Annotated in this window: 46 protein-coding genes and 2 pseudogenes (1 of these 48 running past the window's edge); 31 read left to right on the forward strand and 17 right to left on the reverse strand. The window is 60.4% G+C overall.

What is annotated here, in order from left to right; genetic code table 11:
- Positions 1-148: pseudogene (locus GNZ13_RS52980) on the forward strand (IS30 family transposase); the annotation flags it as partial.
- A gap of 112 nt (positions 149-260) precedes the next feature.
- Here GNZ13_RS52980 and GNZ13_RS36090 read toward each other — a convergent pair.
- The 3 genes from GNZ13_RS36090 to GNZ13_RS36100 form a co-directional block, all read right to left on the reverse strand.
- Positions 261-1,082 carry a hypothetical protein gene (locus GNZ13_RS36090; RefSeq protein ID WP_172173628.1) on the reverse strand — a complete coding sequence of 274 codons (822 nt, stop codon included), beginning with the start codon at positions 1,080-1,082 and terminating at the stop codon, positions 261-263.
- Positions 1,083-1,129: 47 nt separating this feature from the next.
- On the reverse strand, positions 1,130-1,567 hold the full coding sequence (locus GNZ13_RS36095; protein ID WP_236002344.1) for a winged helix-turn-helix domain-containing protein: 438 nt from the start codon (positions 1,565-1,567) through the stop codon (positions 1,130-1,132).
- 171 nt (positions 1,568-1,738) lie between these two features.
- Positions 1,739-5,029 carry a PAS domain-containing protein gene (locus GNZ13_RS36100; RefSeq protein ID WP_172173631.1) on the reverse strand — a complete coding sequence of 1,097 codons (3,291 nt, stop codon included), beginning with the start codon at positions 5,027-5,029 and terminating at the stop codon, positions 1,739-1,741.
- Between the two features lie 596 nt (positions 5,030-5,625).
- Between GNZ13_RS36100 and GNZ13_RS36105 the strand changes: the two genes are divergently transcribed.
- The 11 genes from GNZ13_RS36105 to GNZ13_RS36155 all read left to right on the forward strand — a co-directional run bounded on the left by GNZ13_RS36105 (position 5,626) and on the right by GNZ13_RS36155 (position 17,373).
- Positions 5,626-6,264: a response regulator transcription factor gene (locus GNZ13_RS36105; RefSeq protein WP_172173634.1), complete on the forward strand. Its 639-nt coding sequence runs from the start codon at positions 5,626-5,628 to the stop codon at positions 6,262-6,264.
- A gap of 45 nt (positions 6,265-6,309) precedes the next feature.
- Positions 6,310-6,675 carry a response regulator gene (locus GNZ13_RS36110; protein WP_172173637.1) on the forward strand — a complete coding sequence of 122 codons (366 nt, stop codon included), beginning with the start codon at positions 6,310-6,312 and terminating at the stop codon, positions 6,673-6,675.
- Positions 6,676-7,022: 347 nt separating this feature from the next.
- The gene (locus tag GNZ13_RS36115) at positions 7,023-7,274 is read left to right on the forward strand and encodes a YtcA family lipoprotein (RefSeq protein ID WP_172173640.1); all 252 of its coding nucleotides are present in this window, start codon (positions 7,023-7,025) and stop codon (positions 7,272-7,274) included.
- 19 nt (positions 7,275-7,293) lie between these two features.
- On the forward strand, positions 7,294-8,352 hold the full coding sequence (mdtN, locus tag GNZ13_RS36120; RefSeq protein WP_172173643.1) for a multidrug transporter subunit MdtN: 1,059 nt from the start codon (positions 7,294-7,296) through the stop codon (positions 8,350-8,352).
- 9 nt (positions 8,353-8,361) lie between these two features.
- On the forward strand, positions 8,362-10,479 hold the full coding sequence (locus GNZ13_RS36125) for an FUSC family protein (RefSeq protein WP_172173646.1): 2,118 nt from the start codon (positions 8,362-8,364) through the stop codon (positions 10,477-10,479).
- A 79-nt stretch (positions 10,480-10,558) separates the two neighbouring features.
- Positions 10,559-12,046 (forward strand): MdtP family multidrug efflux transporter outer membrane subunit, encoded by a 1,488-nt coding sequence (locus GNZ13_RS36130; RefSeq protein ID WP_172173649.1) that lies wholly within the window; start codon positions 10,559-10,561, stop codon positions 12,044-12,046.
- A 388-nt stretch (positions 12,047-12,434) separates the two neighbouring features.
- The gene (locus GNZ13_RS36135) at positions 12,435-13,334 is read left to right on the forward strand and encodes a LysR family transcriptional regulator (RefSeq protein WP_172173652.1); all 900 of its coding nucleotides are present in this window, start codon (positions 12,435-12,437) and stop codon (positions 13,332-13,334) included.
- A 123-nt stretch (positions 13,335-13,457) separates the two neighbouring features.
- Complete coding sequence (locus GNZ13_RS36140) at positions 13,458-14,132, forward strand: histidine phosphatase family protein (RefSeq protein WP_172173655.1); 675 nt, start codon at positions 13,458-13,460, stop codon at positions 14,130-14,132.
- Positions 14,133-14,237: 105 nt separating this feature from the next.
- Positions 14,238-15,254 (forward strand): phosphotransferase, encoded by a 1,017-nt coding sequence (locus tag GNZ13_RS36145; protein ID WP_172173658.1) that lies wholly within the window; start codon positions 14,238-14,240, stop codon positions 15,252-15,254.
- Positions 15,255-15,296: 42 nt separating this feature from the next.
- Positions 15,297-16,061, forward strand: coding sequence for an SDR family oxidoreductase (locus tag GNZ13_RS36150; protein ID WP_172173661.1), 765 nt, complete (start codon positions 15,297-15,299; stop codon positions 16,059-16,061).
- Between the two features lie 67 nt (positions 16,062-16,128).
- Positions 16,129-17,373 (forward strand): acyl-CoA dehydrogenase family protein, encoded by a 1,245-nt coding sequence (locus GNZ13_RS36155; RefSeq protein ID WP_172173664.1) that lies wholly within the window; start codon positions 16,129-16,131, stop codon positions 17,371-17,373.
- A 135-nt stretch (positions 17,374-17,508) separates the two neighbouring features.
- On the opposite strand, the gene GNZ13_RS36160 is transcribed toward GNZ13_RS36155, so the two are convergent.
- The 6 genes from GNZ13_RS36160 to GNZ13_RS36185 form a co-directional block, all read right to left on the reverse strand.
- Positions 17,509-18,576: a porin gene (locus GNZ13_RS36160; RefSeq protein ID WP_172173667.1), complete on the reverse strand. Its 1,068-nt coding sequence runs from the start codon at positions 18,574-18,576 to the stop codon at positions 17,509-17,511.
- 99 nt (positions 18,577-18,675) lie between these two features.
- The gene (locus GNZ13_RS36165; RefSeq protein WP_172173670.1) at positions 18,676-19,857 is read right to left on the reverse strand and encodes a thiolase family protein; all 1,182 of its coding nucleotides are present in this window, start codon (positions 19,855-19,857) and stop codon (positions 18,676-18,678) included.
- 131 nt (positions 19,858-19,988) lie between these two features.
- The gene (locus GNZ13_RS36170; RefSeq protein ID WP_172173673.1) at positions 19,989-20,765 is read right to left on the reverse strand and encodes an enoyl-CoA hydratase/isomerase family protein; all 777 of its coding nucleotides are present in this window, start codon (positions 20,763-20,765) and stop codon (positions 19,989-19,991) included.
- Entirely contained in the window at positions 20,765-22,180 is a 1,416-nt protein-coding gene (locus GNZ13_RS53985; RefSeq protein WP_172173676.1) for an MmgE/PrpD family protein, read from the reverse strand. The genes GNZ13_RS36170 and GNZ13_RS53985 overlap by 1 nt, the downstream gene beginning before the upstream one ends.
- Positions 22,177-23,511: a CaiB/BaiF CoA transferase family protein gene (locus GNZ13_RS36180; RefSeq protein ID WP_236002345.1), complete on the reverse strand. Its 1,335-nt coding sequence runs from the start codon at positions 23,509-23,511 to the stop codon at positions 22,177-22,179. Before GNZ13_RS36180 ends, GNZ13_RS53985 begins: the two co-directional genes overlap by 4 nt.
- Positions 23,394-24,680 (reverse strand): CaiB/BaiF CoA transferase family protein, encoded by a 1,287-nt coding sequence (locus GNZ13_RS36185; RefSeq protein WP_172173679.1) that lies wholly within the window; start codon positions 24,678-24,680, stop codon positions 23,394-23,396. The genes GNZ13_RS36180 and GNZ13_RS36185 overlap by 118 nt, the downstream gene beginning before the upstream one ends.
- A gap of 313 nt (positions 24,681-24,993) precedes the next feature.
- Between GNZ13_RS36185 and GNZ13_RS36190 the strand changes: the two genes are divergently transcribed.
- The 3 genes from GNZ13_RS36190 (at position 24,994) to GNZ13_RS36200 (ending at position 27,952) form a co-directional block, all read left to right on the forward strand.
- Positions 24,994-25,602: a flavin reductase family protein gene (locus GNZ13_RS36190; protein WP_172173682.1), complete on the forward strand. Its 609-nt coding sequence runs from the start codon at positions 24,994-24,996 to the stop codon at positions 25,600-25,602.
- Between the two features lie 48 nt (positions 25,603-25,650).
- Entirely contained in the window at positions 25,651-26,994 is a 1,344-nt protein-coding gene (locus GNZ13_RS36195) for an MFS transporter (protein WP_172173685.1), read from the forward strand.
- Between the two features lie 64 nt (positions 26,995-27,058).
- Positions 27,059-27,952 carry a LysR family transcriptional regulator gene (locus GNZ13_RS36200; protein WP_172173688.1) on the forward strand — a complete coding sequence of 298 codons (894 nt, stop codon included), beginning with the start codon at positions 27,059-27,061 and terminating at the stop codon, positions 27,950-27,952.
- Positions 27,953-27,966: 14 nt separating this feature from the next.
- Here GNZ13_RS36200 and GNZ13_RS36205 read toward each other — a convergent pair whose 3' ends face one another.
- Positions 27,967-28,674: a TetR/AcrR family transcriptional regulator gene (locus GNZ13_RS36205; RefSeq protein ID WP_172173691.1), complete on the reverse strand. Its 708-nt coding sequence runs from the start codon at positions 28,672-28,674 to the stop codon at positions 27,967-27,969.
- A 63-nt stretch (positions 28,675-28,737) separates the two neighbouring features.
- On the opposite strand from GNZ13_RS36205, the gene GNZ13_RS36210 reads away from it, so the two are divergent.
- Both GNZ13_RS36210 and GNZ13_RS36215 read left to right on the forward strand, forming a co-directional pair.
- Positions 28,738-30,867, forward strand: a complete 2,130-nt coding sequence (locus tag GNZ13_RS36210) for an alpha/beta hydrolase fold domain-containing protein (protein WP_172173694.1) — start codon at positions 28,738-28,740, stop codon at positions 30,865-30,867.
- Between the two features lie 172 nt (positions 30,868-31,039).
- Positions 31,040-32,716, forward strand: coding sequence for a long-chain fatty acid--CoA ligase (locus tag GNZ13_RS36215; protein WP_172173697.1), 1,677 nt, complete (start codon positions 31,040-31,042; stop codon positions 32,714-32,716).
- Positions 32,717-33,174: 458 nt separating this feature from the next.
- Here GNZ13_RS36215 and GNZ13_RS36220 read toward each other — a convergent pair whose 3' ends face one another.
- A complete protein-coding gene (locus tag GNZ13_RS36220) occupies positions 33,175-34,785 on the reverse strand; it encodes a hypothetical protein (RefSeq protein ID WP_172173700.1) in 1,611 nt (536 codons plus the stop codon).
- A 156-nt stretch (positions 34,786-34,941) separates the two neighbouring features.
- Here GNZ13_RS36220 and GNZ13_RS36225 point away from each other — a divergent pair, with 156 nt between their 5' ends.
- On the forward strand, positions 34,942-35,973 hold the full coding sequence (locus GNZ13_RS36225) for a hypothetical protein (protein WP_172173703.1): 1,032 nt from the start codon (positions 34,942-34,944) through the stop codon (positions 35,971-35,973).
- A 150-nt stretch (positions 35,974-36,123) separates the two neighbouring features.
- Here GNZ13_RS36225 and GNZ13_RS36230 read toward each other — a convergent pair whose 3' ends face one another.
- On the reverse strand, positions 36,124-36,357 hold the full coding sequence (locus tag GNZ13_RS36230; protein WP_172173706.1) for a hypothetical protein: 234 nt from the start codon (positions 36,355-36,357) through the stop codon (positions 36,124-36,126).
- A 386-nt stretch (positions 36,358-36,743) separates the two neighbouring features.
- Between GNZ13_RS36230 and GNZ13_RS36235 the strand changes: the two genes are divergently transcribed.
- The 11 genes from GNZ13_RS36235 to GNZ13_RS36285 all read left to right on the forward strand — a co-directional run bounded on the left by GNZ13_RS36235 (position 36,744) and on the right by GNZ13_RS36285 (position 53,468).
- Positions 36,744-38,783, forward strand: coding sequence for a sigma-54-dependent Fis family transcriptional regulator (locus GNZ13_RS36235; protein WP_236002346.1), 2,040 nt, complete (start codon positions 36,744-36,746; stop codon positions 38,781-38,783).
- A gap of 298 nt (positions 38,784-39,081) precedes the next feature.
- On the forward strand, positions 39,082-41,229 hold the full coding sequence (locus GNZ13_RS36240) for a hydantoinase/oxoprolinase family protein (RefSeq protein ID WP_172173709.1): 2,148 nt from the start codon (positions 39,082-39,084) through the stop codon (positions 41,227-41,229).
- A 10-nt stretch (positions 41,230-41,239) separates the two neighbouring features.
- Entirely contained in the window at positions 41,240-43,564 is a 2,325-nt protein-coding gene (locus tag GNZ13_RS36245) for a hydantoinase B/oxoprolinase family protein (protein WP_172173712.1), read from the forward strand.
- Positions 43,565-43,607: 43 nt separating this feature from the next.
- Complete coding sequence (locus GNZ13_RS36250) at positions 43,608-44,114, forward strand: acetone carboxylase subunit gamma (RefSeq protein ID WP_172173715.1); 507 nt, start codon at positions 43,608-43,610, stop codon at positions 44,112-44,114.
- A gap of 422 nt (positions 44,115-44,536) precedes the next feature.
- The gene (locus GNZ13_RS36255) at positions 44,537-46,504 is read left to right on the forward strand and encodes a sigma-54-dependent Fis family transcriptional regulator (RefSeq protein WP_216675173.1); all 1,968 of its coding nucleotides are present in this window, start codon (positions 44,537-44,539) and stop codon (positions 46,502-46,504) included.
- 98 nt (positions 46,505-46,602) lie between these two features.
- Complete coding sequence (locus tag GNZ13_RS36260; RefSeq protein WP_172173718.1) at positions 46,603-47,520, forward strand: LysR substrate-binding domain-containing protein; 918 nt, start codon at positions 46,603-46,605, stop codon at positions 47,518-47,520.
- Positions 47,521-47,683: 163 nt separating this feature from the next.
- On the forward strand, positions 47,684-49,117 hold the full coding sequence (leuC, locus tag GNZ13_RS36265) for a 3-isopropylmalate dehydratase large subunit (RefSeq protein WP_172173721.1): 1,434 nt from the start codon (positions 47,684-47,686) through the stop codon (positions 49,115-49,117).
- Positions 49,117-49,755, forward strand: a complete 639-nt coding sequence (gene leuD / locus GNZ13_RS36270; RefSeq protein ID WP_172173724.1) for a 3-isopropylmalate dehydratase small subunit — start codon at positions 49,117-49,119, stop codon at positions 49,753-49,755. Before leuC ends, leuD begins: the two co-directional genes overlap by 1 nt.
- 47 nt (positions 49,756-49,802) lie before the next feature.
- Entirely contained in the window at positions 49,803-51,020 is a 1,218-nt protein-coding gene (locus GNZ13_RS36275; protein WP_172173785.1) for a CaiB/BaiF CoA transferase family protein, read from the forward strand.
- The gene (locus GNZ13_RS36280) at positions 51,017-52,012 is read left to right on the forward strand and encodes a hydroxymethylglutaryl-CoA lyase (protein ID WP_172173727.1); all 996 of its coding nucleotides are present in this window, start codon (positions 51,017-51,019) and stop codon (positions 52,010-52,012) included. The genes GNZ13_RS36275 and GNZ13_RS36280 overlap by 4 nt, the downstream gene beginning before the upstream one ends.
- Before the next feature lie 97 nt (positions 52,013-52,109).
- The gene (locus GNZ13_RS36285) at positions 52,110-53,468 is read left to right on the forward strand and encodes an MFS transporter (protein WP_172173730.1); all 1,359 of its coding nucleotides are present in this window, start codon (positions 52,110-52,112) and stop codon (positions 53,466-53,468) included.
- 115 nt (positions 53,469-53,583) lie between these two features.
- On the opposite strand, the gene GNZ13_RS36290 is transcribed toward GNZ13_RS36285, so the two are convergent.
- A complete protein-coding gene (locus tag GNZ13_RS36290; RefSeq protein ID WP_172173733.1) occupies positions 53,584-53,832 on the reverse strand; it encodes a hypothetical protein in 249 nt (82 codons plus the stop codon).
- Between the two features lie 284 nt (positions 53,833-54,116).
- On the opposite strand from GNZ13_RS36290, the gene GNZ13_RS36295 reads away from it, so the two are divergent.
- Positions 54,117-55,295 carry a DUF4382 domain-containing protein gene (locus tag GNZ13_RS36295; RefSeq protein WP_172173736.1) on the forward strand — a complete coding sequence of 393 codons (1,179 nt, stop codon included), beginning with the start codon at positions 54,117-54,119 and terminating at the stop codon, positions 55,293-55,295.
- A gap of 50 nt (positions 55,296-55,345) precedes the next feature.
- Positions 55,346-55,513 carry a hypothetical protein gene (locus GNZ13_RS36300; RefSeq protein ID WP_172173739.1) on the forward strand — a complete coding sequence of 56 codons (168 nt, stop codon included), beginning with the start codon at positions 55,346-55,348 and terminating at the stop codon, positions 55,511-55,513.
- Between the two features lie 52 nt (positions 55,514-55,565).
- Here the strand turns inward: GNZ13_RS36300 and GNZ13_RS36305 are convergent, their stop codons facing one another.
- From GNZ13_RS36305 to GNZ13_RS36320, 4 genes and pseudogenes are all read right to left on the reverse strand, one after another.
- Entirely contained in the window at positions 55,566-55,979 is a 414-nt protein-coding gene (locus tag GNZ13_RS36305; RefSeq protein WP_172173742.1) for a hypothetical protein, read from the reverse strand.
- A gap of 170 nt (positions 55,980-56,149) precedes the next feature.
- Positions 56,150-56,874: pseudogene (locus GNZ13_RS36310) on the reverse strand (LrgB family protein).
- Positions 56,871-57,311: a CidA/LrgA family protein gene (locus GNZ13_RS36315; protein ID WP_172173745.1), complete on the reverse strand. Its 441-nt coding sequence runs from the start codon at positions 57,309-57,311 to the stop codon at positions 56,871-56,873. Before GNZ13_RS36315 ends, GNZ13_RS36310 begins: the two are co-directional and overlap by 4 nt.
- A 149-nt stretch (positions 57,312-57,460) precedes the next feature.
- Positions 57,461-57,671: the 3' portion of a DUF4148 domain-containing protein gene (locus GNZ13_RS36320; RefSeq protein ID WP_172173748.1), read on the reverse strand. It continues 53 nt past the right edge of the window; 211 of the gene's 264 nt are visible here — the last part of the coding sequence; the start codon falls outside the window, past its right edge; its stop codon occupies positions 57,461-57,463.

Genomic DNA, 57,671 nt, shown 5'->3' on the forward strand with positions numbered 1-57,671 from the left:
CCTCTCGATCTACAGTCAGGACGAACTCGATGCCATCGCCGACAGCCTCAACAGCCGACCTCGCGCTACCCATGCATTTCATTCGCCATTCGAGGTCTTCGAACGTATGCTCGCAACCGCTTCGATACACTCAGCTTCCATTCATTAGCCCCCTGTTGCGCTTCACTTTTGAAACCGCCGCACATTTCATCGGCAGGCAGGTCATCAGAATCACATTACCTGTCAGACCCCATACTTTGAAATTCGTTTACTCGTCGCACTTAGCGATTAAAAGCAACGAGCGTGAGCGCGATTGCCGCCGTCAGTACGTCGAAGAGCAAAGGCGCGTGCGGCATGAACATCCCGACTACCATGCCTGTGGTTACCCCGACGATCGCGCCGACCATCCGGTCTTTCCATTTGGCGATCGCTGTCGACACATCGCCAGTGACGACGCTAGCGGCCGACCAGATCAGCCATTCCGGATAGTGAATTCGGTGCCACACAATAAGCGAAGCGGCCATGCCGACTGAGAGGGCGGCGGCGATCATGCCTTCAAAATATCCGCGTCCTGGTGCTTCAATGACTTGCCGCACAACAAACCATTTGCGACCGTTCAAATTTTTTTCGGATGAGCGATAAGAAACGATCGAGACGAGTGCGACCGGGAGCGCGGAGCAAAGTAGATACGGTAAGGTCTCAACGCCTGCTTGCGGCAAGGCTCGCCCGTTGGCATTGTTCGCTGTCGCGCAGGCCAGGTAAAGAACAGGAATAAAAGTGAAAGTTCCTGTCCAGCGCATCTCGGTGCCTGCGGCGGTGATACCGATGCAAGCAACAGCAAGCACCACTGATCCGATAATGAACACGCCAGGCGTTTCCATCGATGCGGTAATGGCAAGATAGCCGAGGGCGACTACAAGAGCATGCAGGAGCACGCCTAGCGGCGCCAGGCGCGACCGCTCCGCCGCAATGAAGGCCGATATGGTGACGATCTCGACTCGGAACCAGATCGGATTCCCGGTCAGGAGTCCGGCGACGAAGATCGGTGCAAGCTGCAACGCGCCGCGCGAAAGCATGCCGGTGTTGATCAGACCGTTGAACATAAGAGCCCTTCGACGGACAAGCAGTTGCGTCGCTTGGAGAGGAAAGACTATTGCACGGCCTGCTTCGAGTCGGTACGCGCGACGAAAGTCGAGGCGGCGCGTGTCGGCTGGATCGGCCGTAACAGACGATAACCGCGCCCAGGCGCACATACGAGCAGCTTTCGATGCTCGTCCATCACTTTGCGAATCGTGCAAATGTGCACATAGAGGTTGTTATCTTCGACTATGGTGGTCGGCCACACCCGGTCCATAAGCTCGTCCTTTGTCACCAACGCGCCGTTTGCTTCGATAAGGATGAGCAACACATCCATTGCTCTGTAAGAGAGTTCGACAGGGGCGCCGTCGACGAATATCTCTCGTCGGTCCGGAAATACAGTCAGGTTCCCAATGCGAATCATGGCGTTAAATGTCCATTTGGTTGAGACATCTGCATTTGGACAGCAATCTGCGCAGGCCAGCGACTCCGATAGCAGCGTTAAAGTCATCGATCCGTGGTTGCTTCAGTGTCCTACCTGGTTTCGATGGTAGCTGGCACGATGTCTGATCGCTATTACATGAAACTGGAATCAGACCTGTATTTGGCGACGAGAGGTATGGCTGAAGCGAGGGTAGGTAGTGGAGCCGGCGGGCGACCGGAAAAAGTCGCCCCGGACGCATTATTTGGCGCTCGCTTCCTGTTGGAAAATCTGGACAGGCAAGACTGGCAGGACGACGCTGAAGGTTGCTCCGTAGCCCTCATTATTGGCTGCAGTAAGACGACCCTCGTGAGCCTCGATAATGGAGCGGGACACCGCAAGCCCGATGCCCATTCCCTTGCTCTTGGTCGTGACGAATGCGTCGAATATGCTGTCGCCACCAACGATTCCCGAGCCGTTATCAATGACATCGAGCAGTACGGACCGGTCGTCAAGGGGCCTTGCGGTAATGAGAATCTTAGGTGTGCGTCCTGAGTTCTCCGTGGACTCAATCCCGTTCGAGATCAGGTTAAGAAGGACCTGCTGAATTTGTATCTGGTCGACGAACACTGCAGGGAGGCTATCAGGCAAGTCGAACTCGATGTCGGTGATACGCCTTGTTTCGTCTTCCCGTAGCAGCCGTACGGCTTCGAGGACCATGTCTTTTACATTCCGTTTCCGCTTCTGGAATGTTTGCTGCTTGAACAGCGCGCGGATGCTTTGCATCGTCTCGTCAGCGGAACGGGCATCTTGAATGACGTTTCCCACGGAAACCCTGGCTTCGCTCAAATTTGGCGGAGACGCTGCGAGCCACCGTTTGCAAGCCTGCGCATTGGCGATAACGGACGTGAGAGGCTGATTGAGTTCGTGTGCGATGGACGCAGAGAGTTCTGCGACCGTGGCAATCTGGGTTGCCCGCGCGAGTTCGGCCTGAGTCTGTCTGAGGCGGTCCTCTGCACGTGTTCGTTCGTCAATATCAAGACTGAGTCCATACCATTGAACAATGTTGCCGTCGGAGTCTCTCATTGCTTCAGCGGTGTGCTGGTACCATCGATAAACACCGTCATTTCGGCGAAGCCGGGCAACGTGGCAGTGCGGTTCGCCAGTCTCGAGCGAGTGTGTCCAGGCTTTAGCCAGGCTGCCCAGGTCGTCAGGGTGGATGGGATACATATCGCCGAGGTCCACCAGCTGCGAAACATTCAGGCCAAGGAATTCGGAGGTTTTCCGATTGATGTAAGTGAGCCGCCCTTGTGGGTCATTGCACCAGAGCATGGCCGGGATGGTGTCGATAAGCGCGCGTAGCTGGTGCTCCCGCTGTTCGAGCACTGCTTCCGTTTGTTTGAGATCGCTGACGTCCGTACATACGCCGTACCAGTGTAGAACCTGCCCGCTTTCGTCGCGAAACGGTTCGCCGCGAGCGAGATACCAGTGCAGTTTCCCATCGGCGGCAGTAACCTGGTACGTGTCCTGATAAGACGCACCTTCCTGGACAGATCGCCTCCAGCGCGAGCGGACACGAAGACGGTCAGCTTCCGGGATGAGGTTAAGTAAAATATCTTTGTCGAATTCTTCCGCGCTCTTTCCCATGAACGTTAGCATTTGCCGACTCCATCTGTCGACTTCTCCTTGCGGTGTGGCCCTCCAGATCATCGCGGGCAATGCGTCTACGAGCCTTCGCAAATTAAGCTCTTCCGTGCGAACGGCCTCCTGGGCTAACTGCCGCTCGTGGATATCCGTCGAAAGACCATACCAGTTCACAACATCACCGTTGGCATCCCGCATGGAGGCGCCTTTGCATTGAAACCATCGATACGTGTTGTCGGCCGCGCGGAGTCGATGGACCCGGTCGTAAGGTCTCCCGCTATCGAGGGAATCTCGCCAGGCTTCAGTGGTTGACGCAGAGTCATCCGGGTGCACCAGGTGAAGCCAGCCGTTCGCTATCAAATCATTGAGCGGTAGTCCAGTGTAGTCTTCAGTGCGCTTGTTCACATATTCCAGGCGGCCATGGGAGTCCGTACGCCAGAGCAGGCTAGGGACATTCTCTATCAGCCAGTTCAGTTGCGCTTCCCGTTTACGGATGAGCTCTTTGGACCTGTAAAGTTCATCAATGTCGATGGTCGTGGAGTACCACTTGTAGACGCTTCCGTCTTCATTCAAATAAGGAACGGAGCGCGAGTGACGCCATCGATAATTACCGTCGTGATCTGCCCATCGGTAGGTGGTATCGTGCGCGCTCTTTTCCTGAGCGGAGCGAAGATTGCCTTCTTTTACCCTGTCGCGATCATCGGGATGAATGAAACTCAGAAAGCCGAGATTCTGTATACCTTCAAGCGTAGTTCCTGTTTCCTCAAGAATCTGCTGACTGACGAAGTCGAAATCGTGCTCTGTCCGGGTGGCGAAGCGGCCCGGTAATCGGTCGAGGAGCTCTCTCGCTTCTCTCTCACTTGCCGCTAATGCCTGCTGAGCCTTGATGGTCTCTTCAATCTCTATTCCGATGAGGTACCAGTTGATGACACCTCCCTTTGAGCAGCGTGATGGCTCGGCTAAAAGACGCTGCCAGCGGTATACGCCGTCATGCTGCAGCATCCTCACGGCAATATCGACCGGTTCACGCGCGGTAATGCACGCTTTCCAGTGCTGCCGTGCGGCCTGCACGTCGTCGGGGTGGATGTAAGCCATCCATCGGTCGCCCACTATTTCCTCCATTGGTCTTCCCAGCGCGGCAACACCAACTCTATTCACGTAGAGAAGCTCGCCGGTGGGTCCACCAACACATACGAATGCCGGCACACTATCCACAATGCGCCGATAGGTTTCCTCTTCGATCCGAAGAAGAGATTCGGCAGTCTTCCGGTCATGTATGTCCCAGCTCACACCGACCCATTGCAGTAGCCGTCCACTGTCGTTTCTTACGGCTTTGACACGGCAGAGGAACCACCGGTAAATGCCGTCGGACCGCCTGAGTCGAAACTCGAGTTCTTCCGGGTCGATTCCGCCCCGGAGCGCGTCCCAATATCGGTCGTTTGCCTGCAGGTCGTCAGGGTGGATTGCGGCTCGGAAAGAGTCGCACTTATGTGCTTCCTTTATGCCTGTGTATTCGAATAGGCTGGGACTGAGGTATTCGGTGGAGCCATCGGGCAGCGCAGTCCACACATGGCCGGGAAAAAGACTGCCGATGCTTTGAAGTGTCTGGTTTCGTTGGCGGACTTGCTCGTCAAACGGCTCGTCCTTCAATCTGGCAGTTGAGCCTGGCTGCCGGGGGCGCCGGGAGACCAGCTCGGCACAAAGCCATGCCGCCGCTATTGCGACGGCGGAACGGGCGATAGAGCCGGAGGCAAGAGGGGGGTGACTGGAAGCCAACGCCACTCCGGCTATCCCAAGCGAGGCGAACCCAGCGGCTAGACGCCCGAAGTTGCGGCCGAAAAAGTGCGTGAACAGGACAACCAAAACGAGGCTGAGGCAGCCCGTAGCCGGTTCGAGTAACCCTGCCACCCCTGACGCACCGGCAATGGTGACGCTGGGGACGACAACCCGAGACAGGCGTGGTAGCAACACGGTAAGCATGTCAACCTCGGAATTCGTCGGCGCATTGGATAGTGATACTCTACATTTCCCCGCAAAAGGCTGGTTTTTCAGCGCAACGGCCCCTTGCCTGCAAATTGAGCGAGGCGTGTTGCCGGTTATTTTGTGTAGTACTTGCGAAGTCTGGTCGCGCACACCGTCGTGGCACGAATTGAATACGAGGGCAATGGCGATATGTCATACCATTGCCAGTGGCTGCCTGTTTGCCGTCCGCGTCGAGCGTAGCATGGTCGGGCCGACAGCAGTGACGCCTGTCCGAGCGGGCCGCATCAGGGGATTTCGGGTCAAGTCGATGAGGTGAAACGATAAGCCTACAACCTCATATCTGGTCGTGCCATTACATAATCATGTAGTGCTCAACACGGCTGCCCGTGCTTCCGGGCGACGATTCCGACGGCTATAATTTTTCGTCGGCACGGCCGCGTGATAGGGACATTCAGCGAGATTATCGTGGACCGCCTGTGCCGACGTCAGCAGGGGCTTTCACTTGGCAACAGAGGGAGTCTATGGAATCCGCAAGCGAACTGGTGTATGTGGTCGACGACGACAGACGGGTGCGAGAAGCGCTCTCTGCGCTGCTGCGCGCAAACGGAAGAGAGGTCCACGCATTCGACTCCGGCAGAGGGTTTCTGGACGCGCCGCGTCAGAATGTCGTTGCATGTCTGATCCTGGATTTGAGAATGCCGGGCATGAATGGCCTGGAAGTCCAGAAGCTTGTCAGCAGGGACTCACAGATTCCCGTCATTTTCATTACCGGAAGGGGAGATGTGCCGTCCACGGTCCTGGCCATGAAGGGCGGGGCTGTCGACTTCCTCACAAAGCCCCTCGATGAAGATGCGTTGATGCGCGCGGTTGATGCGGCACTCGCCAGGGCGCACGTTCTTCGCAAGGAGGCGGAAGATACAGCGGCGCTCCAGGCTCTCTACCGATCGCTGACGCCTCGTGAGCAGGAGCTTTTGCCGTTACTCGCAAGCGGGCTGCTCAACAAGCAGGCGGCGGCAGTACTTGGCATCACCGAATACACAGTGCAGGTACATCGCGGCCACATCATGAGAAAAATGCAAGCGGATTCATTTGCCACGCTGGTCAGGCAGGCGAGCAAACTGCAGCTCGAAACATCGTCGACGACCACGTTGGACGCCTGACGCTAACGCTAATGCTTTGTTGGACTCGAAGACCCGGAGAAAAAAATGCCCACGCCTCGGGTTCGAACCGTTGCCGTGATTGATGATGACCGACGCGTTCTGACGTCTCTGGCGAACCTGCTGGCCTCTGGCGGGTACGGAACACGGGCCTACGAATCTGCACAGGATTTTCTCTCCGACGGCTACTCGGGGCTGGTATGCGTTATTACCGACTTGGGAATGCGGCCTATCGACGGCATTCAAGTGCTCGATAGAACGGTTCATTCGGACGCAGCCACGCCGGTCATAATTATCACAGGCAAACCGAGCGAGCATACGGAGCACTACTATCTGCAGAAAGGTGCATTAGGTTTCTTCAGAAAGCCTGTCGACGGGGATGCTTTGCTGGACCTGCTGGATAGTATCGCTTGATCGGTTGGAGTCAGATTCTGGCTTGAAACGGGCTAGTGGTGTGCGTGGATATCGCTATCGCTCGAACGATCGATGTTGCATGGTTGTTTCTTGCGGCGACATTGAATATTCATGTAATGCGGAATGCCTCTTTTGGCGCTATTGTGACGAATTGCTACGTCTGCAATCTTTCGGCGAGCGGAGCGCGGGCTACTGCTTGAAAAAGGCGCTATCGGGTTGTTCAGACAACCCTTGGATGGCGATGCTTTGTTGGAGCTTCTCGTGTGACATTGATTCCAGGCACAGGGACGACTTTGAAACGACATATTCCGCTCGCCAGAGGCAGATGTCCAAAGCGTGCAATCGGGATGGCCGCCATTGCCACGATTGCCGTGGTTTTCGTGTCCGGGTGTACAAGTTCGCCATCCATTGGCGTGCTCGGCGCGTACTTTCCCGACTGGCTGTTCTGTATCGTCGCGGGCGTTCTGCTTACGGTCGTCATCTATCTGATTGTCAAGCGTTTGCAGGCCGACCATCTGATGGGACCTCCGGCCGTGGTGTATCCCACGCTTGTCGCTTTCCTCGCGCTCGCTGTCTGGTTGATACTGTTTCAACACTGAAGCTCCCCGGGTGGATGCAATGGCGACGATTGCCAGCAAAACATCGAAGAGAAAATGGCCGGCCATCATCCTGGTCGTGGTGACGCTGTTGCTGCTGTTTTTCGTCATCCGGCTGCTGGACCGTGCCCCTCGCACCGACGACGCCTACGTCTACGCGGATACGATCGACGTCGTGCCCGAGGTCAACGGGCGCATTGTGGAACTGGCCGTGCACGACAATCAGGCGGTGAAGCAGGGCGATCTGCTGTTCCGCATCGATCCGCGCCCGTATCAGGATGCGCTGACGCGAGGCAAAGCGTCGCTCGTCGCGCTCGACCGTCAGATCGAGCTGACCCAGCGCACGGTCAATGCGCAGCAGTACAACGCGGAGTCAGTACGCGCGGCTGTCGAGCGCGCGCGAGCCGCCGCTAGCCAGGCGTCCGATACGCTGCACCGCATGGAGCCACTTTTGTCACACGGCTATGTATCGGCGGAGGACGTCGACCGTGCGCGCACCGCGCAACGCGCAACGCAGGCCGAACTCAGCGCCGCGCAACTGCAGGCGCAGCAGGCGGCAGCGGCTGTGAGCGGCGTCGATGCGCTGGTTGCGCAACGTGCCGTCGTCATGGCGGAGATCGCGATTGCTGAACTGAACCTCGAATATGCGACCGTGCGAGCACCATTCGATGGACGCATCGTGTCGTTGAAAACATCGACGGGTCAGTTCGCGTCGGTACTCAAGCCTGTCTTCACCTTGATCGACACGCGCCACTGGTACGTGGTCGCGAACTTTCGCGAAACCGAACTCAAGGGCATCCGCGCGGGCACGCCCGCCACGGTTTACCTGATGAGCGACACGGATCAGCGTTTCCAGGGCGCTGTCGATTCGATCAGCTACGGCGTCGCGCCCGATGAAGCGGGCCTTGCATTGCCCGGCGGCTTGCCGCGCATTCAACGCACGCTTAACTGGGTCCATGTGTCGCAGCGCTTCCCGGTGAAGATCCGGGTCGACAATCCGAACCCGGAGCTGTTTCGCGTCGGTACGTCGGCGGTGGCCGTGCTGTACCCCGGGCGCGGCAACGACGGCGAGCGTCATTGAGGAGCACCCATGGCCGCCGCCGACTATCTGCCCGTCACACTGCGCGATGCAGGCGATTTCCTGAAGCGCGAGCTTGCGCCTTTCCCCGGTCGCGTCAACGTAATGTTGCGTTGCATGCTGACGAGCGCCATTGTGCTCGTCGTCTCGATGGCGCTCGAAGTGCCGGAACTCGCGCTGTCGCTGCTGGTGGTGTTCTACGTCACGCAGTCGAACGTGGTGGTCACGCGGCTGGTCGGCGTGATGTTTATCGTCGGATCGACGCTTGCAATCGGTCTATCGATCCTGCTGCTGAAGTTCACATTCGACTATCCGTTGCTACGCATCGTGACCGCGAGTCTGCTGTTCTTCGGCAGCGTGTATCTGCTTCGCGTTCTCAAGATCGGCGTGGTGTTCTTCATCGTCGCCATCGTCGTGATCTATGTGCAGAGCTTCGTCGACCGGACCGATCAGGCCGACCTGCTGATCCGCGCGGTGTTGTGGGTCTGGGTCGCCGTCAACTATCCGATCGCACTGACGCTCGTGGTCAACACGCTGCTGTTGCCCGCCGAACCGCAATTGCAACTCAAGGCGGAAATCCACCGGCAACTCGCGGCAGTGGAAACGCGCCTGACGCAACTGATCGACGGCACGACAAGCGCCGCGCCGATCACGCTGGTGGCTGTCCAGCAAGGCGCGCTCTCGCTGCAGAAGCTGCTACGGTTCACGACGATGCGCGATGCCCACTATCGCGAGCATCAGACGTTTCAGCTTGCATGCATCGCGACAGTGTCGCGTCTTTATCGCGGCGCGGGCGAGTTGCCCGATACGTGGCCGGAGGGATCGGCGGCGCGACTTGCGATGTTGCGGGAGTTGCGCACGAACAGCCGCGCGCTCGACGAATCGGTGATGTCGGGGGAGCCTTATCGCTACGTCGGCACTGCGATGCCTGAAGACCGCGCCGTCGCCGATACGATGCCTGCGGCCGCCGAATTGCAGCGCGCGCTGCACGCCTACGCCGATCTTGTTGCAAGCGGTGCCGAACCCGGAAAGTCGTCCGCGAGCGAGCCGATGATCGCGCCGGACGCGTGGACCAATCCTGCGTACATGCGCTTTTCGCTGAAGACGCTGCTTGCCGTTCTGGTCTGCTACGTGTTCTACAACGCAGTGGACTGGCAGGGCATCCACACGATCATGCTGACCTGCCTGATCGTCGCGCTGCCGAGCCTCGGCGCATCGACGCAGCGCGCTTTGCTGCGGCTGGGCGGGGCCGCCGTCGGCAGCGCGCTGGCGCTGTTCATGGTCGTGTTCATCGTTCCGCATCTCGACGACATCGTCGGCCTGCTGCTGATGGCGTTGCCTGTCATCGCGTTCGGGGCGTGGATATCGGCAGGTTCGGAGCGGATCGGCTATGCCGGCCTCCAGCTGATGTTCACCTTCTCGCTGGCGTTGCTCGACCAGTTCAGCCCAAGCACGAATCTGACCGAAATCCGCGACCGGATGGTCGGCATTCTGCTGGGCGTTTGCGTGGCGACCTTCGTGCAGATGTCGTTCTGGCGCGAAGGCGAGGGCGACGTGCTGCGGCAGAAACTCGCCACGATGCTGCGCGCCGTTGCCGCACAGTTGCGTACTCCACAGGCGGGCGTCGACCAACGGGATGAGTTGCCCTATGCGCAGCGGCAGTTGCAGGCGTGGGCCGTGCTGGCCGAGTGCGAAGCGACGCTGTCGCGCGTCGCGCTCGAGCCCGACTGGCAGGAAGTGGAGCAGGAGCAACTGACACTGCGCGCGCAAACCGTCCTCGCGCAGGGGCGCGAGATCATGCTGGCGGGCGATGCGCTGCGCAACACGCTGGCGGCGCAAGTGGGATCGTCGAGCCCACACACCATCGATGCAGTGCGCGCGGCCCAGGAACAGGCCTGCGCCGAACTCAGCAGGTACGCGGATGAGCTTGCGGTCAACCCACCCGATGCGCACGCGCCGCGACGCATCGGGATCGCTGCGCAAGCTGTCGAGTCTGCCCAACCGACCCAACCGGCCGACGGGTCGCTCATCGCCGCAGCAGACGAACTGTCGCGGCAGGTCGCGGGGTTGCCGGACTGGCGCGTCGAGGCACCCGTCGCGGCGCCCTCATCACAGGCCATACGAACATGAACGCCCCCCACGCTCACCTTCGTTCGCTGCCCCCCGAGGGGGCAGATGCCTCCCTTGGGGTGGCCCGGCGGGAGGCATCATGAAAGCGCGATCGGTTGTACGCGATGGGCGATGGCGCCGATGCTTTTTATGCGTCGCGTGGATGTCGCTCGTGCTGCCGGGTTGCGCGCTGATCCATCATAACGGCACGCCCTATGCCGAGATCGCACCCGAGCAGATCAATCTCGCAGACGACATCCATCTCGCGCGCGACGGCTGGCCCGCCGCGCGCTGGTGGACGCGCTATCACGATGCGCAGCTCGAGGCGCTGATCGATCAGGCGCTAGCCGATGCGCCGACGATGGTGATTGCGCGCACGCGCGTCGCGCAGGCGAAGTCCGATGTCGAGCTTGTCAGAGCGGGATCGAACCTTCAGGTGGTCGCGCTGGCGTCGTTGGATCGCGAGCATATTTCCGCGAACGGCTTTCTCGGCCCGTTCGCGAAGAACGAACCGGCCGCGGGGCTAACGGGGCCGTGGTACACCGAGGGCATCGTCGGGCTCGGCGCAAGCCTGGACGTCGACATCTGGGGCAAGCAACGCGCGCAGATTGCCGCGTCGCTCGGCGTGAGCAATGCGCGGCTCGCCGAGACGTCCGCTGTCGAACTCGAAGTCTCGACGGATGTCACGCAGCTTTACTACGGCATTCAAACGACTTATCAGCTCATCGATCTGCTGAACGAATCGCATGAGATCGCGGTGTTCGCGGTGCAAGCACACGAAGCGCGTGCGGCGCGCGGCCTGGAAGCCCGCACCCTGCTCGAAGAAGCACGGGCACAGCAACTTGCCATCGAACGGCAGATCGTGTCGGCGCAAGGACAGGTAAAGCAGTTTCGCGAATCGATGCGGGCACTGGTCGGTGCGGGACCCGATGGCCTGCCCGCCATCGAGCCCATCGCACTGCCGCGCTCGCGGGCGGCCTTGCCGACGACGCTCTCGTACGAACTGCTTGCCCGGCGGCCCGACCTGCAGGCAATGCGATGGTATGTAGAGGCGTCGTTCGACCGGATCGACGCAGCGAAGGCGGCGTTTTATCCAAGCTTCGACATCAAGGCGTTTTTCGGCCTCGACGCATTGCATCTCGCGGATCTCTTCACGCATGCAAGCCAGCAGATCAACCTGATTCCGGGCCTGACCTTGCCGATCTTCGACGGCGGCAGGCTCAACGCGAACCTGAGCGGCGCACGCGAGGGAAGCAACCTGTTGATCGAGCAGTACAACCAGGCCGTCCTCAACGCGGTACGCGATGTCGCCCAGACGGGGAGCCGTCTACAGGCTCTCGATGCGGAGACCGAGTTGCAGAAGCAACGGATCGAATCGATCACTTTCGCGAGGGACAGCGTCGAAGCCTATTATCAACGCGGACTGACGAGCCGGCTCGCTGCGCTCGAAGCGCGTCAGCCGGTGATTGCCGAACAGGTTGCGCTGCTCACGCTCAACGCTCAGATGCTCAGTCAGGAGATTGCATTGACGAAGGCGCTCGGCGGCGGCTATCGCGCCGATCCGCCCGTCGAACTGAAGCCGCGTTGAACGGTGCGCGTTACGTCCATCACGCCGAATACGTTCACATCGAATTGCGTCTGGATCTGCTCGCTCGGCCGATTCCCGACGACGCGCCGGTGATCAAAATAGTCTTGCTCGCGGTGCTTTCCTTAACCGGGATGACGTATAGACAAGGTAGCAGTGGAGGATGATGCGACAATGTGCATCGCGTTACCCCTACTGGCACCTTGCGCATCAACGCGTCGGATGAGCGCTGCGATGCGGCTGATGAGTTCCGTCGGCTACGAGTTTTTTCGGCGATTTACCGACATGAGGCTCGATATCGTTACTGACGCTCGGATTTTGCGGCGCTGATGCGTGCGCGTGAACATGAGGAGTAGGAAATGCAGTTCAATTGGCGTCGGGGAATTTGAAAATGCGTCTGTCAAAGGTTGATCTGAATCTCTTCGTGGTCTTCGAAGCCGTCTACAGAACGCGAAACCTGACGCGCGCAGCGGAGATACTGTTCATCACCCAGCCTGCTGTCAGCAACGCGTTGGCGCGGATGCGCAAAGCATTCGACGATCAGCTTTTTGTCAGCACGTCGGCCGGCATGATGCCGACGCCCGTTTCGGAAAATATCATCGGCCAGGTTCGTGAGGCGCTGCAACTGCTTGACTCGAGCACTCACGTCGGAGGACGCTTCGATCCCGCCTCATCTGAGCGTACGTTCCGGCTCAGCATGACGGACCTCACGGAGGCGCTCCTTCTGCCCGCGCTGGAGGAGGTGCTGCAGCGACTGGCGCCCGGCATTCGCATCGAAAGCTACTTCACGACGCGCAGAGAGGTTCCGGAAGCGTTAGCCAGCGGTGCCGTCAATCTTGCCATCGACGCGCCGCTGATTGACGACCCCTACCTCGAGCAGGAGCCGCTGGGTCGCGATCGGTATGCATGCATGCTGCGCCATGACCATCCGTTTAAGAGGAAGAAGCTGACGATCGACGATTACCTCGGGTTCGGTCATATTCACGTTTCCAGTCGCCCCCAGGGATCGGGTCTCGTCGATGCAGAACTGAACAAGCTGGGCCTCAGGCGATCGATTCAGACGCGGGTTCAACACTATCTGGTCGCCCCGTTGATCGCGATGCGAACCGATCTTGTCCTCACAGCCCCCCTTGTGCTCCTTCAGCGGTATGACGCGCGAATCCTTGAGCTGCCGTTCGATCTTCCGGATCTCGAGTCTCATGGCTACTGGCATCGAAGCGCGACCGAGGACCCGGCTCATCGTTGGCTGCGCGAGCAGGTTGGCCGTCTCATGCGGGAGATGAACCAGTAGCGGGGGCCTACGGTGGCATGCGCGCCCGGTGTCACGAAAATTTATGGCCGGCTATCACAACAATCAATTTCCTGAATGACGAGGCGCTGGGTATTCTGCTAGCCATGTTCAAGCGAGGATGGCATGGCAGAACTCTATCTTGTACGGCATGGTCAGGCGTCGTTCGGCGCCGAAAACTATGACGAGCTATCTCCTTCCGGTCGTACCCAATCACGTTGGCTCGGCGAGCACTTCGCGCAGGCGAAATTGCGCTTCGATCGCGTTGTCATCGGAACGATGCAGCGGCATCGGCAAACGGCCGATGCCATTCTCGCCGCGATGGGTGGCCCGCAAGTCGAGATCGCGCAAGACGCGGGTTTGAACGAATACGATTTCCAGGCATTGTTCGCGGCCATCGGCGAAGAGGGCTTGGCGCCAGGTTGGTCGGCCACAAGTTCGAAGAAGGACTTTTATAAAGGGCTCCGGCACGTGCTGCAGCTTTGGGCCGATGACCGCTTGCCGGGCCGTGTTCCAGAGACATGGCAGCAATTCCAGACGCGTGTCCAGCGTGCGCGCATCGAAATCCAGCGGGCTGGCGGCAGGCGCGTTCTGGTGGTGAGTTCGGGTGGTCCGATCGCGGTGACTGCCCAACAGGTTCTAGAGGCGCCTGCTGCGACCGCGATTGCACTCAACATGCAGGTTCGAAACAGCAGCGTTTGCCAATATGTCTTTAACGACGGCGCGATGTCGCTAGTCAGCTTCAATTCAGTGCCTCATCTCGAACGTGCCGAGAGGCATGAATTTGTCACCTACGGCTGACCTCGATCGGGATTCTCACTACATGAACTACCCCCACGCTCACATTCGTTCGCTGCCCCCCGAGGGGGCGGTTGCCTCCCTTGGGGCGGCCCGGCGGGAGGCAACATGAACGCCAGCCTTCACTTCGACATCGAAGATCTCACACGTTATCTCACGGCGCACGTGCCCGGGTTTCAAGGGCCGTTGTCCGTCGAGAAATTTCCCGGCGGACAGTCCAATCCGACGTTTCTTTTGAAGGCGCAAAGCGGTCGCTACGTGCTGAGGCGTCAACCTCCCGGCGCACTGCTCAAGTCCGCCCATGCCGTAGATCGAGAGTTTCGCGTGCTGTCGGCGCTCGGCCGAACACCGGTCCCTGTTGCCCGCGCTTATCATCTTTGCGAGGACCGTGACGTTATCGGCAGCCTGTTTTACGTCATGAGTTACGAAGACGGGCGAATCTTCTGGAATCCGGCGTTGCCCGAAGTGCCTGTCGAAGAGCGCGGCTCGATCTACGACGCACTGCTCGGCACGATGGCGGCGCTCCACGACGTGGATATCGACGAAGTCGGATTGTCGGACTACGGCCGCCCGGGCAGCTATTTTGCGCGTCAAATCGACGTCTGGACCAAGCAATATCGCGCCGCCCAGACCGATATGTTGGAGGCGATGGAGTCGCTGATCGAGTGGCTGCCTGCCCACTGTCCGGCGGAAGCGGGAAAGCCTTCGCTCGTGCACGGAGACTTCCGTATCGACAACCTCATTTTCATGCACGATGCACCGCAAGTTCGCGCTGTTCTAGACTGGGAGCTATCCACGCTCGGTAATCCTCTGGCTGACATCGCGTACTTTTGCATGTGTTTGCGACTCCCTCCGGGCAGCCATATCGCGGGACTTGCGGGCCTGAATCGAGGGGCGTTAGGGGTGCCTGACGAGGAGTCAATCGTCGCGCGGTATTGCGAGTTGCGGGGAATTTCGTCGATTGAGAACTGGAACTTCTACCTGGCGTTCAGCTTCTTCCGGCTCGCCGCTATCGCACAGGGCGTGAAGAAGCGGGCCTTGAGCGGTAACGCATCGAATGAAAAAGCGCGGCAGGTGGGGGAGATGGCTGGGACGCTTGCGAAGATGGGCATTGATCTGACATGAAGACAGGCGAGAAACCGGAACGTAGAAATAGGGAGACTGATCGTGACTACAAATTTGTTTGATCTGAAAGGAAAGATTGCTCTGGTAACGGGCGCGAGCCGCGGTATCGGTGAGGAGATCGCCAAACTGCTCGCCGAGCAGGGTGCCCACGTGATTGTGTCGAGCCGCAAACTGGAAGATTGCGAATCGGTGGCACGCGAGATCAACGAAGCGGGCGGAAGCGCTGAAGCCGAACCGTGCCATGTCGGGCGTCTCGAGGACATTCTCGCGATCTTCCAGCACATTCGTGCACGGCATGGCCGTCTGGACATCCTCGTCAACAATGCGGCGACGAATCCGTATTTCGGCCACATTCTCGACACCGATCTGGCGTCCTTCGAAAAGACGGTGGAAGTCAACCTGCGCGGTTACTTCTTCATGTCCGTGGAGGCGGGCAAGTTGATGCGGGAGCACGGTGGCGGTGCGATCGTCAACACGGCTTCGGTCAATGCATTGCAGCCTGGGGACAAGCAGGGCATCTACTCGATCACCAAAGCCGCCGTTGTCAACATGACGCGGGCGTTCGCGAAGGAGTGCGGGCCGTTGGGGATTCGAGTGAATGCGCTGCTGCCGGGATTGACCAAAACCCGCTTTGCGGGGGCACTGTTTCAAGATCAGGCCACGTACGAAAGCTGGATGTCGCGCATCCCGCTGCGACGCCACGCGGAACCTCGTGAGATGGCGGGCACCGTGCTTTACCTGGTGTCCGACGCTGCGAGCTACACCAATGGAGAGTGTGTCGTCGTCGACGGTGGACTGACGATCTAGTCAAGTGGTCGTAGCGCGCCGTTGGCCGATTCGTCGCCGACATTAACCAGGATTAAGGAAGAGCAAAATGGACTTTGCATATAGCCCGAAGGTCGAAGCGCTGCGCACCCAGGTGCGTACGTTCATGGACACTCACATCGTTCCGCGCATCCGGCAATGGCACGAGGAGGTGAGTGCGGGTCAATATCCGGTTTCCTTTATGGAGACCTTGAAGGAGCAGGCGCGTGAAGAGGGTCTCTGGAACTTGTTCCTTCCGCATCTGCGCGATGACGAGCCCGGTACCCGCCTGACCAATCTCGAGTACGCGCCCCTGGCTGAAATCATGGGGCGGGTGTCGTGGGCGTCCGAGGTGTTCAACTGCAATGCGCCGGACACGGGCAATATGGAGCTACTCCATATGTTCGCCACGCCCGCTCAGCGCGAGCAGTGGCTCAAGCCGCTTCTCGACGGCAAGATCCGCTCGGCGTTTGCGATGACGGAGCCGGCTGTGGCCTCCTCGGACGCGACCAATATCACGACGTCGATTCGTCGTGACGGGGATGACTACGTTATCGACGGCCGGAAGTGGTTCATCACGAACGCAGCACACCCGAATTGCACGCTCTTCATCGTGATGGGCAAAACGGATCCGGACGCACCGAGCCACCGTCAGCAGAGCATGATTCTCGTGCCTCGCGATGCACCCGGCGTCAAGGTTATCCGAAATATCACGGTGGTCAATCACCTGGCACCGGAAGGCCACTGCGAGATCGAGTTCAAAGGCGTGCGCGTACCCCGGTCGAATCTCCTCGGTGAAGAGGGCAGCGGCTTTGCGCTCGCGCAGGCGCGCCTTGGGCCGGGACGGATTCACCACTGCATGCGTTCGATCGGCGCCGCGGAACTGGCGCTCGAGTTGATGGTGGAACGGGCCCAGGCACGCACGGCATTCGGCAAGACGCTGGTTGAGCAGGGGGTCGTCGCCGAATGGATCGCGAAGTCGCGAATCGAAATCGATCAAGCGCGGTTGTTTGTTCTCAAAGCCGCATGGATGATCGACAACGTGGGTGCGAAGGAGGCGCGCAAGGAGATCTCGATGATCAAGGCGCTCGTACCGGGTGTTCACACCGCCGTTTGCGAGCGGGCGATGCAGGTGTTTGGCGCGATGGGGCTGAGCCCCGACACGCCATTGGCCGATAGCTGGACGTGGGGCCGTGCGTTGCGGTTCGCGGATGGCCCGGACGAGGTTCACTTGCAGAGCATTGCACGCATGGAAATCAAGGCGCAGCCCTATGAGCCGGGGAAGGATAATCCCTATCTGATGGCGTCGGTGTAAGGCCGGCAATCCGTGATGAGACCGTCGCGACCGTCGCGTATGGCTCCGGATGGCGCCGCCGACGTTCCGGTAGAACGGGACGTCGGCAAGCGTCAGGTCATCGAGTGCTGACCGGCGCACCTGCCTTCCTTGTTTTCAGAACTTCGTTCGCAGACCAATCATTGCGCCGGTTTGGACTTCGCCTGTGATCGACGTTCCAAAGCCGTTCACACCGAGATTTGTATGCTTCTTGTTGAGAACGGTGGCTGCCTGAAGATACACGTCCGTGCGCTTGGACAGAAGGTAGCTTGCGATCGCGGAAAGCAGCACTGGGTTCCCTTGGCCTGTGTTTCGGTCCTGCTGGTAGAGTAAATCCGAGGAAACATTGAACGCTGGCGTCACGAGGTATTTCGCACCAAGCCAATATAACGAAGAGTATCGATTCTGGGCAGCCTGCTTCTGCGCAAGAAATCGGTATGCCGCGTAAAACTGCACGGGACTTAGGTCGACTTGAGTTGCCGCGCCGAAGCGTTGGACCTTGTTATCCTGTGTTGCAATGGTGTTGCCGTTTTGCTGGTCGAAAAGCAGGCCTACGCTGACGACACTGCGTTGATAATTGATGAAGAGGCTTTCCTCCTTTCCAACCCGATAGTCCCCGGCGACCGGTCCGGCTCCCGTCACGCTGTCGTATCCGAAGCTGTACAGAGCATCTATCGAAAGTTTGCCGCCTAGCAGACCTATGTCTGCCAGGAATTTCGCGGAATTGTCTGCTCGTGAGACGAACGCCGCATCATACGCAGGGCTTGAGTAAAGGGCAGGCGCGACAGGGTCATAAGCGAGGTCGAAATCGTAAATAGCCGTAACTTGCCGTCCCAGTGTAAGCGTGCCGTACGGTGAAGTGAGCCCAACGTAGGAAGATCGGCCCCACAGCCGACCGCCGTTGTTCAAGGTTCCTTTGGTCGCATCGAAGCCATCCTCAAGCACGGCGATGACCCCATAACCGTCGCCGAGAGCCTCTTTAACGCGCAATCCCCATCGCGACGTCTGTGCACCGCCCGAGGTGAGCGAAAACGCGGTGCCGCTTCTTCCGTTGGCCGTTGGCACATGATTGACAGCTTGTACCGCCACATCGACGATGCCGTACAGCGTGACGGAATTCTGAGCCCATACTGGCACTGCAGCAATACACGAAAAAAAAAGCATAACTAAATGATTGATTTTCATATGTCTCCATTGGCTCTCTTATTGACTGGATCTTTAACCGCCCCGCCTACTTATTTGTGTCAGAAACTTCAATCATTGCGCCTGTCGAGGCTGAACCGCTTACTGAAAGCTGGAGAGGATTGTTACGGCAGCGAGTGCCGAATCTTTGCCAATCTGCCCTCCGGAACACTCGGCAAGTGCGACTTCGGCTCCTTCTCGCTGGCGCTTGCCTGCGTTGCCCCGCAGCTGGGTCGTGAGTTCAACAATCTGTGCGATGCCGGTTGCTCCGACGGGATGGCCACGACTGAGCAATCCGCCTCCAGGATTGACTGGCAGCCGACCGCCGACTGATGTGACGCCTTCGCGCAGGAGTTTCACGCCTTGATCTGGAAGCGCAAATCCCAAACGTTCATAGAGCATGATCTCGGCTGGTGCCGAAGCGTCGTGGACTTCGGCAACGTGAATATCCTCGGGACCGAAACCTGAGTATTCGTACGCCTCGTCGGCTGCGCGTGAGGCACACGTCGGGCCGTCGCCGTCATTATTTGCCGAGACCAGTTTCGACGCACGCACATAGACGCGGCGCGCTCGCAGACTTCGGGCAACGTCTTCGCTGACCAGAATGGCTGCAGCCGCTCCGTCTGCAATGGGAGAACACATGTTGAGGGTGAGCGGGGCGCTGATCATGCGGCTCGAGAGAACCTCTTCGGTGGTGACGGGCTGACGGAACTGGGCCCACGGACTCAAGGAGGCGGCTTGTCGGCTTTTCACGCAAAGGAGGGCGAAGTCTTCGGGCGTCGCGCCGCTACTCTCCATATAGCGTCGGGCGCGCTCCGAATAGATGTCCATGAACACCGAATGACCTTGAGGCGCTTCTCGCTGGAGATGCGCGCGCTCTTCAACATCGACGCCGGCGGCGAATGCGCCGAACGTCACGGATTTGTCGATGTGGGTGAGTTTTTCGGCGCCGATCGCGAGCGCTACGTCGGTTTGCCCCGACGCGACAGATAACCATGCGAGATGGAAGGCCGTTGAGCCCGACGCGCAGGCGTTGTCAACGTTAATGATCGGGGAACCCATCAGCGATGTATTCCTGAGTGCAACCTGTCCTCGAATCGTTTCCTGACCGGTTACAAGGCCAGAGAGCGCGTTTGCAAAGTAGGTCATGCCGATCTGTTGGTAATCAACGCCGGCGTCTGCTACTGCAGCGGACAGCGCCTCCTCGGCGAGTGAGCGCACATTCCGGTCAAGGAATTTTCCAAACGCTGTCTGACCAATTCCAGCGACAACCACGTGTCTCATGCCATCTCCTTCGTTAGATTAGAACAATCGACCGGCTACGGATGCACCGTGAAATGGCACGGCGGCATGCGTGCCGGTCACAAGTGTTGGACACCACTCGTCTTGACTTGACTGGGTTCGCGAAGCGAATGCTATCGCCCAACGAAATTGGGTTTGCGCTTCTCCTGAAACGCCTTGCGGCCTTCCAGGCGGTCTTCTGTATCTCGAAGCAGGCCGAGCGCGAACTGCTCGCTCTGGATAGCCGTTAGAAGCGGTAGATCAAGTCCATCACGCACCAATCGCTTTACAGCACGTACAGCAAGCGGGGCATTGCTTGCAATACGCCGGGCAATCCGGATTGCTTCATCTTTTAGCTGATCAAAAGGCACAACGCGGCTAACGAGACCGATTCGTAAGGCGGCGTCCGCATCGATCCGGTCGCCTGTCAGCATCATCAGCATGGCATCGGACAGGCCGACCATTCGCGGAAGGCGCTGTGTTCCGCCAGCTGCAGGGATGCTGCCAACGCAGACTTCAGACTGACCGAACTGGGCGTTGCTCGATGCAATCCGGATGTCGCATGCCAAAGCGAGCTCCATCCCGCCGGCAAGTGCGTAGCCATTGACTGCACAGATCATCGGTTTGTCGATTTCAAGGCCCGCAAAAGGGTAGAGCCAGCGCGGCCGCCCGAACGTGAGCTCCGCGAAGCTCTCTTTAGGCGGATTAGTTTTCTTGAGGTCAGAACCTGTGCAGAATGCCTTATCTCCGGCTCCCGTCAGAATAATGACGCGGACCCTATCGTCGTCATTCGCACGCTGAAAAATCTCGTTCAAGTCCACGAGAGACTCCGGATCAAGTGAGTTCATCACCTCCGGTCGGTTCAGGGTAATAGTTGCTACGTGATCCATTACATCGTAGAGAATTCCCATCAATGCACCTCGTATGCCGGGTTCGTGGCGCCTTCTATCGCATCGAGAACTTCCCGAACGCTAAAGCCCCTAAGGTTGGTTGCTGCCTCGTAAAGCGATACGGCGTCGATCGGGCTATCCGCCCATGCCAGGCAGTCCGTGATTTTCTCGATCAACTCCTGATCGGATAAGGGATTGGAGGGCGCGCCTCGAAGAGAGTCGATGTGTCGTGACAGCAGCCGGCCGTCCTTGGTACGTACCGCGACGGATGCCCAACGCGGCGTCATGCCGCCAGCGACCTCACTTGCGCTGACCCTTTCAATGAAGCTTTGAAGTCGAGGCCTATGCACGGCCGCATCGGTGAAGCTTGATAAGCCAATCACACCATCCTCGATCGCTGCCGCGACGGCGTATCCCATACTGAATTTGGCTTCTACACCGCTTGCAGGCACCCCGCGAATCAGAGGCGACAGCGCGCCGTAGCTAGTCTCTATTTCGACGGACTCTATATCGTCCAGCTTTAAATCGAACTCCTTCTTCAGCTCGAACAAACCGTCCAATGCTCGATGCACGGCATAACAGGCCGGGTATTTTTTAATTTCTACACCGCTGCGCTCGATCTCGAGGGGTAGCTCCCCCAACTTGTGCAACTGGGCCGAAATATCTTCTGAATTGGAGTACAGCGACGTGTAGCCGGCACGACCGTCAATGGCGCCTGGGGAGGCGGAGAAGCCTCGTTCGGCGAGCAACACCGCCCGCAGCGCCGCCGCACCGCATTGACCCGCCTGAAAGGACTTCGCATCAAAGCCAAAGTTGGCGCGGGTACCGGCGGTCTGGGCAACGGCCAGGCCAATCGCCGATACGGTTGCGGCGACGTCGAGACCAAGTAGATGAGCGCATGCAGCAGCGGCCGCTATCGTTCCCACGGAGGAGGTCATATGCCAGCCCCTATCGTAGTGTGTCGTGGCTAACGCTTTTCCCAGTTTGCAGGCGATTTCCAGGCCAACGACATAGCCGCTCGCCAGTCGGCCAGCGCTAATGTCACGCGCTTCCCCCAACGCCATCAGCGCAGGAAGCAACGCTACGCTTGGATGACCGCTCATCGGCGAAGACGCGTCATCAAAATCGAGGACGTGGGCCGCCGTTCCGTTCAGGAGCGCGGCTCCCTCGACCGTTGTCGCCTCGCGCCGACCCCAAATTCGCGCGAATCCTGGCCGCGAGGCTGATGTTGGGTGTTCAAGACCCGGGGTGAGTCCCGCAACGTAGCCGCGCATACGATGGACAGCGGGTTCATCGGAGGCGGCAATACAGACAGCGAACGTGTCGGCTATCGCGCGCCCGCACGTCCGTATATGGCTATCGTCCAGACTAGCCGGATCGAATGCGCTCGCGAACGAAGCGATGGTTTCACTTGCTGAGGGTGGCCGGCTCGTCACGTCAATACTCCGTTTGAACGCAACACATCGATCTCGGCACCGCTAAGGCCGAAGACATTGCGGCACACGTCATCGGTATGCTGCCCAAGCAGCGGCGCTGCGTAACGCGGTGTGCTTGGATGATCGCTGATACGGAATGGTGGAGCGTTGTACACGGTCTCACCCATTTCAGGGTGCTGGAGCTTGACCCAATGACCTCGGTGTTGCAATTGCGGGTCGTGATCGACGATGTCAGCTGCCGTTCTGACGACACCTGCTGCGACGCCTTTGGCCTGCAAAGCAGCCATCAGATCTTCTGCATCCCAGTCTTTTGTCGCACGCGCCAACGCAGTTTCGTGTTCGGCGCGATTCGCCCACCGTCCGGCGGAAGTTGCGAATTCCGGCGCGGCCAGCCATGCCGGCTCACCGAGCGCCGCGACCAGACTATTCCACGCCCGGTCTTCCCACGCTGAAATGGCGATCCATTTGTCGACGCCGCGGCAGGGAAACACGCCATGAGGGGAACGTGGCATCCGTTGGTTGCCGCTGCGGCCACCGGCTTCCTGATTCGCGCTGTACTTCATGATGTCCGGGCCGAGGAGTGCGAGAGTCGGCTCCGTTTGAGCAACGTCGATGTACTGCCCCTGTCCCGTCAGGCGGCGATGTCGCAGTGCGGCCAGCACGGCGAAGGCCGCGTGGCACGGGTTCGGAATATGGTCCGGGAAGTTCGTCCCGGTACCTGCCGGTTCTCGATCGGGAAGGCCGCACATAAATTGCAGGCCCGTCAGCGCGCCAATCGTCAATCCGTAGCCTAGGTACTTATATTCCGGTCCCGAAGCGCCTTGCATCGACATAGCCAGGTAGATGACGTCGTTTCGAATACGTTTGACGTCGTCGTATCCGAGACCGAATTTTTCCATCGTACCGGGCGTGAAGTTATTGGCGACGATGTCACTCGTTGCAATGAGCTGGCGCGCAAGATCCTGACCCTCGGCGGTCTTGAGATTCAATGTGATGCTTCTCTTGCTGCTGTTGCGGTCAGCAAAATATCCGCTACGGTTCAGACCGGGAATCCCGTCCTTATACGGGCGACTGCTGCGTAAAGAATCGAGGCGCTCGGCGCTCTCAATCTTGATCACGTCTGCACCGTGATCGGCGAGCAGCTTCGTGGTAAACGATCCTGCCCCGATCCACGTAAAATCAGCGACGCGGATGCCTTCTAGAGGAAGTCGTTTCAATTCAGCACTCCTGCTTGCAAAAGAGCCGCTCGCGCGGCTTTGTCGTAGCCTAGTTCGGCGATGACCGCATCGGTGTGTTCGCCTAGCCGAGGTGGGGGAGAAGGACTGCGCCATGGCGTAGCCGTCAGCTTGTACGGCGCACCCGGCATGGTGAGTATCTGCTGCGAGGGCGAATGCTGGATGGTTGTGAAGAAGCCCCGATGCGCCAACTGGCGATTTTCGAGGATATCCTTTGGTGTGCTGATGGGGCATATCGGTATGCGGCGAGCCTGTCCAGCCTGATAAAGCCAGGCCTTCGTGCGCGTCCGGGCGAAGGGCAGAAACAGCTCCGCGAAGATCGTCTTGGCTTCGTCCGTGACAAGATAGTCGTGGCTGGCCCACTTTTCATCGAGCAGCTGCGCCGCGGCCGGTACGCCTTCGTCCACAAGCCACTGAACGGTTGATTCCCAGAACCGTGTGGAAGCGATGCCTCCCGCCATCAGGTAGATCTGCCCGTCTGCACATTGGAATACGCCGGTACCAGCCATTCGCTGCTGTCCCGATTCCCTCTTGCGCACGATGCCTTCGAGGTCGTAGAACTGGATTGCCGTTTCGAGACCCATGACGACGCATTCCTGGATCGACACATCGATGTGTTTTCCTGGCCGGTCACCTGAAGCTGCATCGACGGAAAGGAGTGCCATCATCGACGCGACGGATGCGAACTGGGCAGCAGCGAGATAGGCCAGATTGCCGTGTGCCGCGATGGGAGGACTGTCGGGATATCCGCCCAGATAGAGAAGACCGCCTAACGCGAGGGCGACGATATCTTCAGATTCATAATGGGCGTAGGGACCGTCCTGGCCAAAGGGCGTGATGCTCGTCATCACCAATCGCGGAGCAATGGATGCAAGACTTTCATAGTCCAGCCCTCGCGCCGCCATGGTGCCCGGCTTTTCCGACTCAATCAGAAGATCGGCGCGTTTTACGAGCTCCCTGAATATCTGCTTGCCCTCCGGGTGGTCCAGATCGAGGCAGACACTCCGCTTGCCGGCGTTGAAATAGGCGAATGGAAGGCTGTATTCGATATGGACCTTGTCGTCGAGGAAGGGACCCTCGCGCCGAACACTGGAGCCGCGGATTGGCTCAATCAGAATGACGTCGGCCCCAAGATCGGAAAACTGCTTTCCGCAATATTGCCCTGCGAGACCGGACATATCGATGACCTGGACCCCCTGCAACGCGCCAGGCTGAGGAGTGGTGCCCCGGGCCTTGTTGAGCAATGAATCTAATGTGCTGTTCATGGACATGCCTTTTTGCGTGGAACTCCAGTCAATGCGTTTCGATGTCGCTTGACGGGAGTCGCTGACGAACCCGGCTAAAAGCGAACGCTACGAAACATGAGACGGAAGGTAGGCTTGGGCGGAAGTTGCGGCAAGAACGAAAGTCTTCTTTCTGGTATGCGCCTTCTACATGAGCGCCTTCGATCATTAGCCGCATAACAGAAAGAACGGATCCGTTCTTGTTGGTCCGGGGGCAGCGAACGTAGGATTTCCTCAACCGCGGCTTTGCGCCCAGCACAGGCCGACTGATGAACCCACTATTCTTCACGATCATATGAGCCATCTTTTGTACGAATCGGTCGATCTCCTCAAGTTCAGCGAGGAGAGCCGGTACAAGTTCCTTACCGGTTCAGTGGTGCCCAGACCGATCGCATTGGTCACATCATTGAACGACGAAGGTGTTCTCAACGCCGCGCCGTTCAGCCAGTTTGTGATTCTCTGCGTCACCCCACCGCTTCTAGGCATCGTTGCGCAGACGACACCGGCTGGTTACAAGGACACGGTTAGAAACGTGCTGCGGTCTGGGCAGTATGTGATCAACGTAGTGTCGGAAGAGATGGCGGAGCAGGTGCAGCAATGTGCGATCGACTACCCTTCTTCGGTAAGTGAAGTAGAGGAGGTTGGCTTCAGCACCACGCCATCAGTCACCGTATTGCCAAAGCGAATCAGCGAATCACCGTTGCAGTTTGAGTGCCGCCTCCACCAGCACGTGGAGTTCGGCGCGCCGGGGTCGCAAACAACGCTCCTCGTCGGCGAAGTCATGCTGGTCCATTGTGCGCAAGGGGTGTTGGAGGGACACAGGGTGAACCACGAGGCGCTGCGGCCATTAGGCAGAATCGCCGGCAGAAGCTACTGCAGGACCGGGGACACGCTGAGCGTCTAGACCTGTCGGCCAGTTAGCCACTTGAAAACCATAAAGACGGAGACAGGCATGACCCATATCGAAGCCGCTGCAGGTGCTGGCCATTCAGAGGCACCGCTGGAGCGCGCGCTGTATGCGCGTATCGGATGGCGGATTTTTCCGATCGTGCTCCTTGGGTACATATTCGCGTATCTGGACCGGATCAACATTGGTTTTGCCGCGCTGCAAATGAAGGCGGACCTTGGGTTCACCGACGCCGTCTATGGCCTGGGGGCAGGAATCTTCTTCGCGGGCTACCTCGCTTGCGAGGTGCCGAGCAACCTCCTGCTGCAAAGGGTGGGTGCGCGGCTGACGATGGCGCGGATCATGATCTGCTGGGGGGTGACGTCGTGCTGCATGATGTTTGTGCGGACGCACTCCATGTTCTATATCTTGCGCGTACTGCTCGGCGTCTTCGAGGCTGGCCTTACACCTGGCGTCGTCTTTTATCTGACGCTGTGGTATCCGGAGGCGCGGCTCGCGAGGGTGACGGCGCTTTTTCTAAGTGGAAGCGTCATGGCCGGTTTGCTGGGCTCGCCGGTTTCCGGTGTCGTGCTGGATGCGATGTCTGGTGTTCATGGATTGCGAGGATGGCAATGGCTGTTCCTGGTTGAGGGCTTTCCATCGATACTGCTTGGCGTTGTTTCACTATTGCTCTTGCCAGACGGACCGCAAAGTGCGCGCTGGCTATCCGAGGCTGAACGTCGCCAGGTTTCGGCCCGGTTGCCGGCAGGGCGCAACCGGAGTCACGGCGGATTCGGGGCGGCTTTGCGCGATTCCAATGTGTATGCCATCGCATTTGCATGGTTCACCGTGATCTGCGGGACGTACGCCGTGTCGTTCTGGATGCCGATGATGCTGCGGAGCGCAGGAGCGCTCACAGCTTCTTCGATTGGCTTGTGGTCCATCGTTCCCTATGGCGTGGGCGCGATGGGGATGATCCTGCTATCGAGGCACTCGGATCGGACGCTTGAGCGGCGCTGGCACGCCGCCGGTTGCGCATTGGGCGGTGCCGCGGCTCTCGCGATGCTTCCCGTGGTAGGAAGCAACTTCCCGCTGACGCTTGTCGCGCTGACCGTCGCGACGGTTTCAGTGTTCAGCGCAATGCCGATATTGTTCTCGATTCCAATGACGTTTCTCTCTCCGCGTGCTGCGCCCGGAGGAATCGCCCTCATCAATTCCATCGGTCAGACGGGGGGATTTCTAAGCCCATTCATGCTCGGCTGGGTCAAGGCTACAACCGGCAGCCTGAATATCGGCTTGTATATCATCGCCGCGCTGCTTGGCCTTGGAGCCGTTGTCATGGTCAATGTCGTCAAAACTTCGCCAAAACAGGTTCGGGGCGTGGACGAGGATGCGGTACCCGGCGTATAAAATCCTTTCGCGCACGATTCAACGATCTCGTGATTCTCCGGACCACAGAAAGTGTTGGCAGACGATGGATATAAAACAGCTTCGGTACTTTGTCCGGGTTGCGGAACTGGGCAGCGTCGGAAAGGCATCCGACGTCCTTGACATTGCCCAACCCACACTCAGTCGGCAAGTCCGCGCACTTGAGGTTGAACTGAAGACCACGCTGTTTTCGCGAAACGGTCGTGGTGTGATTTTGACGCCCGCGGGTCGCCGGTTCCTCGAACATGCGAGAGGAGTCCTTCACGCTGCCGACTTCGCATTGATCGCGTTGAAAGAGGGCGAGTCAGCGTATGAGGGGCGCGTCATTGCAGGCTTTACGCCAAGTGTCGGCCGCACTCTGATTCCTACATTTGTCGAGCGCTTCATAGAGCGATTCCCCAAGGCTTCGTTGAGCGTCGTCGAGGGATATTCGAGTTCGCTGCATGAGCAGTTACTGGTCGGCAGCCTCGATTTTGCAATTCTTCAGAATCCAGCCGCGTCCCCCAATCTGGTCATCGACCCTATCGCGACGCAGGATCTGTATCTGATCGGTGCGAGTCCGATTGGGCCAAAGCATGACGAGGTCGAGTTGAGGGAGCTCGCTCGTGTGCCTCTGATCATGCCTCACGCGCCCCATACCATTCGGCCGCTTCTAGAATATGAGGCCGCGCGCTTAGGCATTATGCTGACGATGACCTTCGAGATCGATGCTGTTCGCTCGATAGTTGAGCTGGTTGAGCGCGGCGTCGGCTATACGGTGATGCCGATCAACTCGCTGCGTCGCAGTGATTACCCTGCGTTACATTGGCAAAAAATCGTCTCTCCAAAGATACAGGTCACCCTATCGATGATTACGCCGATCAAGAGGCCGCAAACCCCCCTCCCAGTTGAGGCAGCGAGCTTGGCGAAGGAAACCTTGAGCGGGCTTTTATTGGATTGATGGAATTGGGCGTTTCATCTGGGCCTTGCCGGCAGCTGGCCTAAATCAGATCCCCCCAGCAATGACCGCGTTTCTTCCGACGGCTCTGCCGTAAGTACGCTTTCGAAGCTGTCCATCAAGCTGGACACAGCGTATTGCGGCGACCAAAGCCCTCCCGAATCTCCACTGTCCCGACTCGCTTCCCACGCTGCCAGCGAGGCATTGCCGTAGATGCCCACAAGCGACAGTCGGTGATCGACGATTGCCGGCGGAATATCGGAAAGCAGGTCCCGGAGCAAGGCGTTGCAACGCTGATAACCCAGATTCCACTTGTTTTCCAGCGCCTCCCGCAAGAACGCGCGGTTGTTCAACTGCAAGTTGGCGATCATGCGGATGTACGTCGCCTGACCCGTACGATCCGCCAGCTCAAGCATCGGAAAGAGCAGCGCGCCTAATACCGCTCGCACGTTTATCCCTTCCTCCGCCTCCAGTCTGTCGAGCCGCGCCTGACGGTCTTCGTCTATCAGACGCGCACCGTCGACGACCAGCTCACGTGCCAGTTCCAGTTTGTTCCCGAAGTAGTAGCGCAGCGAGGCGCTGTTGCGCTGCCCTGCGGCCGAGATGATGTCCTGCACGGATACCCCGTCCAATCCGCGCAGCGCGAACAGGCGTTGGGCTTCTTCTTTTAAGCGAATTCGTGTCTCCGCTCCATCCGAGCGAAGGGTTTTCCCTGACGTCGTCATTACTTTACCGTGTCGAGTTAATTAACTACACTGGCATAACTAACCCAGTTGGAGAAACTTAGCATGAAAGTCATCGTTGTTGGAGGAGGCATTGGTGGGCTCACGAGCGCTCTGGCGCTGCTGCGCCACGGTATCGAGCCGATTGTACTGGAGCGCGCCCCGCAATTGACCGAGGTCGGAGCGGGCGTCCAGATCGCTGCGAACGGCACGATTGTGCTGCGGGAACTGGGGCTTGAGGCGGCGCTGGCGAGCATTGCGACCGTGCCGGAGCGCTTTGACTACCTGGAGTTGTCAACGGGACGTCTCCTGTACGTTGCCCCGCTCGGCAAGGAGGCAGAGGCACGTTACGGCGCGCTGCTCTACAACGTCCACCGCGCCGACCTGATCGACTTGCTCGCGAAGGCCGTGCCGCCCAATGTGATCCGGCTGGGGGCGCAATGCGCGTCGGTGTCCCAGGACGACGAGGGCGCCTACGTCACGCTGCAAAACGGCGAAGTGATTCGTGGCGACGCCGTGATCGGTGCGGATGGCATTCACTCTGCCGTTCGGACGGCCCTGCGGGGACCCGAGGAGAAGCAGTTCGCCAACATCCTGATGTGGCGCTCGCTCATCCCTGCCGACCGGCTTGCGGGCCTGAGGTTGCCGGTGGCGGGGAACAACTGGTTCGGCGTGGGCCGGAATATCGTCTCGTACTGGGTGCGCAAGGACCTCTACAGCATTCTTGCGTCGGTGCCGGCCACCGAAGTGAGCCGCGAGTCGTGGACGCAGTCGGGGGACGTCGCGCAACTGCGGCGCTCGTTCGAGGGTTCCGAGCCGACCGTCCAGAAAATGCTGGAAGCCGTGGACTCGACGTTCATCACGGGGATGTACCACCGGGATCCGATCGAACACTGGAGTACCGGACGGATCGCCCTGCTCGGCGACGCCGCGCATGCAATGGTGCCCTACCTGGCGCAAGGCGCCTGCCAGGCGATCGAAGACGCCTGGGTCCTCGCCACCTGTCTCGCGAACCATGGCCCGGCCGGCGTTCAGGACGCGCTGCTGGAATACGAACAGCGCCGCCAGCCGCGTACGACGCGGATTCAGGCGGGCGCGCGCTTTGTCGTCGATTGGGCGCACGAGCCCGACGAGGCGCGTGTACGCCAGCGCAACGGGCGTCTGAAGGGGCTCTCGCGTATCGATCCGCTGGCAGAGGCTTCGTGGTCGTTCGCCTGGGGGCACAACATCCTCGAGGCCGTCAAGCTGCCGCCGGGCGAGGTCGTAGGCTTGAGCGCGGCACGCGAAGGAAAGCGGATGGCGCGCCCCGAGAGCCAGCGCGCTTTCGATCTCTGGAAAGGCGTGTTCAAGCCGGATGACATTGCGCGTGGCGACCGGGGGCAACGTGCAGCCTACGAACGGTTCCTGCTGGAGCAATTCCCGGCGCCGGCAAGCACCGAAGTGACGGACGTCGATCTTCACGGGGTGAGCGCGTTGCGCGTGGTTGCAGCGGGAGCAGGGCGAAAGGCGACGGTGTTGCACTTCCACGGCGGCGGCTACGTGCTGGGAACGGCTAAGAGCTCGGTTGAATATGCAAGCCGTCTCTCACGCGCCCTGAACGGTCCGTGCTACACGGTCGACTATCGCCTCGCGCCCGAGCATCCGTATCCGGCGGCATTCGACGACGCATTCAGCACCTATCGCGGCTTGCTCGCTTCGGGTGTCGATCCGTCGACGGTGTTCCTGAGCGGCGAATCGTCCGGTGGCGGCCTGGCTCTCGCGCTGGCTGCCGCGCTGCGTCGCGCGGGGCTGCCGTTGCCGGCCGGCGTCATTGCAATCTGCCCACTCACCGACCTCACGCTTGGCGGCCCCTCCGTCATGGCGAATTCGGGAGACGACCCGGCCGCGAATCGCGAGACGCTTTCCAACCTTGTCGCATCCTACTTCCAGGGCCATGAGCCGACCGATCCGATGGTGTCGCCGCTGTTCGCGGATCTGGCAGACCTTCCGCCGGTGTTCCTTTCGGCCGTGGAGGGAGAGGTGCTGGAAAGCGACACGACTCGTTTTGCGGAGCGGGCAAAGGCAGCCGGCGCGAACGTGACGCTGAAGATGGTGGCCGATTCGGTTCACGTCTTCACGCTTTTCCCGTTCCTGCCGGAAACCGCCGAGACGCTCGAAGAAATCGGCCAGTGGAGTCGCCAGCTTCTTCAGAAGTAGACAGACGCATCCGCCTCGCGCACGGCGTCAGGTTCGGCTGCGACAACCTGCTCACGCATCGCCGGCGTTGGCGGATCCTGCTTGCGTCAAGGGCGATTTGCCCGCGACGCAAGCAATCGGTTTCAAGGCGCTTCGCCATATCACTGCATTTCGTTTCATGCTCGGAGTAGACATGACGGCAACATCAACGCGTCGGCGGGTCGACGTGCCGCGGCAACTATTCGCGCCGCAGACATCGCTGTACACGAATCTCGAAGTCTCCTCGAACCGCCATCCGGACAAGGCCGCAATCCTTTACTACGGCAGCACCGTAAGCTACCGGCAGTTGCGACACGAAGTCGATGCGCTGGCCGGGTTCCTGCAGCAGCACTGCGGCATCGCCCGGGGTGAGCGCGTCGTCCTGTACATGCAGAACAGTCCGCAGTTCGTCGTCGCCTTCTATGCGGTGCTGCGCGCGGATGCGGTAGTCGTGCCCGTCAATCCGATGAACCGGACATCGGAGCTTCAACACATACTCGAAGATAGCGGGGCTAGAGTCGCCTTCGTGGGCGTTGAACTCATGGAGCACGTACGGCCGCTGTCGGAACGTCACGTGGACTATGTGATCCCTGCACGTTATGCCGACTATCTTCGCGACCAGACCGATCTGCCGCTGCCCGACGTCCTGACATCGTCCGGAGCGCAGCCTCATGCGGAATCTGTCGACGGCCATGCTGCCGTCATCGGCTGGAATGACGCGCTTGCTCGTGCGTGCGTTCCGCGCGACCACGAATCCAGGCCCGAGGATCTGGCGGTTATTCCGTACACGTCCGGCACGACCGGTCGCCCCAAAGGGTGCATCCATACACATCGTAGCGTGATGCATTCAACGGTCTCGTGCGCTGAATGGCCGAGCCTCGCGAACGAGAGCGTGATGCTGTGCTCCGTGCCTTTGTTTCACGTCACCGGCATGCAGAACTGTATGAACATGCCGATATACATCGGCGCCACGATGGCGATCATGACCCGCTGGGACGCGAAATGTGCCGCGCACGTGATCGAACGCCACCGCGTAAGCACATGGGTCACGGTTCCCACGATGCTCATCGACCTGCTGAACCAAGCGGGCGTCGACACGTTCGATCTGAGTTCCATTGCGTACCTGAGCGGCGGCGGTGCCGCGATGCCGCAGGCTGTCGCGCAGCAAATCCAGGAGCGTTGGGGCATCCCGTACGTAGAAGGGTACGGCCTCACCGAGACGATGGCGGCGACCCATATCAATCCGCCGAAGCACAGCAAGCAACAGTGCATGGGGGTGCCGGTCTTCAACACCGATTCACTCGTGGTCGATCCCGAGACGCTTGAGCCTCTCGGTGAAGGCGAAACAGGCGAGATTCTCGTCAGCGGACCTCAAGTATTCGTCGGGTATTGGAAGTCGCCGGAAGCCACGCAAGAGGCATTCGTTCTGCTCGATGGAAAGCGCTACTTGCGCACCGGGGACCTCGGCTATGTAGATTGGGACGGCTATTTCTTCATCGTCGACCGGCTCAAGCGCATGATCAATGCCTCCGGCTACAAAGTCTGGCCGGCCGAGGTCGAGGCCATGCTGTTCGAGCATCCCGCCGTCCAGGAAGCGTGTGTCATCGCGACTCACGATCCGCGTCGAGGCGAATCGGTAAAGGCGGTCATCGTGCTTCGGAACGGCGAGCACGCGACGGAAGAAGACATTGTGTCGTGGGCCCGCGAGCGCATGGCGTCCTATAAGGTACCGCGTGACATTCAGTTTGCCGCTAGCTTGCCCCGTACGGCGAGCGGAAAGATCCAGTGGAGACTGCTGCAGGAAGAGGAAAGGCGGAGTCGAAACGCCTAATCCGAAGGCCGCCGGCTGGATTGATCTGTTGCCCGGCGAACCATTACTCTGGAAGCGGACTACTCGCTGTACCGCGGCGGAACGGTTGGCGCCCAGTTCCATGGCATCAACGCCCTGAGCTCGGCGTACGGCACGACCCAGCTAGGCATCATGGCTGGCTTGCGGCATATGTTTTAGGCTGCCTGCGGGACGACGAGCTTTGCAGACGCCCAATGGCATACCGGTCGGCATGGTATTAGGCGCCGTCACCATTCAGTCATGTGCGCATGTTTCCATATATTTCGTTTCATTACCGGCTGCCTCACACACGCCGGTGCCCCGCCTTCCCAGCCCGCATACCTGTCCCAGGAGACAACCATGCCGAGCATTCGACCTGTTTACGCAGTAAGCCGCATTTTCAGTCGCACCGCACTAGATTCTTGACTGAATTGATTTCGTAGCGATTGAGTCAGGCTTTTCTACGCGGCGATTTTCGCTTCATCGCACCATGTGTTGACGGCCTGCTCGGCGGTGCGGAAGCTGCGCTGCAAGGACGCTGGTGAGGCCGCAGGTGCCTGGGGGCTGACCAGTGCGAGGCCGGGCCGCAAGATGCGCGAGTACACGCGTGTATAGAAGAGGGCCGTCTGCAACCCCAGGTCCGGGAGGTGATAGCGGTGGGTCCTGGGGACTCGCTCGATCAGGCCATGCAGGCGCAGGCGTCGCAGCTCGTAGCTCATGCGCCCCGGCGTGATGTCGCCGGCATGTAGCCCCAGCAGCACGGCATAGCCCTGCCGCAGATCCTGATTGGTAAAGCCGCGTGCGACGAAGACGAACATCACCAGCGCGTGCAGCAGCGCCTGGACGTTCGGGTCGGCAAAGCGCAGCGCCGGTGCACGCTGCCCGTTAACGTGGCGCGGACGCTGCAGGTCTTGGAACGCGTCTTCGCCCAATGCGCAGTCGTGGCTGATCTGCTCGATCTCGAGCATGCGCCGGTTGGCGCCAAAGCCGATGCGGCGCAACTCGGGCAGGTTGCGCAGCAGTCGTCCGACGCCGAAGTCGCGGGTGTCGTTGATGGTGGTCTCGGTACGTAGCGCCTGACCCTCCTTGTGGTACTGCTTGATACGTGAACGCTTGTAGTCCACATGCAGCGAAGGGGTGACCCCTTCAGTAATCACCCGGGTGCGAAAGCGCCCCGGGGTGCGCCGGTTGACGCGGCGATCAAAGATCAGTTGCACCTGGCCCGGGCGTCCCAGGTCCAGGTTCTCGCGGATGACCTGCTCGAAGAAGATGCGGCCCGTCACGGGGCGATCAAGTACCTGGGTCAGCGCGAACTCGGCCTGCAGGATCGACAGCGCGTAGCGGTAGCCCGCGGTCCGGTCGTGCCGGTCGAAGGGATGGGGCAGGCGCGCCAGCCACTTGCGCAGCAGCCGGTCGATCTTCCTGTCGTCCAGTCCATCGCAGATGCGCTGCAGCGCCTTGGGGTCTTCGCACGAGAGGATGCCGTTGTCGAGCGCCTCGAAGGCGATGCCGCGCTTGCGCAACTGGCACTTGGCGTACTCGTTGCCGTTGATGCACAGCCTGGCGTTATAGGGGAAGTAGGAACAGAACTTCAGGAAGAACGGGCCGAAGTCCCCGTCCACGCAGTAGAAGTAGTAGTGGTTGACCATCGCGCTGCCCTCGACCACCCACGGATAGCTCATGCCGGTGTGTGTACAACGGCGCCGCTCGGTGCGCACCACGCGCGCCTTCTCCTGGGCGCGGCCGACATACAGAACCCCTTCGTCGGCGTCGAACTGCTGCAGATACTGCAAGGTGACGTCGTCCTTGCGCTGGTGCTTGCCAAAGCTCACCAGATCGACACCCTGCCCGGCGACAAACTTCTCGATGCTGGCCACGAAGGCCGCGGTCTTGGGCGCCACGGTCGCCGTCGAGGCAAAGCGCTGACCGAGATGGCCGCGCAGGTACCACACCACGCCACCTACGCGCTGCAGCTGCGGCACGTAGACGTTCAGGTACATCCGGTCGATGCACTCGCTCTCGAGCACGACGTGGTCGCATAGAACATCGCACACACTGTGTGGTAGCGTCATGGCTGGCTCCGGTCGTCCACGGGGTCTTCGGACCCCATTGAGCTTCGAGCTCGTACATCTCTGGGCTTGTCCCAGCCGGCTCGACCGGAGCCACCTTACCCCTCAGCGCTCCGCAGTCACCAATACCACTCGTCGGTCTGAGGCGGAGCCTCGCTGGTGTTCACCGCACTCTGTTTCGCGACTGGCGGCGCCGGCGCGCAGACCTCGGCGAAGCCGATAGTCACGCCGGGTTTTAGCCTGACCGTGTTCGCGACTGGTTCCGGCGGGTTGGTCAGCGCACCGGACTCACTGGCCGTGCTTGATGGTCACGTTTGGGTCGGCTATGCAAACAAGGGCGCACCGGATGGCTCGAATGGTGCGATGAGCGCGATTGTTGAATACGCGCTAGACGGCAGTGTCGTGAAGACTTTTGAAGTCGCGGGGCACAACGATGGCCTGAAGGTCAATCCGTACACGCGTGAGATATGGGCGATGCAGAACGAGGACGCGAATCCAAACCTCGTCATAATCAATCCCGCGACCGGCCAGGCATCCAAACCGTATTCCTTCGGCAAGACGCTGCACGGCGGCGGTTATGACGACATCATATTCAAGGACGGCCAGACCTACTTCAGTGCGTCCAATCCCACCCTTAACAGTAGCGGCAAGAATACGGGGCCCGCGATTGTCCGCGTTGTGCACATCGATGCAAACGCCTACACGATCGACGTCACTCCGGTAATGCGCGGCACATTGGACGCCAGCGACATTCCGTTTGGCACGGTGGCAACCCTCAACCTGACTGATCCGGATTCGATGACGCTGACGCCGTCGGGTGATGTACTGCTCGATGATCAGGGAGATAGTCAGCTTGTCCTGTTGCGCTCGTCGGGCGATGAACCGCACGTGCAATATTTGCCGCTTCTCGGCAACGTGCAGGTTGACGACACGGTATTCGCTACTGCGCGACGGGGTTACCTGCTGGTGTCCGATACGAAAGCGAACACGGTGTACAAGATTAGTGCCAATGCCTGGCAGCGTAACGCAGCGTTCTCCGCATCAACGGGTGTGGCCGCTACCAGTAGCACTCCGGCGGTGCCGGCGTATGTCGGCCAACTTGATTTGCATAGCGGAGCACTCCTTCCGTTGGTAACCAATTTGGTCAGTCCGCACGGCATGGCCTTTGTACCGACAGACGACCAGCAGTAACGGCCGCGCGTCGATTGCCGGATGACGTGGTCGCCGCAAGCAATTCCGCGGCGATCACGTTGGCCGGCGTCTGCTTCCAAAGCTTGGTCTCCGTCGGAGACATCCGCCAAAACACTCGCCTCGATTTCGGTCATGATCTGCTAAAGCAGATCACACTCTCATGGTTGGCCTTTCCGTGCAGGGTGGGAATACACACCACGATCCGTCATCGTGCCTGAAGAAAAAGAACGCAAGCAAGCCGGTCGGATGTAACGCTTCGACGCGCACATAGCGCCACTGATTCGTACCCGTGCGACTAAACCGCGTGACGTGAGCCGGAATCGCAGGAGTGGGCGCCAGCCACTTTTCGACCAGCAAACGCAGGGACATCTGACCGGTGCTCATCGTATCCTCCTTCGACCTCTTTTTCATCGCGCCATGGCGAGCGCATTTCTGCTACGAGACCGAGCGCTGAAACAATCTTGCGGCTCGCCTTCGCCCAGTTAAACGCATGGGTCATGCCAGCATCGCCGCCGTGATATCAAGGCATTGATTTTATGAATATTTTTGTCGGTTCGCCGTCGTTGCGACGAGTGCCAACTGCGCAAAGCGTTCGATTTCCGGACGGTGCTGTATTTCGGGCATAGAATTTAGACGTAGATCCGCGCGTGCCTCGCGACTGCGATCGCGATCGACCGCGGCAAGCGCGCGACACAGGCAACGAAGAGAACGCAAAAAGGCAGCGCGAACCCTCTGCTCGGGTGAAGGAGCCGCGCTCAGATGGAGACAGCATGAAAGAGACAGGCACGCCAATGGACTGGTTTTCCAGTCCGGATCGGGACGCCAGCGTCATGGCGGCGTGGGAGCGTTTGATTCAAGGCGACAAGCCGCCCTCCGGTGCCCTGCGTGGGGTCGTTGACGATTCCTGGCACCGCTGCCTGGATGGCGGGGTGGCTCCCGATGCAGATCGGGCCCCACTGCCGTTGGAAGAAGGGGCTCTGTTCGACTTGCGCGTAAGGAACGACCGCCTCATGCATGCCAGCGTGCCGCTTATCCAGCAGACACGCGAGTTCCTTTCGCAGACGGGGACCATTCTGCTGCTCGCGGATCCGGACGGCATGATCCTCGAACTGGCCGGCGACTCGCGCATCGTCGAACCGGCCGGCGAGGTCCGGTTGATACCGGGATGTAACTGGACCGAGCTCAGTTGTGGCACCAACGCGATCGGTACTGCCCTCGCTTTGCGGCAACCGGTGCAGATCCATGGCTCGGAGCATTTCTGTGCGGGGATCAAGCAGTGGACGTGCTCCGCTACGGTGATACGCGATCCGCTCGATGGCACCGTACTCGGCGTACTCGATGTCTCGGGGCTTGCGCAAACCTACAGCCAGCACAGTCTGGCGTTCATCGTCTCGATGGCCGGGCGGATCGAGAGCCGGCTCGGCAAGTTCGCAATGGAGCGCCGCTTGCGGCTGATGGAGCGTTGCATGGCGTACTGCTCCGGTCGTTCGGACGGCGTCGTCGTGGTGGACGAGTCCGGACGTCTCGTCAGAGCCAACCCGCAGGCGTCAGCCGCTTTTGCGCGGCTTGGCGTATCAGGCGCACTGGACAACGCTTTTCCGATCCCGGACATCGCCAGGATTGCCGGCGGCTCCATGTCGCCGCAAGCACCGGCGTGGTTGCGCCTCGCACGAATTGAACGCGTCACTGAAGGTGCCGACACGCTCGGCTTCATGTTGATTGCGCCGGCCGGCAGTCGGCGGGCCGCTTCGTTGTCTGATGTGGTAACTGACGCGCTGCCGGCGGTTGACTCCACGCCTCGCGCGGCGTTCTCTGGCATTGTCGGCACGAGCGCGGCACTGCGAACGGCTATTCAGAAGGCGCAGCAGTTGGCCAAAGCCTCGGTCCCGGTACTGCTGCTGGGCGAAACCGGCGTCGGCAAGGAGTTGTTCGCGCTAGGCATTCATCAAGCCAGTTCGCGGGCAAACGGCCCCTTCGTTGCATTGAACTGCGGTGGCTTGTCCCGCGATTTGTTGAGCAGCGAGCTGTTTGGTTATGCGGAAGGCGCATTTACCGGCGCACGCAGGTCAGGCATGACAGGGAAAATCGAAGCGGCGAATCAAGGCACGCTGTTCCTCGACGAGATCGGCGAAATGCCACTCGACATCCAGCCGCATCTGCTGCGTGTGCTGGAAGAAGGGGAGATATACCGGCTGGGTGAAAACACGGCTCGCAAGGTCAGCTTCCGTCTGATCGCTGCAACGCATCGCGACTTGCGTGCCGACGTCGCTGACGGGAAATTTCGCATGGATCTGTATTACCGGCTGGCCGTCACGAACATCTCGATACCGCCGCTGCGCGAACGCAAGACGGATTTGCCGGAGATGATCGAGCACTGGTTAAATGTCTCGCGCGAACGGTATGGCGTAAGTCATGCCGTCTTCGACAACGTGGCGTATGAATGCCTGCTGAACTACGCCTGGCCCGGCAACGTCCGCGAGATGCGAAATGCGATCGAGGGCGCAGTACTCATGGCCCACGATGGAATCATGACAGTCGCCGAGCTGCCGCCCGAAATCGGCGCCTCGGCCGTTTCTCCTGGGGGCGTTCGAGATACGGCGTCCTCTGCGCTGTCCGCACTTGCGCGCCAAAAGGTCCGGTCGCTGGAAATGGCAGAAGCAGAGTCGATTCGTTTTGCGATCCAGCAAAGTCAGGGCAACCTGACCCAGGCGGCTGCGCAGCTTGGTATAGCGAAAAGCACGCTCTATCAGAAGATCAGGAAGTACGCGCTGGCGCACGACCTTGGCACCACCCGGCGTGTCGGCCGGTAAGGTTGAACCTGGTCGACTTCCCGCACGTCACGCTTCCCATCAGACCTGCGTACGAATTCCGCTCTCAAAACGGCCGACCGTTCAGGAACCGGTCGTTGCGTGAACGTCCCGTTCACCGCGAGCGCGCCGATCGTTCTCCGAAAAGCCAATCCATTCAGTAGTTTGCCGATAAGCCGCCGATTCGGCGGTCGGTGGCATAGCCCTTGCCTTTAGCTCCTCCGAAGCGAATCGCAACACTCGCTTCACATCGCGCCTCCCCGTCGAGGCGATGTTCAATCAAGGAGAGCTGGAGACACTAATGGAACAGCAACTTTCACACGTCCAGGTACTGGGCATCGATGCCGGCGGCACGATGACCGATACCTTCTTCGTGCGCTCGGATGGGCGTTTCGTTGTCGGCAAAGCGCAAAGCAATCCGGCGGATGAATCGCTGGCGATTCTGGAGTCGTCGCATGATGCGCTGGCCCAGTGGAACCGTGAGGTCGATGAGGTCTATCCGGAACTGGTGACCTGCGTCTATTCCGGAACGGCGATGTTGAATCGCGTCGTTCAGCGCAAGGGCCTGGATGTCGGGCTCATTTGCAACCGAGGCTTCGAACAGATTCACTCGATGGGGCGGGCCATCCAGAGCTATCTCGGCTATGCGCTGGAAGAACGGATCCACCTCAACACCCACCGCTACGACGAACCGCTTGTGCCGCTCTCGCGCACCCGGGGCGTGACGGAACGCACCGATGTTCAGGGCGAAATCGTGATTCCCCTGCGCGAAGATGAAGTGCGCAAGGCAACGCGGGAACTCGTGAACGCTGGGTCGAAGGCGATTGCAATCTGTCTTCTGCAGTCCCACAAGAACGAGTCGAGCGAAAAACGCGCTCGCGATGTCTGTCGTGACGAACTGAAGAAAATCGGCTCGGACATCCCGGTCTTTGCATCAGTCGACTACTACCCGTCGCGCAAGGAAAGCCATCGCACCAACACGACCATTCTCGAAGCGTACGCGGCTGAACCGTCACGGCAGACGCTGCAGAAGGTCAGCGACCGCTTCAGGAAGCACGGTGCCAGGTTCGATCTGCGGGTGATGGCCACGCACGGTGGGACGATCAGCTGGAAGGCCAAGGAACTCGCACGCACGATTGTCTCCGGTCCGATCGGGGGCGTCATCGGCTCGCGGCTGCTCGGCGAAAGACTCGGCTACGAGAACATCGCATGCAGCGATATCGGCGGCACCAGTTTCGACATGGCGCTGATCACCAAGGGCAACTTTGCGATCGCGTCCGATCCGGACATGGCGCGTCTCGTGCTGTCGCTGCCACTGGTGGCGATGGATTCGGTGGGGGCGGGTGCAGGCAGCTTCGTGCGGCTCGATCCCTATAGCGGTTCCATCAAGCTCGGACCGGATAGTGCGGGCTATCGCGTCGGCACGTGCTGGCCCGAAAGCGGGCTTGATACGGTGTCGGTGTCCGACTGCCATGTGGTGCTGGGTTATCTCAACCCCCACAACTTCCTCGGTGGCGCCATCAAGCTCGACGTCGAACGCGCACGGCAACACATCAAGGCGCAGGTTGCCGACCCGCTTGGGCTGTCGGTGGAAGACGCCGCTGCAGGCGTGATCGAGTTGCTCGATCTCAGCTTGCACGAGTACCTGCGGGCCAACATCAGTGCGAAGGGCTACAACCCAACGGACTTCGTGTGCTTCTCTTACGGCGGTGCAGGTCCGGTGCATACCTATGGATATACGGAAGGTCTCGGCTTCAAGGACGTGATCGTCCCGGCATGGGCAGCCGGTTTTTCTGCATTCGGTTGTGCGTGTGCCGACTTCGAGTACCGCTACGACAAGAGCGTGGATATCGCGGTCGCGCCGGACGCGCCCGACGAGCAGAAAGCGGCGGCCTGCGCGGTCATTCAGGAAGCGTGGAAGGAACTGGCCGACAAGGTCGTCGAAGAGTTCGTCATCAACGGCTTCAAGCTGGAAGACATCACCCTGCTTCCCGGTTACCGGATGCAGTACATGGGACAACTGAACGATCTGGAGATTACTTCGCCGATCAGCGGCGCTGCCACTGCGGCGGACTGGAAGAAGATCACCGACACGTTCGAAGAGACCTACTCGCGGGTGTACGCGAGTTCTGCCCGGTCGCCGGAACTGGGTTTCAGCGCCACTGGCGCGATCATGCGTGGCCTTGTCGCAACGCAGAAGCCCGTGCTGCCTGAGGATCCGGAGGCGGGGGAAACGCCGCCCAAGTCCGCGTATCTGGGCAAGCGCCCGTTCTATCGCCACAAGACCTGGGTCGAGGCCGACATCTGGCAGATGGAGTCGCTCATGGCGGGTAACCACATTGTGGGGCCGGCCATCATCGAGTCTGCCTCCACCACCTTCGTCGTGCCCGATGGCTTCGAAACCACGCTCGACAAGCATCGTCTGTTCCATCTGCAAGAAGTGAAGTAAGGAGACGAAAATGAACCTCATGTCATCAAAGGAAGTGGGCAAGGCCGATCTGCTTGCCGACGGGAAGACCCTGAAAGCGTTCCGCGCCGAGATCATGGAGCGCACCAGTAAAACGGGTCATTACAACGGGCTTGCCCGGCTCGAGTTGCGCGAGAAGGATCCGATCGGCTACGAGAAGCTGTTCTCCAAGATACGCGGCGGTCTCGTACATGCTCGCGAAACCGCCAAGAAGATCGCTGCGTCGCCGATCGTGGAGCAGGAAGGGGAACTGTGCTTCACGCTGTATAACGCGGTGGGCGACTGCGTGCTGACCTCCACCGGCATCATCATTCACGTCGGCACGATGGGCGCCGCGATCAAGTACATGATCGAGAATAATTGGGAGGACAACCCGGGCATTAACCCGGGGGACATGTTCACCAATAACGACTGCTCGATCGGCAATGTCCATCCTTGCGACATTGCGACGATCGTGCCGATCTTCTGGGCCGGCAAGCTCATCGGCTGGGTGGGCGGCGTGACGCACGTGATCGACACCGGGGCGGTGACGCCGGGTTCGATGTCGACGGGCCAGGTGCAGCGCTTCGGCGACGGCTATCAGATCACCTGCCGCAAGACCGGCGTGAACGACCAGCCGCTACGCGACTGGCTTCATGAAAGCCAGCGCTCGGTGCGCACGCCGAAATACTGGATCCTCGATGAGCGCACGCGGATCGCGGGTTGCCACATGATCCGCGACATGGTGGAAGAGATCATCGCCACCGAGGGCTTTGAAGCCTACGAGAAGTTTAGCTACGAGGTCATCGAAGAGGGCCGCCGCGGGTTGCAAAGCCGCATCAAGGCGATGACGCTGCCCGGCAAGTATCGCAAGGTCGCTTTTGTGGACGTGCCCTATGCCCACGAGGATATCCAGACACCCTCGGCCTTTGCCAAGATCGACACCATCATGCACTCGCCGGTGGAAATGACGATCCGGCCCGACGCGACATGGCGACTGGATTTCGAAGGCGCGAGCCGTTGGGGATGGCACACCTATAACGCCCACCACGTCGCCTTTACGAGCGGTATCTGGGTCATGATGACCCAGACCCTGGTGCCGACCCAGCGCATCAACGACGGCGCCTACTTCGGCACGGAGTTCCGCTTGCCCAAGGGCACATGGATGAATCCGGACGATCGCCGTACCGGCCACGCCTATGCCTGGCACTTCCTGGTATCGGGGTGGAGCGCCATGTGGCGGGGGCTCGGTCAGGCGTACTTCAGCCGTGGCTACCTGGAAGAAGTCAACGCGGGCAATGCCAATACGTCGAACTGGCTGCAAGGCGGCGGCATCAACCAGGACGGCGAGGTGCACGCGGTCAACAGCTTCGAGGCCTCGTCCTGCGGCACGGGTGCCGGCGCTATCAAGGACGGCCTCAATCACGCCGCGGCGATCTGGAACCCGGAAGGCGACATGGGCGACATCGAAATCTGGGAGATGGCCGAACCGTTGCTCTATCTCGGGCGCAACGTCAAAGCCAATTCCGGCGGCTATGGCAAGTATCGCGGCGGGTGCGGGTTCGAAACCCTGCGCATGGTCTGGAAAGCGCAGGACTGGACCATGTTCTTCATGGGCAATGGCTACATGAACAGTGACTGGGGGTTCATGGGCGGCTATCCGTCTGCCACCGGCTACCGGTTCGAAGCGCACAAGACGGGCCTCAAAGAGCGCATCGCGCAGGGACTTTCGTTGCCGCTCGGTGGCGACTCGAATCCCGACGCGCCGGACTACGAACGGCACATCGATGCGACTTCCAAGGTCAAGCGCGACAAGCAATGCATGACCACGGAAGATTGCTACGAAAACCACGATCTGTACCTCAATTACCTGCGCGGAGGTCCGGGCTTTGGTGATCCACTCGATCGGGAAACTGAAGCCATCGCAAAGGATCTCAACAACGGCTTTCTGCTCCCTGAGTTTGCCGAGAAGGTGTATGGCGCGGTGTTGGCGCAGGACGCAACGGGTATCTGGACGGTCGACGCGAAGAAGACCGTGAAGCGTCGCGGCGAAATTCGCAAGGAACGGCTTGCCCGCTCGTTGCCGACGCGGGAATGGATGAAGGAAGAACGCGAGCGCGTCCTCACCAAACACGCGTCGCGCCCGGTGCGTCACATGTTCGCGACCAGCTTCGGGCTGTCGGAGAAATTCCTCAACGAGTTCAGAGCGTTCTGGGATCTGCCTGCCGACTGGAACATGACCGAGGCAGAACTGGACGTGCCGTCCTACGGCTCGAAGTACAGGATGGATCTTTCCTTGCTGCCCGACGTGACCACGGTGGTTCAGGTCGAAGAGTAATCCGTCCCGGTATCGATATCGAAGCAAATCAAGGAGTAGCGAAATGTCTGCTTACACGAAGGAACAGGTCGGCAATCTGGTCGATGGACGACTCGACTGGGATACGACCGTACGCATGTTGTCCATGCCGAAGGATCATGAGCGATTTAGTCAGTATCTCGAAGTGTTGCAAGGGAAAGTCTCGTGGCCCGACAAGATTGTCTTGCCGCTTGGACCGCACCTGCATATCGTGCAGGCCGCGAAAAGCAAACACTGGCTGGTCAAATGCGACTGCGGCCATGAGTTCTGCGACTACCGCGAAAACTGGAAACTGTATGCCAACGTCTATGTGCGCGACACAGAGGAGGCCATGCTCGAAGTCTATCCGAAGCTCATGGCGCCCGACACCCAGTGGCAGGTCTACCGCGAGTATTACTGTCCGACTTGCGGAACCATGCACGACGTCGAAGCACCGACGCCGTGGTATCCGGTGATTCATGATTTCGAGCCGGACATCGAGGCGTTCTACAAGGAGTGGCTGCAATTGCCGGTGCCCGAGCGCGCTGAGTAGCGAACCACGCACCACGCACCGCGCATGATGCAGGGCGCGGTTGTCTCGCGCCCGGTTCTCCCCGCAGGCGGCGCCATTCCATCGTTTGGCGCCGCCGCAGTGCCATCTGGTCACGCATCTTGCGGGTCGTTTGATGCGCCGCAGCGAGCAGGCCGCCCGAGCCGGCGCGCCGCTCATCCGGACCGTTCGAAAATCGAACGCAGCCCGTGCGGCCATCGTCCGAAAATCAAACGTTCGTTGCTCCGCTGTGCGTTCGCCTACCGCATTCTCACGGTGGCATCGATCTTGCCCCTCTTCTCGCACGAGCCGGCTGCATCCGCCATATTGCGGTGCGGTATAAGGCGGCATGAAGAAGGAGACAAGTAATGGATAGACCGGATGCCTCCCAGATGTTCTCGAATCCTGGCGACGAAGCGGTCGTCATGGCTGCGTGGGAGCGGTTCCTGAGCGGCGGAGAAGCGCCGCACAGCGTCGTGCGGCACCTTGTTGACACATCATGGCAGCGCTGCCTCGATTGGCAGGTCGATCCCACGCTGGGCCACGCGCCACCGCCGCTGGAAGAACATCTTCTGTATTCGTTGCAACGCAGTCACCGCGACCTGGTCGAGGCGAGCGCCCCGGTGATGGCACACGCACGCGACTTTCTCGCGCAAACCGAAACGGTCATGGCGCTTGCCGAGCCGGCCGGCACCATCCTGAATCTCGAGGGTGACCCCGCAACCATTGCTTCCGCACACGGGATTCAACTCCTGCCCGGCGCGTCCTGGAACGAGATGATCTGTGGCACCAACGCGATTGGCACGGCGATCGAGGTCGGCCAGCCCGTGCAGATCCATTCTGCCGAACACTTCTGCGCCGGCATCAAGCGCTGGACCTGCTCGGCCAATGCGATCCGCGACCCGCGCGACGGTACGATTATCGGCGTCATCGACGTATCCGGCCTGTCCGAATCCTACAATCGTCACAGCCTGGCGCTGGTCGTCACGGCAGCCAGCCGGATCGAGAGCCGTCTGGCTGCGCGGACCATGGAGCTTCGCTATCGGCTGCTGGATCGCTCCTTGAGGCGCCTAGCGATGCTTGCGTCCGACGGCGCCGTGGTGTTCGACCATGGCGGCTACCCGATCAAGGTCAATGAGCACGCTGAAGCTGCGATCGCGGCAGCCGGCGGCGATTTTTCGCTCGCACGGCCTGCACGGATCCTGGCGCTCGCCACCGACTCCGTAGTCACCAGTGCGACCCCCACGGATCTCCCTCACTGGATCCAGCCCGACTGGATCGAGCCGGTGATCGACGATGGCAGGCGCATCGGTAGCTTGCTGATCGTGCCGTTCGCGCAAGGCCGCGGCTCTGCGCGCAAGGTCGGCGGCGCGTCCGGTTGCAGCGCCGAGAATGGAGCTGCGACCGGCTTCGATCGCATCCTGGGCGAAGCTCCGGCATTGCTCGAGGCCGTGGACAAGGCCCGGCAAATCGCGCGTTCACGCGCGCCGGTTGTGTTGCTCGGCGAGACTGGAGTGGGTAAGGAACTGTTCGCCAAGGGAATCCACCATGCCAGCCAGGCGAAGGAGGGACCTTTTATTGCGCTCAACTGCGGCGGCCTGTCACGCGAACTGCTCGCCAGCGAACTATTCGGCTATGGCGATGGCGCCTTCACCGGTGCGCGTCGAGGGGGCGCGCTAGGCAAGATCGAAGCCGCCAATGGCGGGACCTTGTTTCTCGACGAGATCGGCGAAATGCCGGTCGATCTCCAGCCGCATTTCCTGCGCGTGCTGGAACAGGGGGAGATCTATCGGCTCGGTGAAAACGTTCCAAGGAAGGTGACCTTTCGTCTCGTCGCGGCGACCAATCGCGACTTGAGAAAGGAGGTCTCGGAAGGGCGCTTTCGCATGGACTTCTTCTATCGCGTCGCGGTGACCAGTATCCGCATTCCGCCGCTGCGGGACCGGCCCGGGGACGTTCGTCGCCTCACCGAGTATCTGGTCCAGAAGTTTGCGGCGGAGCTTGGGCGGCCTTGCCCTGCGGTTGACGACGAAGTGGTTGCCGTGCTCTGCGCGTATTCATGGCCGGGGAACGTCCGGGAGCTTCATAACGTGGTGGAAAGCATGCTTCTCACTGCAGACTCAAAGGTCCTGACGCTCGCTGATCTGCCACCGGAGTTGCGCGCGAACGACGAGCCGGTCCGCGCCGGTTGCGACGAGCCTTTCTTCCTCGACGGCCGGGGCACGATGGAAGCGTCGGAGCAGGGGGCGATTCGCAGCGCAATCGCCATCTCTCGCGGAAATCTGACCTCGGCAGCAAGGCACCTGGGTATTGCGAAGAGCACGCTGTACCAGAAGCTCAGGAAATATGGCCTGGATCGAACGCTGGTTGAAATCCGGGATCAGGGCCGCTAGGCGGTCCGGCCACTGAACCTAAGCGGGCGGACACCTAGAGCGAACGGAGTATTCCGTGCCCCATAATGGAGCGGTGACAGCGGCCGGAGCATCAAGGCATGAACCTCCATCGTCTCGATCTCGTCTCACTCTCGCTTTTCGCGCTCATTGTTCGAAGCGGCAGCATCAGCAAGGGCGCCGAACTCGCCCACCTCGCGATCGGCGCCGCAAGCAAGCGAATCGCGGACCTCGAATCCACCATCGGTGCCGAACTATTCGAACGCCATTCCCGCGGCATTACGCTCACTGCGGCGGGTGAGGCGCTCAAGCTTCACGCGCAGCGTATTCTGAACGACGTCGACCTGATGACGGCCGATATGTCGGACTATGCGGCCGGCGTCGTGGGCGTCGTTCGGCTGTGGGCCAATACGTCGGCGGTTACGCAGTTCCTGCCGTCGGACATCGCGGCGTTCAATGCCACCAATCCGGAAATCCGCATTGAACTGGAAGAGCAGGATAGCGAGCAGGTCGCACTCGCGGTGGTGGACGGCGTGGCCGATTTCGGCATCATGGCCGACCAGATGCCCACGTTCGGCCTTCAGACCATGCCATACCGCCATGACCATCTGGTCCTTGTCGTGCCCGGCGGCCATCCGCTGACCCGGCGCGAATCGGTAGCGTTCGTCGACGCGCTGGAATTCGACTTTGTCAGCCTGTCGCGCAATACATCACTCGCCAAACGCCTTCAGGCCGCCACCGCTTTTTCGGGCGGACAGCTGAAACTGCGCATTCAGGTCCGTAGCTTCGATGCGATGTGCCTGATGGTTGCCGCGGGACTCGGCATCGCCGTGCTGCCCGATGCAGCGGCAGGCCCGCATCTGCGGTCGATGGGCTTGCATAAGATCGGCCTGTCGGAAGACTGGGCTCACCGCGAACTGCTCATCTGCGCTCGCGATCTGAAAGCGCTGCGCAAACCGGCGCGGCTGCTCGTCGACCATCTGATCCTCGCGGCGCCGGAAACGGCCCTGACCCGCTGACGCAAGGCGTGCTTTCGCGTTCCGCGAAAGCTGGGTTCCACACTGTTGCATTCCGCCCACGGGATCGCGCGTGGAAAATGACTCTCCATAGACAGCAACCTTGCCGGCCATAACTGGCAGGCCAAGCAAGCATTCTTTCATATGAATGGTTGGAGACACCCTCATGCAGCCCGCGAGTACGCCCCGCACGTTGTTCGACAAGCTCTGGCAAAGCCACATCGTGGCGGAAACACCTGATGGCCCGACGCTCCTGTATGTCGACCGTCAGCTCGTCTATGAGGTAACCAGTCCGCAAGCGTTCGAGTCGATGCGCCTGTCCGGTCGCGCCGCCTGGCGGCCCGCCACGGTGCTCGCGGTAGCCGATCACAATGTGCCCACGCTGGCGGCTGAGCGCACGAGCATCGACGCAATCGCGGACCCGCTTTCACGGATGCAGGTCGCGCAACTCGACAAGAACTGCAACGAGTTTGGCATCACGACTTACGGCATTCGTGACGCGAGGCAGGGCATCATCCACGTCGTGGGCCCGGAACAGGGGGCGACGTTGCCAGGCATGACAGTCGTCGCAGGCGATTCGCACACGAGCACGCACGGTGCATTCGCGGCGCTCGCATTCGGCGTCGGCACCTCGGAAGTGGAGCACGTGCTCGCGACGCAATGCCTGTTGGTCGAGCGGATGAAGTCGATGCGTGTCAACGTCGAGGGTGAACTGCCGCCCGGCGTGACGGCCAAGGACCTCGTGCTCGCGATCATCGGCCAGATCGGCACCGCCGGCGGCACCGGCTATGCGATGGAGTTCGCGGGCAGTACGATCCGGGCGCTGTCGATGGAAGGCCGCATGACCGTGTGCAACATGGCGATTGAAGCGGGCGCGAGGGTGGGGCTGATCGGCGTCGACGACGTCACGATCGATTACGTGAAGGGGCGTCCCTTCGCGCCGGGCGAAGCGCACTGGGACGCCGCGGTGGCCTACTGGCGCACGCTCGTGAGCGACGAGGGAGCCCGCTTCGACAAAACCGTCGACATCGATGCCACCCGGTTGCGGCCGATGGTCACCTGGGGCACGTCGCCCGAAATGGTGGTCTCGATCGATGCCGCCGTACCGAACCCGTCGGATGAACCCGACATTGTGCGCCGCGCCGGCATGACACGTGCGCTGACGTACATGGACCTCGAGCCGGGCACGCCGCTCGAGCGCATCGCGCTCGACAAGGTCTTCATCGGCTCGTGCACGAACTCGCGCATTGAAGACCTGCGCCTCGCCGCAGCCGTCGTGAAAGGCAAGCACGTTGCGCCGAACATCCGGCTCGCGCTGGTGGTGCCGGGTTCGGGACTCGTCAAGGCGCAGGCCGAAGCCGAAGGTCTCGACGCCGTCTTCAAGGCGGCGGGCTTCGAATGGCGCGAACCGGGCTGCTCGATGTGTCTCGGCATGAACGACGACCGGCTGCGCCCGGGCGAACGATGCGCGTCGACGTCCAACCGGAACTTCGAAGGCCGCCAGGGCCCCGGCGGTCGCAGCCACCTCGTCAGTCCTGCGATGGCCGCGGCAGCGGCCATCGCAGGTCACTTCGTCGACATTTCCCGCGGAGACCTCTGATGCAAGCCTTTACCAGACTGGAGGCGCTCGTGGCGCCGCTCGACCGCGCGAACGTCGACACCGATGCGATCATCCCCAAGCAGTTTATGAAATCGGTGAAGCGTACCGGCTTCGGCGCCAACCTGTTCGATGAATGGCGCTACCTGGACCACGGCGAGCCCGGGCAGGACCTATCGACCCGCCAGCCCAATCCGGACTTCCCGCTCAACCAGTCACGCTTCGCGGGCGCCCAGATTCTGCTCACGCGCGACAACTTCGGCTGCGGATCGAGCCGCGAGCACGCCGCGTGGGCTCTGTCGGATTTCGGTATCCGCGCGCTGATCGCACCGAGCTTCGCGGACATCTTCTACGGCAACTGCTTCAAGAATGGCCTGCTGCCGATCAGGCTCGACGAACGCATTGTCCAGGACCTGTTCGACCTCGTCGCCGGCCCGTCCGGCTTGCGACTCGAGATCGATCTGGAGGCGCAAACCATCCGGCCCGTCGGCGGCGACGCGATCCCGTTCGGGATCGAACCGGAACGCAAGCGCCGCCTGCTCGAAGGGCTGGACGACGTCGCGCTGACGCTCGGCCAGGCCGATCTTATCCGCGAGTACGAGCGCGTGCGCCGCGCTCGCGAGCCCTGGCTTTTCAGCTAAGGCAAAGCGTCTTTGAACACCGACCGCAGTCTCAGGAGTTTTTCATGATGAACGGCCAAGCTTCTTTTCCGAGCACGCCCACCGCGCTTAAAGGCGTGCGCGTGATCGAGATGGGTCAACTGATTGCCGGCCCGTTCGCCGGCAAGACGCTCGGCGAATTCGGCGCCGAGGTCATCAAGATCGAGCCGCCGGGTGCCGGCGATCCGCTGCGCAATTGGCGGCTGATGAAGGACGGCACTTCGGTGTGGTGGCAAGTGCAGTCGCGCAACAAGCGTTCGCTGGCGCTCGATCTGCGCAGTGCCGAAGGCCAGAGCATCGCGCGCCAGCTGATCGCCGAGGCCGACGTCCTCATCGAGAACTTCCGGCCGGGCACCCTCGAAGGTTGGGGAATGGGCTACGAGCAGCTGGCCGAGTTGAACCCCCGGCTCATCATGCTTCGTATCTCGGGGTACGGCCAGACGGGACCCTACCGCGATTTGCCGGGATTCGGCTCGATCGGCGAGGCGATGGGTGGCTTGCGTCATCTGACCGGGGATCCCGGCCGCGTGCCGGTACGCTGCGGCATTTCGATCGGCGATACGCTCGCCGCGCTGCATGGCGTGATCGGCGTGCTTACCGCGCTCTATCACCGCGACGCGAACGGCGGTAAAGGGCAGGTCATCGACGTGGCGCTTCACGAAGCAGTCTTCAACGTGATGGAGAGCCTGATTCCCGAGTACAGCGCGTTCGGCGCGGTCCGCGAAGCCGCTGGCAGTGCGTTGCCCGGCATCGCGCCGTCCAATGCGTATCGCTGTTCCGATGGTTATGTGCTCATCGCCGGCAATGGCGACAGCATCTTCAGGCGCCTGATGACGGCGATCGGCCGCAGCGATCTGGCGGACGCCCCCGCGCTCGCGAACAACGCCGGGCGTGTCGCGCGCGTTGACGAACTGGACCGGGCCATCGAAGCGTGGACCGCGCAACGTTCGACCGAAGACGTGCTGGCCACGCTGACCGAGGCGCGGGTGCCCGCGGGCAAGATCTATACGGCCCGCGATATCGCCGAGGATCCGCACTACCGCGCACGCGACATGATCTTGCGGCAGACCACGCGCGACGGCTATGACGTCGACGTGCCGGGCATCGTGCCCAAACTGATGGGCACGCCGGGTTCCGTGCGCTCGTCGGCGCCGAAGCTCGGTGACGACACCGATGACATCTTGCGCGAGATCGGGCTCTCCGAAAGCCGGATTGCCGAGCTGCGTGACAAAGGAGCAATCGCATGAACATCTGGAACGGAGAACACCGGCGCATTTACATGCAGGAAGTCGGCACGCGCGACGGTTTCCAGGCGGAAGGCACGTTCGTCGAGACGCGCGACAAGATTGCGTTGATCGACGCGCTCTCAAGGACAGGCGTGGCGAAGATCGAGGTGACGGCTTTCGTGTCGCCGCAAGCGATTCCCGCGTTACGCGACGCCGAGATCGTGCTGCGTGAAATCGAGCGCAAGCCTGGCGTCGTCTACACAGCACTCGTGCCGAACGTGCGTGGCGCCGAACGCGCAATCGATGCGCGCGCCGACGAGCTGAATCTCGTGATGTCCGCGACCGAGAGCCACAATCTGTCCAACCTGCGGATGACGCGCGACCAGTCGTTCAATGGGCTGACGCAGGTTGCCGCCATCGCACGCGATGCCGGACTCCCGGTCAACATCTCGCTGTCGTGCGCATTCGGGTGCCCGATGGAGGGCGATGTACCGACCGACACCGTGATCGAGTGGACGCAACGCTTTGTGGAGGAGGCCGGCGCGCAAGGCGTCACGCTGTGCGACACGACCGGCATGGCCTTTCCGCAGCAGGTCGCCGCGCTAACGGCGCGATGCGTCGAGCGCTGGCCTCAGACCGAGTTCACGCTGCACTTCCATAACACGCGCGGCATGGGACTCGCCAACGTGCTCGCCGCGATCGATGCGGGCGCCGACCGCTTTGACGCCTCGCTGGGTGGCATCGGCGGTTGTCCCTATGCGCCGGGCGCGAGCGGCAACGTATGCAGCGAGGAGATCGTGCACGCGCTCGAGCTGATGGGCTACGACACAGGCGTCGATCTGGGCGCGCTCATCGACGCGTCGAAGCGCTTGCCGGCGCTGATCGGCCACGACACGCCAAGCCAGATCGTGAAGGCGGGGCGGCGGCTCGACCTGCATCCGCTCCCGGCCGACTTTGCCGCGATCCGCGAACGAGCAATGCAGCGTGGCGCATCCGCTCAATCGCGCGCCTGACATTTTTCACTTATTTCTCACTTTGCTGCTTTAACTGAGCGTCGCTCACAGACGGCCAAAGAAAGCGTCGAGACAACGTCCTTCAGGAGACACCATCATGCAAGACACCCACATCGCGCAGCCGCCGAAGACGCGCTGGTACGACGGCCTGACGACCGCGCACTGGCGCGTGCTGCGAGGCGCCTTCCTCGGCTGGATCTTCGACGGCTTTGAAGCGCTCGCGCTCGTGGTCGTCCTCGCGCCGATGCTCAAATCGGTGCTGACGCCGGCACAGGCCCTCTCGACGCCCGTCTACGCGGGCGGCGTGATCGGCATCACCTTGCTTGGCTGGGGCGTGGGCGGCATGGTCGGCGGCATTCTCGCCGACTACGTCGGGCGCAAACGCATGATGCTGTGGTCCGTCTTTCTCTACGCGCTATTCTCCGGGCTGACTGCTTTTTCCAACACCTTTACCGTGCTGTGCCTGTTGCGATTTCTCACCGGGCTTGCGATGGGCAGCGAATGGAGCACAGGTGTCGCGCTGGTTTCGGAGACTTGGCCGGAACACGCCCGTGCAAAAGGCGCTGGCTTCCTGCAGTCCGGTTTTGGCTGGGGCACGCTGCTCGCCGCCGTGGTGTGGTACGGGCTTGCTTCTGTGCAACCGCTGGGGGGGGAAACGTGGCGTCTGATGTTCATAGCCGGTGCGCTGCCCGCGTTCTTCGTGCTCTACCTGCGCCGCGGGCTGAACGAATCGGAGAAGTGGAAACAGGCCGTGAAGGAACAGCGCTGGAACGCGACCTCCGACGATGCTATCCGGTACACCTCGCGATCTGGCAAGCAGAACAGCCGCCCCTTTACGCTCAAGCAACTGTTCACCGAGCGCGAAGCGTTTCGCCGCACGCTGCTGACGACATTGCTGTCGATCGTCGCGACGACCGGCTGGTGGGCGATCTCGAGCTGGCTGCCGACATTTACCGTGGCGCTCGCGAAAGCGACGGGCGTGGCCGATGCCGTTGCGTGGGGCTCGCGGATTTCGATCGTCTATACGGCCGGAGCGATCGTTGCGTACCTTGCATCGGGCTTCATAGTCGACTCGATCGGCAGACGCGCGTTCTTGAGCGCAACGTTTGTCGGCTCGCTGATCACGACGATCGTCACCTATCACTACACCGCGACGCTGAGCGGCATGCTCATCATCGCGCCGATCAACGGGTTCTTCACGCTGGGATGCGGGTACGCATGGATGGCGATCTACCCGTGCGAACTGTTCACGTCGACGGTGCGCTCGACCGCGATCAGCTTCGTCTTCAACGCCGCACGGCTGATCGCATGGGTCTTCCCGATCATCTCCGGTTCGATGATCAAGACATTCGGCGGCGTTTCGCATGCCGCGCTCATCATGAGCTCGTGCTACCTGCTGGGCATCATCATTCCCTGGTTCCTTCCGGAAACGCGCGGAAAGGGAATGCCGGAATGACTGGCCGGTGTTCTTTCGGCGTGCAGAGCAACGGGGGGCTGGTGCGGATCTGGGCGACGGCGCATATCGAGCCGGATAGATTGATACGCAGCGTTCACGCAGATAATCAGACCCGTTAGCCCACGCTGACTGCCGTCCGGAGGGCGATACCATGCGAGACTTGGGCTTCGAGTTCATCCAGTTGCAGCAGCAGGCTGTCTAGCGAGCGCAATTGCGCATTGGTAAGGTGCTGTGCATCGAGCAGTTGATGAAGCCGTCCGCGCCAGTAGGCGCCCGGCAAAATCGGTCCCGCGAGGTCCCCGATCATTGATGCGCCCATCACACGCGCAAGATGTGCGATTTCGAGGTCGAGTAACGTGACCATGGCTTCCCCCGTAACGTCCGTTCTTGTTATGTAACGAAAATCTACTACAACCCTAGACCAATTCCAACAGATTAATAATTGCGCCGGCTATCAGTCGCCTAGCTAAAGCCGGTAACTCGCCGCTCCAGAAATCCATACCGCATCACATGCAAACTGGCGGCCAGAGTTTCTCCCGGCATGACAGAAAATGTTAAATATTCAAGTTACTGATCGTTGCAATTTACTCGGTCTGCTTACAGGGCGTTTCCGTATCCTTCAGCACAGAACAATTAAGGAGGATTCCCATGAATATGATACTCAAAACCCTGACGTGCGTGCTGGCATTTCCACTCGCGCTTGCCGGATGTGGAGGCGGAGGTGGCGATGGCGGCAGCACTGGCACGGGCACGCTCCATGTCCAGATGACAGACTCCCCGTCATGCGGTTTCGACCATGTATATGTGACGGTCAGCAAGGTTCGTGTCAATACGAACGCGCAGGCCGGTGACACTGACGGTGGTTGGACTGACGTCGCATTGTCGAGCCCGCAGAAGATCGATCTGCTGTCGCTGACCAACGGCGTGCTGGCTGACCTGGGACAAACCGCATTGCCCGTCGGCCAGTATCAGCAGGTTCGCCTGGTGCTTGCGCAGAATCAGGGCAATACGCTGGCAAATTCGATTGTTCCGACCGGCGGCAGCGAGCAGCCGCTCGACACGCCAAGCGCCACGCAAAGCGGCTACAAGATCATCCGGCCGTTCACGGTTCAACCCAACACGCTGGTCGATCTCGTACTCGATTTCAACGCGTGCAAATCGATCGTCCAGAAAGGGAACGGCTCGTACAGTCTGAAGCCGGTCGTGACCGCGACGCCCACGGTCGTGAGCGGCACGATCTCCGGCTACGTCGCGCCGGCCGAAGCGGGGGCTGCCGTTTATGCTGAGCAGAACGGTCACGTCATCAAGGGCACCGTTGCCGACAGCAACGGACAGTTCGTGCTGACGCCGCTCGAGCAGAGTTCAACCAACGGCAACTATGATGTCGTTATCGTGCAGAATAATGTTGCAACAGGTATCGTGCGCTCAGTGCCAGTCGTTGTGAATACATCGACAGTCGTGGCCACGGTGTCGGCACCGATCGCGCTGCCGGCTTCCGTGATGCATGTCGCAACCGGGACAGTTCTGCCTGTCAGTGCGCAGGCCATCGTACGGGCACTGCAATCGATCAGCGGCCTTAACTACGAAATCACTAGCGCGAACGCCAATCTGGATACCGGCAACTACGCGCTGAACCTACCCGCGGCTGCGCCACTGACCGGCACCTACGCGGGAAGCCAGCCGGTGGCGCTGGCCCCGGCCCCGGCCCCGGCCGCAAGTGCCGCTGGACAGTACACCGCAGAAGCCGATAACGTGAGCGGGGCGACCCAGTCGTCCGCAGTCAATGTATCGACCACCGATCAGGCCAACGTCAACTTCAGTTTCTAACGATCACCACGCGATGAAGGAAGGGCGCAAGCCCTTCCTCGGAGAACCTCATGAAAAAAATCTTCTGTCTCCTGACGGCGGGTGCCGCACTGTTGGGCGGTTGTGCGCTGTATGTGCCTGATTCGCCGGGCGTGGTGGTCGTGCCGCAAGGCGGGCCCCAAGGTGGTCCGGGCAACGGCTTCTGTCCGCCGGGACAGGCGAAAAAGGGGAATTGCTGACGAGAAGAAAGTTGGAACACAGAGGGCGCCCGCAGGCGCCCTCTGTGTTCTATCAAGTCGAATGGCTGATTGCGATGTGCTGGCTGTGGTGGAGCTTCGCGCTCACCCGCGCATGCGAGTGTGAACGCTCGTGATCTGTTTGAGCCGCATGAAGACTCTTACGGCTCGTTTGCGCGTCGGCACGGTCTGCCTGCGTGTCCGATCGATCCGCCGCGCGGGCAAGGCCGGCATCGCGGTCGGCCGAACTAAAGCCGTTGGTATTGCTGACTCCTTTGCTGCTCATGTGGCCGGCGGACATGCCGCCCGCGTTGCCGCCTAGACCACCGTGCCCGGCCCCCCCGCTGCCTCCCGCTCCGCCGCTTCCACCATTTCCACCATTTCCGCCTCCATTGCCACCGGCTGCCGCAAAGGCTGACACGGACGCAAGCGCCACGAGGCTGGCGGCAATCCATTGCACTGTTTTCATATTCGCTTTCCCAAAGTCCACCTGAATGCTTCGATTGTACGAACGGCGCGCGCCGGTAACCCCGAACAGTTGTAATCAACTGTAAGTGGCGTGCTCTCGTAGCTGCGGATCAGGTCTCGATTCTCAGGCCGATTGCGACAACCAGGCAGATTGTCTTCAAACCAGATGTGTCAGAAAAAACCGCTCAGGATTGGATAAACAATTGGCAGGATAAAGGACGTCAGAATGCCGTTCAAGCCCATCCCGAGGCCAGCAAATGCGCCGGCTTCTTCACTCATCTGCAACGCACGAGCCGTGCCGATTCCATGGGACGCGACACCCAGTGCGAAGCCACCCAGATCATGTCTCGACACGTGAATCAACCTCAAAAGGCCGCTGCCAATCACCGCGCCTGTGATGCCGGTCATGATCACAATGACGGCCGTCAGCGACGGCAACCCGCCGATTTTCTCGGAAAGACGGATAGCAATTCCTGCCGTAACTCTCTTAGGAGCAATAGTGGCAATTATTTGACCCGTGGCTCCCAGGATCCTTGGGATCAAAACGGCCGATGAGATGCCCGTCGCACACCCCGCCACAAGTGCGCCAGCAAGCTGCGGGGCTAGCCGGCGCATTGTCGGTGTATCGGTATAGCGAGCGCGACGATTGCCGGTCCGAGCAAAAATTGAATGGGCTGGGCGCTTTGCATGTAGGTGACATACGACGTGTTCGATTCACGCAAGGCAAGTATCAAAAGCGCTATTGCAATTAACACGGGATTCGCGAGCGCATTTTTTCCTAGCGAACCGTGGACGACCTGCGCGATTGCGTACGCGAGGAACGTGAGGGTCAGCCAAAGAAGCGGTGTTGTTCCGAGAAATCCCCACGCGGACGCGATGTTCTGATGAACGTTCACGGTGTATCAACCTTAGCAATGTCGACAGCCGCAGGCGCTGTCTTTTCGTCGGCATGGAGCGGCGATGCAAACGGTGTTTTCAGCGGTGCAGCGCTCGGGCGCCATAAAGCGCACAAGCCTTGGCCGACAAGCGCGGTAACGGCGATTGTTAGCGCCGTACACACAACAACGGACACGGCTATCGGGAGCAGGTCATGAGCCACGCGGCCGGCAAAGACCATGATGCCCACACCTGGTGGAACGAACAAAAGAGGCAAGAACTTGAGTAAGGCCAGAGCGTCGCTTTCAATGGCGGATGAAAAGCCCGGGCTAAGGCTCAGGGAGGCTAACAACAGGACCATCCCTATCACTGCCCCAGGAATCGGCAGGTTCGCTGCGTACGCGATTAACTCCCCAAGGCACTGATAGGCGAGGAGCACAGTGAAGGTCTTGATCATCGGGTAACCTTCGATTCGGACGCGCACACGTTGAGCCACCCGCGAAGCACGACAAAGTTGGTGAAAGCCGTCATGCCAGAACTCGTTCACTAGCCGACAATAATCATCATTGCGGTGAGCAATCGGGCTCCGGCATCCCGTGCATCTGCTCACTGCCCGCCGTAGAGCGAGTTCAAGCGATCCATCGTGCCGTCCTGCTGGGCACGCTGCAATTCCTGCTTGACCTCGGCGCGAGTCTTGCCATGGAAGGCACTGCTATCGCTACTGCCCACCGACGTACCGCCGACTGCGTCCGACGTCATAGCTGCGTTGCTATCGGAGGCCGTCCTGGATGTGTCGGTGGTGTCACCCGCATAGGCG

This window comes from Paraburkholderia elongata (assembly GCF_013177735.1).
Taxonomy (GTDB): domain Bacteria; phylum Pseudomonadota; class Gammaproteobacteria; order Burkholderiales; family Burkholderiaceae; genus Paraburkholderia; species Paraburkholderia elongata.

Bases quoted from the DNA above. Each gene is read 5' to 3' on its own strand.
- GNZ13_RS36295 (WP_172173736.1), top strand. From the start codon at position 54,117: ATGAATATGATACTCAAAACCCTGACGTGCGTGCTGGCATTTCCACTC.
- GNZ13_RS36090 (WP_172173628.1), bottom strand. From the start codon at position 1,082: ATGTTCAACGGTCTGATCAACACCGGCATGCTTTCGCGCGGCGCGTTG.
- GNZ13_RS36260 (WP_172173718.1), top strand. From the start codon at position 46,603: ATGAACCTCCATCGTCTCGATCTCGTCTCACTCTCGCTTTTCGCGCTC.
- GNZ13_RS36275 (WP_172173785.1), top strand. From the start codon at position 49,803: ATGAACGGCCAAGCTTCTTTTCCGAGCACGCCCACCGCGCTTAAAGGC.
- leuD (WP_172173724.1), top strand. From the start codon at position 49,117: ATGCAAGCCTTTACCAGACTGGAGGCGCTCGTGGCGCCGCTCGACCGC.
- GNZ13_RS36205 (WP_172173691.1), bottom strand. From the start codon at position 28,674: ATGACGACGTCAGGGAAAACCCTTCGCTCGGATGGAGCGGAGACACGA.
- GNZ13_RS36180 (WP_236002345.1), bottom strand. From the start codon at position 23,511: ATGGCGCAGTCCTTCTCCCCCACCTCGGCTAGGCGAACACACCGATGC.
- GNZ13_RS36255 (WP_216675173.1), top strand. From the start codon at position 44,537: ATGGCTGCGTGGGAGCGGTTCCTGAGCGGCGGAGAAGCGCCGCACAGC.
- GNZ13_RS36230 (WP_172173706.1), bottom strand. From the start codon at position 36,357: ATGAGCACCGGTCAGATGTCCCTGCGTTTGCTGGTCGAAAAGTGGCTG.
- GNZ13_RS36300 (WP_172173739.1), top strand. From the start codon at position 55,346: ATGAAAAAAATCTTCTGTCTCCTGACGGCGGGTGCCGCACTGTTGGGC.
- GNZ13_RS36105 (WP_172173634.1), top strand. From the start codon at position 5,626: ATGGAATCCGCAAGCGAACTGGTGTATGTGGTCGACGACGACAGACGG.
- GNZ13_RS36250 (WP_172173715.1), top strand. From the start codon at position 43,608: ATGTCTGCTTACACGAAGGAACAGGTCGGCAATCTGGTCGATGGACGA.
- GNZ13_RS36140 (WP_172173655.1), top strand. From the start codon at position 13,458: ATGGCAGAACTCTATCTTGTACGGCATGGTCAGGCGTCGTTCGGCGCC.
- GNZ13_RS36235 (WP_236002346.1), top strand. From the start codon at position 36,744: ATGAAAGAGACAGGCACGCCAATGGACTGGTTTTCCAGTCCGGATCGG.
- GNZ13_RS36285 (WP_172173730.1), top strand. From the start codon at position 52,110: ATGCAAGACACCCACATCGCGCAGCCGCCGAAGACGCGCTGGTACGAC.
- GNZ13_RS36280 (WP_172173727.1), top strand. From the start codon at position 51,017: ATGAACATCTGGAACGGAGAACACCGGCGCATTTACATGCAGGAAGTC.
- mdtN (WP_172173643.1), top strand. From the start codon at position 7,294: ATGGCGACGATTGCCAGCAAAACATCGAAGAGAAAATGGCCGGCCATC.
- GNZ13_RS36220 (WP_172173700.1), bottom strand. From the start codon at position 34,785: ATGACGCTACCACACAGTGTGTGCGATGTTCTATGCGACCACGTCGTG.
- GNZ13_RS36170 (WP_172173673.1), bottom strand. From the start codon at position 20,765: ATGGGAATTCTCTACGATGTAATGGATCACGTAGCAACTATTACCCTG.
- GNZ13_RS36130 (WP_172173649.1), top strand. From the start codon at position 10,559: ATGAAAGCGCGATCGGTTGTACGCGATGGGCGATGGCGCCGATGCTTT.
- GNZ13_RS36245 (WP_172173712.1), top strand. From the start codon at position 41,240: ATGAACCTCATGTCATCAAAGGAAGTGGGCAAGGCCGATCTGCTTGCC.
- GNZ13_RS36185 (WP_172173679.1), bottom strand. From the start codon at position 24,680: ATGAACAGCACATTAGATTCATTGCTCAACAAGGCCCGGGGCACCACT.
- GNZ13_RS36200 (WP_172173688.1), top strand. From the start codon at position 27,059: ATGGATATAAAACAGCTTCGGTACTTTGTCCGGGTTGCGGAACTGGGC.
- GNZ13_RS36195 (WP_172173685.1), top strand. From the start codon at position 25,651: ATGACCCATATCGAAGCCGCTGCAGGTGCTGGCCATTCAGAGGCACCG.
- GNZ13_RS36160 (WP_172173667.1), bottom strand. From the start codon at position 18,576: ATGAAAATCAATCATTTAGTTATGCTTTTTTTTTCGTGTATTGCTGCA.
- GNZ13_RS36115 (WP_172173640.1), top strand. From the start codon at position 7,023: ATGGCCGCCATTGCCACGATTGCCGTGGTTTTCGTGTCCGGGTGTACA.
- GNZ13_RS36215 (WP_172173697.1), top strand. From the start codon at position 31,040: ATGACGGCAACATCAACGCGTCGGCGGGTCGACGTGCCGCGGCAACTA.
- leuC (WP_172173721.1), top strand. From the start codon at position 47,684: ATGCAGCCCGCGAGTACGCCCCGCACGTTGTTCGACAAGCTCTGGCAA.
- GNZ13_RS36145 (WP_172173658.1), top strand. From the start codon at position 14,238: ATGAACGCCAGCCTTCACTTCGACATCGAAGATCTCACACGTTATCTC.
- GNZ13_RS36110 (WP_172173637.1), top strand. From the start codon at position 6,310: ATGCCCACGCCTCGGGTTCGAACCGTTGCCGTGATTGATGATGACCGA.
- GNZ13_RS36125 (WP_172173646.1), top strand. From the start codon at position 8,362: ATGGCCGCCGCCGACTATCTGCCCGTCACACTGCGCGATGCAGGCGAT.
- GNZ13_RS36240 (WP_172173709.1), top strand. From the start codon at position 39,082: ATGGAACAGCAACTTTCACACGTCCAGGTACTGGGCATCGATGCCGGC.
- GNZ13_RS36315 (WP_172173745.1), bottom strand. From the start codon at position 57,311: ATGATCAAGACCTTCACTGTGCTCCTCGCCTATCAGTGCCTTGGGGAG.
- GNZ13_RS36305 (WP_172173742.1), bottom strand. From the start codon at position 55,979: ATGAAAACAGTGCAATGGATTGCCGCCAGCCTCGTGGCGCTTGCGTCC.
- GNZ13_RS36155 (WP_172173664.1), top strand. From the start codon at position 16,129: ATGGACTTTGCATATAGCCCGAAGGTCGAAGCGCTGCGCACCCAGGTG.
- GNZ13_RS36135 (WP_172173652.1), top strand. From the start codon at position 12,435: ATGCGTCTGTCAAAGGTTGATCTGAATCTCTTCGTGGTCTTCGAAGCC.
- GNZ13_RS36190 (WP_172173682.1), top strand. From the start codon at position 24,994: ATGAGCCATCTTTTGTACGAATCGGTCGATCTCCTCAAGTTCAGCGAG.
- GNZ13_RS36095 (WP_236002344.1), bottom strand. From the start codon at position 1,567: ATGACTTTAACGCTGCTATCGGAGTCGCTGGCCTGCGCAGATTGCTGT.
- GNZ13_RS36210 (WP_172173694.1), top strand. From the start codon at position 28,738: ATGAAAGTCATCGTTGTTGGAGGAGGCATTGGTGGGCTCACGAGCGCT.
- GNZ13_RS36290 (WP_172173733.1), bottom strand. From the start codon at position 53,832: ATGGTCACGTTACTCGACCTCGAAATCGCACATCTTGCGCGTGTGATG.
- GNZ13_RS36165 (WP_172173670.1), bottom strand. From the start codon at position 19,857: ATGAGACACGTGGTTGTCGCTGGAATTGGTCAGACAGCGTTTGGAAAA.